We start from the raw sequence: 57,671 nt of genomic DNA, 5'->3' as shown, positions 1-57,671 counted from the left end.
CATTGCTTTCCGCCACGTTAAACAACGTTGTGGGCTGAACGTGTCCCAATAAGCTGCCGAAGGTCAGGAAAAAGGTAATCACCTTTGCGCCCAGCACAATCGCCGTCATGCGGCTCACCGCTTTGGTACTTAACCACACCACAAACGCCACCAGTAACGCAAAGCCAAGACCTGCCGCACGCGCCGGAACGTTCAACGACATCTCGGAGAAGGTGTGGTGCAGGATCGAACCGCTCGCCGAGATATACGCGTAGGTCAGAATATAGAGAACGAAAGCAATCGAGATGCCGTTCGCCACGTTCCAGCCTTTGCCCAGCAGATCTTTCGTGATGGTGTCGAAACTGGAGCCAATGCGGTAATTGAGGTTAGCTTCAAGGATCATCAGCCCGGAGTGCAGCATGCAGAACCAGGTGAAGATCAGCGCTGCCATTGACCAGAAGAACCACGCCCCGGACATGACCACTGGCAGAGAAAACATCCCCGCGCCAATTATGGTGCCGCCGATGATCACCACGCCGCCGAGCAGCGAAGGTGACGTTTGGGTGGTGGTTAGTGTTGCCATTTAGCCATCTCTCCAGTCATTTATATTGTGACTACATCTCAATGTGCTGCACTGTACCAGTACGCGAGTACAATTGAAATAAAAAAAGCCCCGATTGTTGAGATCGGGGCCGTATATTTTACTTTACAGCTATAAAGCTAAAAGGCTTATGCATCACCGCCGAAACGACGACGACCAGCAGAGTCATCACGACGCGGAGCAGAAGAATCGTCACGACGCGGACCACGGTTGCCTTCACGACGTTCGCCGCTGAAACGACGACCATCACCACGACCGCCTTCACGACGTTCACCGCTAAAGTTACGACCTTCACCGCGACCGCCTTCACGACGCTCACCGCTGAAACGACCACCGCCACGACGCTCACCACCGGTGTGCGGAACCGCATCGCCAACCAGCTGCATGTTCATCGGCTTGTTCAGGATGCGAGTACGGGTAAAGTGCTGCAGCACGTCGCCCGGCATACCTTTCGGCAGTTCGATGGTGGAGTGGGAAGCAAACAGCTTGATGTTACCGATGTAACGGCTGCTGATATCACCTTCGTTAGCAATCGCACCAACGATATGACGAACTTCAACACCGTCATCACGGCCCACTTCAATGCGGTACAGCTGCATGTCACCAACATCACGACGTTCACGACGCGGACGGTCTTCACCACCACGGTCATTACGGTCACGAGGGCCACGATCGTTGCGGTCGCGCGGACCACGGTCATCACGGTCGCGGAATTCGCGTTTCGGACGCATCGGCGCATCTGGCGGCAGGATCAGAGGACGTTCGCCCTGAGCCATTTTCAGCAGTGCAGCTGCCAGCGTTTCGATATCCAGCTCTTCTTCCGGCTGCATTTTCGCCAGCAGAGCACGGTACTGATCCAGATCGCTACTTTCCAGCTGCTGCTGAACTTTAGCAGCGAATTTTTCCAGACGGCGTTTGCCCAGCAGATCTGCGTTCGGCAGTTCTACTTCCGGAATAGTCAGCTTCATGGTGCGTTCGATGTTACGCAGCAGACGACGCTCGCGGTTCTCAACGAACAGCAGCGCACGACCCGCACGACCCGCACGACCGGTACGGCCAATACGGTGAACGTAAGACTCGGAATCCATCGGGATGTCGTAGTTAACAACCAGGCTGATACGCTCAACGTCCAGGCCACGGGCCGCAACGTCGGTTGCAATCAGAATATCCAGACGGCCATCTTTCAGACGCTCCAGAGTCTGCTCACGCAGGGACTGGTTCATGTCGCCGTTCAGTGCAGCGCTGCTATAACCGCTACGCTCCAGCGCTTCTGCTACTTCCAGGGTCGCATTTTTGGTACGTACGAAGATAATCGCCGCATCAAAGTCTTCTGCTTCCAGGAAACGCACCAGCGCTTCATTTTTACGCATGCCCCACACAGTCCAGTAGCTCTGGCTGATGTCAGGACGGGTAGTTACGCTGGACTGAATACGTACTTCCTGCGGCTCTTTCATAAAGCGGCGGGTAATACGACGAATCGCTTCCGGCATGGTTGCAGAGAACAGAGCGGTCTGATGACCTTCCGGGATCTGTGCCATGATGGTTTCAACGTCTTCGATGAAGCCCATACGCAGCATTTCGTCAGCTTCGTCCAGTACTAGACCGCTCAGTTTGGAGAGGTCCAGAGTACCACGCTTCAGGTGATCCAGCAGACGACCCGGCGTACCGACGACGATCTGTGGCCCCTGACGCAGGGCACGTAATTGCACGTCATAACGCTGGCCGCCGTACAGGGCAACCACGTTCACGCCGCGCATATGTTTAGAGAAATCCGTCATGGCTTCTGCTACCTGAACCGCCAGTTCGCGGGTCGGTGCCAGCACCAGAATCTGAGGTGCCTTCAGCTCAGGATCAAGATTGTTGAGCAGCGGTAAAGAGAACGCTGCGGTTTTGCCGCTACCTGTCTGGGCCATACCCAGAACATCGCGGCCGCCCAGCAGATGCGGAATGCACTCTGCCTGGATTGGAGATGGTTTTTCGTAACCCAGATCGTTAAGGGCTTCAAGGATAGGAGCCTTCAGGCCCAGATCTGCAAAAGTGGTTTCGAATTCAGCCATGTAGTACGTGTGCCTCAAAATTAATGGCGGCCAGTCTACATAACTCATCATGAAATTGATCTGCAATTTTCATTGAAAAGTGTGAACCGGCTCAAAGTAGGTGTATTAACGAACAACAACGCCCTCACCCGTGAAGGTGATGGCAATCAAAAAAGATTACGGGCTGATGTGTACGTCAGCTATTGCTGGTCCGATTCTGCCAGGTCATCTTGGTCCTGGCCCAGGAGCGATAATTCCAACAATGCGTATCGGTGCTCAACAAAGTTATGAACGTTGTTAGCCACCGCCAGTTTGAACAATGCCGTAGCGTTGTCCAAATCCCCCAGACTTAGGTAGTACTTACCTAAATAGAAGTTGGTTTCACTGAGATGCTCAGCGAGCGAGGTGTTATCCGTTGCGTCCGCCTTCAGGCGTTCCATCAGCGTTGCTTCGCTAATGTTGCCCAGGTAGAACTCGACAATGTTCCATCCCCATTGCTCTTTATCCGATTTCTCAAAGCGTTGCTTCAACGCTTCTTTAGCCTGCTTCTCATCGAGCTTCTGCTCGGCAAGATAAAGCCACAGACTACGGAAAGGATCATTGGGATCGTCTTGATAAAACGCTAGCAGATCATCTTGCGCTAACTTGTCGCGACCGCCGTAATACAATGCGATACCGCGATTTAAGTGCGCGTAGTTGTAAGTTGGATCAAGCTCAAGTACAGAATCAAACGCTTCATAGGCAGCATCAAAATTGCCTGCCTGCGTTAAATATATACCTAAGTAATTGAATACTTCAGGCATATCTGGTCGGATTGCCAGCGCTTGTGAAAAATCATTTCGCGCCAATGCCCTCAGACCGAGACTATCATACAACACTCCGCGCTCATATAAAAGCTGTGCGCGTTCGTCATCGGTTAAAGCCCGACTGGCAAGAATTTGTTCCATACGTGCCAGAATCACTTCCTGCTGCAAAGTCGGTTGCAATGGTACTGCGAGGACTTCACTCTTTCGCCAGGCGGAATTACTGCATCCAGCCAGCGTGAGTGCTGTCGCAACGAAACACCAGCGCAAAAAAGGCTTCATTTCCCACTCCCGAAGACAACGATTGAATGAACGTCCAAGTTCCCCGGTTGCTAACAAGGCATCCTGCCGGGTTAAAGGCCCTCCGCTTTCACGGAGGGCAATGGCAACCTTACTCGCCCTGGCTTGCCGGAGCTTCCGGTTCGCCTGCAGGCTGAGACTGCTCAGTTGCTTCTTTAATGCTCAGACGTACACGGCCCTGGCGATCAACTTCCAGAACTTTGACCGGTACTTCCTGGCCCATCTGCAGGTAGTCGGTCACTTTCTCAACGCGCTTGTCAGCGATCTGAGAGATGTGTACCAGACCTTCTTTACCGCCACCGATGGCAACGAATGCGCCAAAGTCAACGATACGGGTCACTTTACCATTGTAGATACGGCCTACTTCGATCTCTGCGGTGATCTCTTCGATACGACGGATAGCATATTTCGCTTTCTCACCGTCGGTCGCAGCAATCTTCACGGTACCATCATCTTCGATTTCAATGGTGGTGCCGGTTTCTTCGGTCAGAGCACGGATAACAGAACCGCCTTTACCGATAACGTCTTTGATCTTGTCCGGGCTGATCTTGATAGTGTGGATACGCGGAGCGAACTGAGAAATATCGCCACGCGGAGCGTTGATCGCTTGTTCCATCACACCCAGGATGTGCAGACGCGCACCTTTAGCCTGGTTCAGAGCAACCTGCATGATCTCTTTGGTGATACCTTCAATTTTGATATCCATCTGCAGTGCAGAGATACCGTCGCGGGAACCCGCCACTTTGAAGTCCATATCGCCCAGGTGGTCTTCGTCGCCCAGGATGTCAGACAGAACAACAAAGTTGTCGCCTTCTTTCACCAGACCCATCGCGATACCCGCAACGGCTGCTTTGATCGGCACGCCTGCGTCCATCAGCGCCAGGGAAGCACCACATACGGAAGCCATGGAAGAAGAACCGTTAGATTCGGTGATTTCAGAAACCACACGTACGGTGTACGGGAATTTATCCAGTTCCGGCATTACTGCCAGTACGCCACGCTTCGCCAGACGGCCGTGACCAATCTCACGACGCTTCGGAGAACCGACCATACCGGTTTCACCTACGCAGTACGGAGGGAAGTTGTAGTGGAACAGGAAGTTGTCAGTACGCTCGCCCATCAGTTCGTCGAGGTTCTGCGCATCACGAGTGGTGCCCAGGGTCGCAGTAACCAGCGCCTGAGTTTCGCCACGGGTGAACAGTGCGGAACCGTGGGTACGAGGCAGAACGCCAGTACGCACGTCCAGGCCACGGATCATGTCTTTTTCACGGCCATCGATGCGCGGCTCGCCTGCCAGTACGCGGCTACGAACAACGTTTTTCTCGATAGCGTGCAGGATTTCACCCAGTTCGTTAGCGTCCAGGGTTTCGTCTTCAGCCACCAGAGTCGCGATGGTTTCAGATTTGATCACGTCAACCTGAGCATAACGCTCTTGTTTGTCAGTGATACGGTAAGCATCGCTCAGGCGAGCTTCTGCCAGTGTGGCAACGCGTGCGTTCAGCGCTTCGTTGACGGCTTCTGGCTGCCAGTCCCAACGCGGTTTGCCAGCTTCTTTCGCCAGCTCGTTGATCGCCTGAATCACAACCTGCTGCTGTTCGTGACCGAACACAACAGCGCCCAGCATCTGATCTTCGCTCAGCAGTTCAGCTTCGGATTCAACCATCAGTACGGCTGCTTCAGTACCTGCAACAACCAGGTCCAGCTTGCTTTCTTTCAGTTCGTCCTGAGTCGGGTTCAGTACGTACTGGTCATTGATGTAACCAACACGTGCAGCACCGATCGGGCCGTTGAATGGGATACCAGACAGAGTCAGCGCAGCAGATGCACCAATCATTGCCACGATGTCCGGGTTAACCTGCGGGTTAACGGAAACAACCGTCGCGATAACCTGAACTTCGTTAACGAAGCCTTCCGGGAACAGCGGGCGAACCGGGCGGTCAATCAGACGCGCGATCAGGGTTTCGCCTTCGCTCGGACGGCCTTCACGACGGAAGAAGCTACCCGGGATACGGCCAGCAGCGTAGGTACGCTCCTGATAGTTAACGGTCAGCGGGAAAAAGTCCTGGCCTGGTTTCGCTTTTTTCTGGCCAACAACGGTAACGAATACCGCGGTGTCATCCATGCTAACCATAACAGCGGCAGTCGCCTGACGCGCCATCATGCCGGTTTCCAGCGTAACGGTATGCTGACCGTACTGGAATTTACGAACGATCGGATTAAGCAAAATAATATCCTTTCTCTATTTTTTGACGGCACATTTTTGCGCCATCGTTAATACCCGATCTTCTGCGCATCCTCGCGACTAATGACAACCCTAACCCATAAGCATGAGTAAAGCCTCTCATTAGCCGCGCGAACCTCTGCAACGGAAGATCATTCATAGCAACAATACATTAGTTTCCAGCGAATTGCTGCCATCTGCTGGAAAAAAGGGGCCATGAAGGCCCCCTCTTTCTGAAACTCGAAAGAATTAGCGACGCAGGCCCAGACGCTCGATCAGCGCGGTGTAACGTGCAACATCTTTACGTTTCAGGTAGTCGAGCAGTTTACGACGCTGAGAAACCATGCGCAGCAGACCACGACGGCTGTGGTGATCTTTTTTGTGCTCTGCAAAGTGGCCCTGCAGGTGGTTAATCTGTGCAGTCAACAGAGCAACCTGAACATCGGTAGAACCGGTGTCATTTGCATCACGACCAAACTCAGAAACGATTTTAGCGGTAGCTTCAGTACTTAGAGACATTTTAAAACTCCAAAGTGATAAGAATGAAAGGATGCCGATCTCTAATTCAGCTATCCCAGTGTATACACTTTATCCTTCAAACTGGCTCTGCGTTGGCTGCGTCCGCTCACCTCAGTCACTTACCTAAGTAATCTCCTGAGGATCCTCAGACTTGCCGCCTTGATGCAGCTCGAATGATTTTGTGTATACGCCACGCAGATTGTTAAACAATTCACGCGACGTTAAGCGGCAGTATTCTACTCGCAGCGCCCTTTTATCGCAAGACAGAGAGCACTATGCAGGATACTCAACCACCAGGCGGCGGGGGGCGACACGACCTTCATCGTCCATCTCCCCCATGCCAATAAACTTGCCGTCATCGCCTTCCGTCACGCGTACCAGCCCTTCCAGCGGGGCGCCTGTCGTCCGTACCGGATTACCATTTTTAAAGTAAACCGACGATGTTAAAGGCAAATTAACAAAAGGATAGTCCGATGCCGGACTGTCCATTGGCATCAGCAAAGGATCAAGCAACTGAGCCGCCGGAATGTTCTGCTGTTCTGCCTGTTCAACCAGCTCACGCAGGTGTTCCAGTGTGACCATACGATCCACCGGATACTTGCTGACCGTCAGACGACGCAGATACGTTACGTGCGCGCCGCAGCCCAGCTTCTCACCGAGATCGTCAACGATGGTACGAATATAGGTGCCTTTGGAGCAGTGAACTTCCAGCTCCAGTTCGTTACCCTCGTGACGGATAAACAGCAGCTCATAGACGGTAATCGGGCGCGCTTCACGCGGCACTTCAATGCCCTGACGCGCATATTCGTACAGCTTCTTACCCTGATACTTCAGCGCCGAATACATCGACGGAATCTGCTCGATATCGCCGCGGAAAGTCTCCAGCGCACTCGCCAGTTGTTCTGCGGTGAAGGTTACCGGACGCTCCTGCACGATCTGCCCATCGGCATCGGAAGTGTCAGTACGCTGGCCCAGACGGGCAACCACGCGATAGCGTTTGTCAGAATCCAGCAAATACTGTGAAAACTTTGTCGCTTCACCAAGGCAGATAGGCAGCATACCTGTCGCCAGCGGATCCAACGCGCCGGTATGTCCCGCGCGGTTGGCATTGTAGATGCGCTTTACTTTTTGCAGCACGTCATTGCTGGACATGCCCTGCGGCTTATCCAGCAGCAGGACACCGTGAATATCGCGACCACGACGACGAGGACGACTCATCAGTCCTCCTTGCTGTCGTCCGCTGGGTTCACACGACGCTCATCGTCATGTTTCACCACGCTGGTCACCAGGTTGGACATGCGCATCCCTTCAACCAACGAGTTGTCGTAGAAGAAGGTCAGCTCAGGCACGATACGCAGACGCATTGCTTTACCCAGCAGAGAGCGGATAAAACCAGAGGCTTCCTGCAGTGCCTTAATGCCGTTTTTCACGGCAGCTTCGTCCTGATCGTTGAGGAAAGTCACGAATACTTTGGCATATGCCAGATCACGGGACATCTCAACACCCGATACGGTGGTCATCATGCCAACACGCGGGTCTTTGATTTCGCGTTGCAGGATGAGTGCGATTTCTTTCTGCATCTCCTGCGCGACACGCTGCGGGCGACCAAATTCTTTCGCCATAATAAATTCTCCAGACAAAAAAGGGGCATTCAGCCCCTTTTGAAAATAATTCGGTGATTAGGCTGTAGGCCTGATAAGCGTAGCGCCATCAGGCATTACATTGCCGGATGTCGGCGTAAACGCCTTATCCGGCCTACACCCGAACAACCTTAAGCAATTGTACGTTTGATCTCGATGATCTCGAACACTTCGATCATATCGCCAACGCGAACGTCGTTGTAGTTCTTAACGCCGATACCACATTCCATACCGTTACGGACTTCGTTGACGTCATCTTTGAAGCGGCGCAGGGATTCCAGCTCGCCTTCATAGATAACCACGTTGTCGCGCAGTACGCGGATTGGGTTGTGACGTTTAATCGTGCCTTCGGTAACCATACAGCCTGCGATAGCGCCGAATTTCGGTGATTTGAACACATCACGAACTTCAGCCAGACCAATGATCTGCTGTTTCAGTTCCGGAGACAGCATGCCGCTCATCGCTGCTTTCACTTCGTCGATCAGATGATAGATGACGGAGTAGTAACGCAGATCCAGGCTTTCTGATTCGATAACTTTACGTGCAGAGGCATCAGCACGTACGTTGAAGCCAACCAGAATCGCGTTGGATGCCGCAGCTAGGGTCGCGTCGGTTTCGGTGATACCACCTACGCCAGAACCGATGATCTTCACTTTTACTTCGTCGGTAGACAGTTTCAGTAAAGAGTCGGAAATCGCTTCTACAGAACCCTGTACGTCAGCCTTCAGCACGATGTTCACTTCGTGAACTTCGCCTTCGGTCATGTTGGCGAACATGTTCTCAAGTTTAGATTTCTGCTGACGAGCCAGTTTAACTTCACGGAATTTGCCCTGACGGTACAGTGCAACTTCACGCGCTTTCTTCTCGTCACGAACAACAGTAACTTCGTCCCCCGCAGCCGGAACACCGGACAGACCGAGGATTTCCACCGGAATGGACGGACCCGCTTCCAGTACTTCCTGACCCAGTTCGTTACGCATCGCACGAACGCGGCCGTATTCGAAGCCACACAGTACGATGTCGCCTTTATGCAGCGTACCTTCGCGTACCAGGACGGTAGCAACCGGACCACGACCTTTATCCAGGAAGGATTCGATTACCGCGCCGCTCGCCATACCTTTACGAACAGCTTTCAGCTCCAGCACTTCGGCCTGCAGCAGGATCGCATCCAGCAATTCGTCGATACCGGTACCGGCTTTCGCAGAAACGTGAACGAACTGGCTCTCGCCGCCCCACTCTTCCGGCATGATGCCGTACTGGGACAGTTCGTTTTTAACGCGATCCGGATCTGCTTCTGGTTTATCGATTTTGTTGACTGCAACCACCACCGGCACACCTGCCGCTTTCGCGTGCTGGATAGCTTCGATGGTCTGCGGCATCACGCCGTCGTCTGCTGCAACAACCAGAACAACGATATCCGTTGCCTGAGCACCACGAGCACGCATGGAGGTAAACGCGGCGTGACCCGGGGTGTCCAGGAAGGTGATCATACCGTTGTCAGTTTCAACGTGGTACGCACCGATGTGCTGAGTAATGCCGCCCGCTTCGCCAGAGGCCACTTTCGTTGAACGAATGTAGTCCAGCAGAGACGTTTTACCGTGGTCAACGTGACCCATGATGGTCACTACCGGTGCGCGCGGTTCAGCCGCAGCGCCGGTGTCACGGTCGCTCATTACTGCTTCTTCCAGCTCGTTTTCACGACGCAGGATAACTTTGTGGCCCATCTCTTCGGCAACCAGCTGTGCGGTTTCCTGGTCGATGACCTGGTTGATGGTCGCCATTGCGCCCAGTTTCATCATTGCTTTGATGACCTGAGAGCCTTTGACCGCCATCTTGTTCGCCAGATCGCCAACGGTGATGGTTTCGCCGATCACAACGTCACGGTTAACGGCCTGAGCTGGCTTCTGGAAGCCCTGCTGCAGAGCGGAACCTTTACGCTGCTTACCGCCTTTACCGCCGCGAACCGCTGCACGTGCTTCTTCACGGTCAGCTTTAGATTCAGCGTGTTTGTTACCTTTCTTCGCCGGACGCGCTGCTTTAGTGCTGCGAGTACGACCACGACCGCCTTCAACTTCACGATCGTTCTCGTCTTCAGCCTGGCGAGCATGCTGAGAGGTGGTGACGTGATAATCACTGGTGTCTTCGACAGGTTCAGCGTTATTCACACCATTTTTCTCGTTTTCTTCCGCCATACGGCGAGCTTCTTCCGCTACGCGGCGCGCTTCTTCTTCAAGCTTGCGACGTGCTTCTTCTTCCGCTTTACGCTTCAGTTCTGCGGCTTCATTTTCACGGCGGGCTTTTTCGGCCTGGGCGGTTTTAGTCATATCGTCGGTCTGTTGATTGCTCACTTTGTCTTTTTCCGCAGCTTCACGTTTCGCTTTATCAGCGGCTTCACGCTTAGCTTGTTCTGCGGCCTCACGTTCGGCTTTTTGTTGCGCCTCGCGTTTGGCAGCTTCTTCTGCCTCACGACGGGCTTGCTCTTCCGCTTCACGCTGCGCCTGCTCTTCCGCGGCAAGGCGTTCAGCCTCTTGCGGATCGCGTTTCACAAAGGTGCGTGTCTTGCGGACTTCGATTTGTACCGATTTGCTTTTTCCACCGGTACCTGGAATATTGAGAGTACTGCGCGTTTTACGCTGCAATGTCAACTTATCCGGCGCTGAGCCGTTTTCACGGTTCAAATGCGCCAGTAAGGTTTGTTTCTCTTGTGCGGACACAGAGTCGTCAGCAGACTTCGGGATACCGGCATCAGCAAATTGCTGTACCAGGCGATCTACGGAAGTCTGTATCTCTGCAGCCAGCGTTTTTACGGTTACATCTGTCATACTGTTCCTTCCTGCTACAGTTTATTACGCTTCGTCGCCGAACCAGCAAATATTACGGGCAGCCATAATCAGCTCACCGGCTTTTTCGTCGGTCAACCCTTCGATATCAGCCAGATCATCAATGCCCTGCTCAGCGAGATCTTCCAGCGTACAAACACCACGGGCCGCCAGTTTGAAGGCCATCTCACGATCCAATCCTTCCAGATTCAGCAGATCGTCAGCCGGTTTGTTATCACCGAGGCTTTCTTCCTGGGCCAGTGCCAGAGTGGTCAGTGCGTTTTTAGCACGCTCGCGCAGCGCTTCAACGGTCTGTTCATCCAGGCCGTCAATTTCCAGCAGTTCTTTCATTGGCACGTAGGCCAGTTCTTCCAGCGTCGCAAAACCTTCTTCCACCAGAACGGTCGCGAAATCTTCATCGATATCGAGATATTTGGTGAAGGTATCGATGGCTGCATGTGCTTCAGCCTGATGCTTCGCTTGCAGGTCATCAACGGTCATCACGTTGAGTTCCCAACCGCTCAGTTGTGAAGCCAGGCGGACGTTCTGACCATTACGTCCAATCGCCTGAGCCAGGTTACCGGCTTCAACCGCGATATCCATGGTGTGTTTGTCTTCATCCACCACGATAGAAGCGACGTCTGCTGGCGCCATTGCGTTAATCACGAACTGCGCCGGGTTATCATCCCACAGGACGATATCGATACGCTCGCCGCCCAGTTCGGTAGAAACCGCCTGAACGCGCGCACCGCGCATACCAACACAGGCGCCGACCGGATCAATACGCTTGTCGTTGGTCTTAACGGCGATTTTCGCGCGCGATCCCGGATCGCGAGCAGCCGCTTTAATTTCGATAACTTCTTCGCCGATTTCCGGCACTTCAATGCGGAACAGCTCAATCAGCATTTCCGGCTTGGAACGGGTTACGAACAGCTGTGCACCGCGCGCTTCCGGGCGAACTGAGTACAGAACACCACGAATACGGTCACCAGGGCGGAAGTTTTCACGCGGCAGCATGTCTTCACGCAGGATCACAGCTTCAGCATTGCTGCCCAGATCCAGAGAAATGTTGTCGCGGTTTACTTTCTTCACCACACCGGTGACGATTTCGCCTTCGTGTTCGCGGAACTGATCAACAACCATTGCGCGTTCAGCTTCACGTACTTTCTGTACGATAACCTGCTTCGCGGTCTGGGTGGTGATACGGTCAAAGGTGACAGATTCAATCTGATCTTCAACATATTCGCCCACGTTCAGACTTTCGTCTTCGAAGCGTGCCGCTTCCAGCGTAATTTCTTTGGTCGGCTGAGTAACTTCTTCTACGATTACCCAACGACGGAAGGTATCGAAATCACCGCTTTTACGATCGATTTCTACGCGAACGTCGATCTCTTGCTCATATTTTTTCTTTGTTGCTGTAGCCAGCGCACTTTCCAGCGCTTCAAAAATTTTCTCGCGTGGCAGCGCTTTTTCGTTGGATACGGCTTCAACAACAGCCAAAATTTCTTTGTTCATCGCGGGCTTTTCACCTCAATCCAGACTGTTAAAAGTGGGGAACCAGGTTCGCCTTCTGGATATTACTCAGCGCGAACACTTCATCTTTGCCTTCGACTGTGACCGTGATCATCTCACCGTCCACCGCTTTGATAACGCCCTGCCATTTACGACGGTTTTGTACCGCCATACGAAGAACCAGCGTGATTTCTTCACCCAGGAAACGCACGTAGTGTTCAGCTGTGAATAGAGGACGGTCGAGACCCGGAGAGGAGACTTCCAGGTTATAGGCAACGGTGATTGGGTCTTCGACATCCATCACGGCGCTTACCTGATGGCTCACATCAGCACAATCATCAACATTGATGCCATCTTCACTATCAATATAGATGCGCAGTGTGGATGTGCGACCACGAATAAATTCGATGCCGACCAGTTCGTAGCCCAGGGCTTCAACTGGCGCTGTAATCATCTCTGTTAATTTTTGCTCTAATGTGGACAAGCCCACCCCCAAGACATAAAAAAAGGGCCTAAAGCCCAGTTATTCTGTAGTCAGATAACAAAAAACCCCGATAAATCGGGGCTTTAGATAACTGAACCCTATAACCGCACCTGCGGTTCGGAGAACCTTCCGAAAGAATTTTTTTCAAATCCAGCTACGAAGGCCTAAGTCTTCACAGTATATTTGAAAAAGAACTCTAAGGGAAAGTGGTTGCGGGGGCCGGATTTGAACCGACGACCTTCGGGTTATGAGCCCGACGAGCTACCAGGCTGCTCCACCCCGCGCCTGAAACGTGGCAAATTTTACTCGTTTTGGGTAAAAAATGCAAATACTGCTGGGATTTGGTACCGAGACGGGACGTAAAATCTGCGCACAGTATATTGATTCACTATGCGTTATGTCAACCTTGTTACGACTATGCAAACCAATGAATGCTGCCCAGCGCTAGCCCAGCAAGATAAATATGCCGCCCACGCCGTTATTTAACGAAATTATCACTAAACTCTTCCTGTCATCCAGAAAAGATGATTAAATGAAAACTCATTTATTTTGCATAAAAATGCAATTAGCATAATAAGCCAACCTCTTCACCAGTCTATCAAGCAGGGTTTTATTTTATGACGACGATTCTCAAGCATCTCCCGGTAGGTCAACGTATTGGTATCGCTTTTTCCGGCGGCCTGGACACCAGTGCAGCACTGCTGTGGATGCGACAAAAAGGGGCTGTCCCATATGCATATACTGCGAATTTGGGCCAGCCGGATGAGGATGACTATGACGCCATTCCTCGCCGTGCAATGGAATATGGTGCTGAGAATGCTCGCCTGGTAGATTGCCGTAAGCAGCTGGTTGCCGAAGGGATCGCTGCCATTCAGTGCGGTGCCTTCCACAACACCACTGGCGGACTGACCTATTTCAATACCACCCCGCTGGGCCGCGCCGTGACCGGCACCATGCTGGTTGCCGCCATGAAAGAAGATGGTGTAAACATCTGGGGCGACGGTAGCACCTATAAAGGTAACGATATTGAACGTTTCTATCGTTACGGTCTGCTGACCAACGCCGAACTGCAGATTTACAAACCATGGCTGGATACCGATTTTATCGATGAACTCGGTGGTCGCCATGAGATGTCCGAATTTATGATTGCCTGTGGTTTCGACTACAAAATGTCCGTTGAGAAAGCGTACTCAACAGACTCCAATATGCTCGGTGCGACTCACGAAGCAAAAGATCTGGAATTCCTGAACTCCAGCGTCAAAATCGTTAACCCGATTATGGGCGTGAAGTTCTGGGATGAGAGCGTGAAGATCCCGGCAGAAGAAGTGACCGTGCGTTTTGAACAGGGTCATCCGGTTGCTCTGAACGGTAAAACCTTCAGCGACGACGTTGAGATGATGCTGGAAGCCAACCGTATCGGCGGCCGTCACGGTCTGGGTATGAGCGATCAGATTGAAAACCGTATCATTGAAGCGAAGAGCCGTGGCATCTACGAAGCCCCGGGGATGGCATTGCTGCATATCGCCTACGAGCGTCTGCTGACCGGTATTCACAACGAGGATACCATCGAGCAGTATCACGCGCACGGTCGCCAGCTGGGTCGTCTGCTGTATCAGGGCCGCTGGTTCGACTCTCAGGCGCTGATGCTGCGTGACGGTCTGCAACGTTGGGTTGCCAGCCAGATTACCGGTGAAGTGACGCTGGAACTGCGTCGCGGTAATGACTACTCAATCCTCAACACCGTGTCTGACAATCTGACGTACAAACCAGAACGTCTGACGATGGAAAAAGGCGACTCCGTATTCTCTCCGGACGACCGTATCGGTCAGTTGACCATGCGTAATCTGGATATCACCGATACCCGCGAGAAGCTGTTCGGCTATGCGCAGTCTGGCCTGCTGACCGCCTCTTCCGCAACCGGCCTGCCGCAGGTTGAGAATCTGGAAAATAAGGCGAAGTAAAGATTCACTATCTTAAGGCCGCGCAAGCGGCCTTTTTTATGCGCGGAATATAGGATGTCTGTAGGCCTGATAAGCGTAGCGCCATCAGGCGTTGTAATAATGTCGGATGGCGGCGTTAACGCCTTATCCGACCTACAGGATAGCCACAAATAACAGACGAAAAAAAAGACGCTTTGCAGCGTCTTTTTTTTGGAATTTGGTACCGAGGATGGGACTCGAACCCACAAGCCCGTTAGGGCACTACCACCTCAAGGTAGCGTGTCTACCAATTCCACCACCTCGGTACAGAATACTTAGCGTGGGATATCGCTGGTCGGCTGAGCCGGAGCAGCTGGCTGAGTTTGCTCGGTTTTCGCCGGTGCGCTCAGATTTTCCCACTCACTTCCTTTATTGGTCTTGTTGCTGTTCATGTTACCCAGCACCAGACTGATGATGAAGAACAAGGTTCCCAATACAGCTGTCATACGGGTCATGAAGTTACCAGAACCACTTGAACCAAACAGAGTACCAGAAGCGCCTGCGCCAAAAGAGGCTCCCATATCAGCGCCTTTGCCTTGCTGCAGCATGATCAAGCCTACCAGGCCAATTGCCACAATAAGGAAAACTACTAAAAGAGCTTCGTGCATAATCAACCTGTTCCTTGCGGAGTTGCCGCGTACAATGCTTCGACCATTAAAGCGGGAATATTTACTGTTTCCCACTGAAGCGGGTGTGAATACTAACCAAAGCGAATAACCTTCGCAAGGGCAATTTGTTAGCATTGTATCAACTGCGGAAAAAATCGCCATATCAATCAAAAACGCAGCAACTTCTCCCAGCATCTCTGCATAACGGCACGTTGATCTTCAAGATTCGCCCATACCACAACGGGGATTTCACAAATCAGGTCTGTATTTTCTGGCCAGCAGTGAATAATTTGCTGATTCACCAACTCTTCCGCCACCATCGATTCAGGTAACCAGGCCATTCCCATATGGCGCAGTACCATTTCTCGTATCGTTTCGCTTAAACCACTCTCAAATACTTTTTTTAGCCGTGGGCGGACGCGTTGTTCTGCCGACTCAATAATACGTCTGACAAAGGTGTAGTCGCTGTAGCATAGCCACGGAATCGGAGCATGCGGATCATTAAGCGCATCAGCCAACTGGGCTGAAATAACCGGTATAAATCGCTCATACCGCCATAGGGAACGTTTTAACCCTCCGGCGATCTCCAGCCCCGGCTGGGCAGACGGTAAATCGTAGGTTACCAGTAAATCAATTTGCCGGTTCATCAGGGCATTGAAATGGTTGTCTATCCCCTGGATACTGGCGTTTACCGTAAAGTTTAACTGCGGCTCACTCTGTCGCAGGTAGTTGATCATATCCGGCAGGATATTCACCGACAGCGTATGCAGGCTAACCATCACCAGCGTGTTATCCGTTGCTGGCGTCATCGCCGACAGCTCATGGCTTGCCTCTGTTAACGTGCTGAGAACGTGCCGGGCATAAGGCTCAAAGCGTTCACCATAGCGCGTCAGCGTGACAGGGGTCGTTGTCCGGTCAAACAAAGGCACGCCCAGCACCTCTTCCAGCGCCTTTATACGCCGACTCAACGCAGGTTGAGTAATATGCCGCTGCGCCGCGGCCTGAGAGTAGTTTCCATGCTGGCTCAAGGCCAGAAAATCTTCCAGCCACTTACAATCCACGTTGTGCTCTCCGCCATGCCATAACCGCATCCTCCAATAACAAATCGGTAATAGTCATAGTTATAGTAATGGCTTTATGGTGGGCATCATAACAACAATATTTCGTTTCACCTGCCGACTCTCACCCTCGACGTTTGACAGGACCGCTATGTTTACTTTATTGACCAATGCCCGTGTTTTTTCTCCTGAGGATTTAGGCCTCTGCTCCCTGCTCATTCATGCCGACCGAATTGTGGCGGTAGAAAAAGATATTTCATTGTTTGATGGCATCAACGAGGTCATCGATTGTCGGGGTAAATGGGTTATCCCTGGTATCATCGATCAGCATGTTCATCTTACCGGTGGCGGTGGTGAAGCCGGATTTGCCAGTCGGACGCCCGCCGTCAAGCTGCGCGACCTGATTCAGGCAGGTATTACCACGGTGGTTGGCGTGTTAGGCACCGATGCCATTTCTCGTTCACCCAAAGACCTCTACGCAAAAATGCAGTCTCTCAACCTTGAGGGATTACGCGCGTTTATGCACACGGGAGCCTACGCCGTTCCCAGCCCAACTATTACGCGATCCATCCGCGATGATATGGCCTTCATTCCGGCAATTCTTGGTGTAAAAATCGCCCTCGCCGATCACCGCGGTTCTTACCCCTCTTTCCAGGAGTTGCTGAGGATAGTGAGCGATATTCGCGTCGCTTCCCTGCTGGCTGGGAAAAAAGGCTTGCTGCATGTGCACCTGGGGAATCTGCCGGAAGGGATGTCGCAACTTATTGAGCTGTGTGATGCGGGTATTCCGATTCACCATATTTCACCGACGCATGTTGCGAGAACTGAGCCCTTGTTCGAACAGGCGATTGCTTTCGCCCATCGCGGCGGCCATATCGATGTTACGTCCGGTGGCAGTCGTTTTATGCCTCAGGAGCAAGCGATTCTCCACGCACTCGAAGCACTGGTTCCGGCGGAGCGCATCACGATCAGTTCTGACGGCAATGGCAGCGTTCCGCGCTTTAACGCTCAGGGTATCGTTGAAGGTTTAAGCGCGGCACCGGTCGCAGGCAATCTTAACCTGCTTCCTCGCCTGATTGATGTCGGGATTCCGGCGCCACAGGCCATCGCGATGCTGACGGCAAACGTTGCGCGCTCGCTGGGTATTTCCGGGGGCGTGCTCTGCGCCGGAGAACGTGCCGATATCTGTGTACTCAATGATGACCTCTCGCTGGCACATCTGTTTGCCGCGGGTAAACCGTTGCTGCGGGATGGCGAGTGCCTGGTTACCGGCAACTTCGAGTAAGGAGGCAAGAATGTCATTGCTACTGGCGCTAATCGCCATCATTTTTGCCGGACGTCTGATCCTCAAAAAATATCACCCCCAGTCGGTACTGTTATTGACCGGGATTGTGCTGTTGCTTATCGCGCATTTTAGCGGAATGACCTCACTCAGTGGCCTGGTGAAAAAGAGCACCGGATTTGGCCCCTTTGACGCCTTTGAGTTTATTCGCGATACCCTGAGCGTGCGTCTCGGCGGCCTCGGACTGCAAATTATGCTGATTGGTGGTTTTGCCACCTACATGTCAGCCATTGGCGCAAGCCAGGTACTGGTTCGGGTGACGTCTCGTCCTTTGCAACGGCTGAACTCGCCATATCTGCTGCTGGGGCTGGCACTGCTATTGGGTCAATTCCTGTCGCTGTTTATCAGCAGCGCCACCGGATTGGGTCTGCTGCTGATGGCGACGCTTTACCCGCTGCTTACCCGTCTTGGCTGTAGCCGCGCCGCGGTTGCCGCCGTTATCGCCAGTACCTGTGCGGTTGAGTTTGGCCCCGGCTCCGGCAACTCTGTTCTCGCCGCCAAAACCGCAGGCATCGAGGTCGTGAACTATTTCGTGCAGGATCAGTTGCCGATCGTTGTGCCCGTCATTCTTTTCATCGCCCTACTGCATATTGTTGTGCAACGCTTTTTTGACCGTCGGGAAAGTGGCGACAATGCAGCTCAGCAAATGCAGACATTAACGGCGACTGATGAAGCCGACGCACCTATCGCCTGGCTGTTTCTGCCCATGCTGCCGCTGGTATTGATGCTGGTGTGCAGCGATTTAGTATTCAGCTCTCTCAAGATCACGCTGGATACCGCCGTACTGATAAGCCTCGCTATTACGCTGGTTTGTGAGTACTGCCGTCATCGCAAGGCGCGCGAGGTGATGGCTGGCGTACAAAAGGTTTTCGACAGCATGGGCAGCGTTTTTGCCACCGTCGTGACACTGATTATCGCCGGTGAAGTCTTTTCCGCCGGACTGAAAGCCATTGGTGCCGTTGACGCACTGTTGTCACTTTCCGGTGAATTTGGCCTCAGCGCCGCCTCTATTATCCTGCTGATGACCCTGATCACCTTCGCAATTTCAGCGCTGATGGGCTCCGGGAATGCGGCACTTTTCTCCTTCGCACCCATGGTGCCGGACATCAGCCGTCATATCGGTAGCGATATCGCTGTCATGATGTTGCCTATCCAGATCTCGGCGGGTATTGGTCGTACGTTATCGCCTATTGCTGGCGTCATCATTGCTATCGCGGGAATTGCAGGCGTCTCGCCTGTGGATATTGTTAAGCGTACCGCGATTCCGATGCTGGGCGGTTGGCTACTGATGATTGCGCTAACCTTTGCCCGGTCTGGACATCTGCTGGCGGTTCTGCCGTGGCTGGCAGTCCTTGTGCTACTGATGGTCGGTGGTTACTTCTGGCAGCGCCGACGTAAACAGCAGCTTGCCGTACAGTAAAAAAAAAGCCGGAGTCTCAGACTCCGGCTTTCACTTTCTTCGGAATTACGCCGCTTTCACAGCATCGGCAATACGGTGGGCGAATTCAGTCACCTGCGCTTCGTCTTCACCTTCAACCATCACACGAATTAACGGTTCGGTACCAGACTTACGCAGCAGGACGCGTCCACGGTTACCCAGCGCCGCTTCCACTTCCGCCATCACCGCTTTCACGTTTTCATGTTCCAGTGGATCGCCGCTACCTGCTGTGTATCGTACGTTAACCAGCAGTTGTGGGAACATTTTCATGCCGCTGCACAGGTCGTGCAGGCTCATATGGTTGCGTACCATCGCCGCCAGCACCTGCAGACCCGCCACGATACCGTCACCAGTGGTGGTTTTGTCCAGCAGGATCACATGACCTGAGTTTTCGGCACCGATACGCCAGCCTTTTTCCTGCATTTTTTCCAGCACATAGCGGTCGCCAACTTTTGCACGGGCAAACGGAATACCCAGCTGTTTCAGCGCCAGCTCGAGGCCCATGTTGCTCATCAGCGTACCTACCGCGCCACCGCGCAGCTGACCCTGACGCAGGGCTTCACGGGCGATGATGTACATGATCTGATCGCCATCGACCTTATTACCTTCGTGGTCAACCATAATGACACGGTCGCCATCGCCATCCAGCGCAATACCCAGATCGGCTTTTTCCGCAATCACGCGCGCCTGCAGAGCACGGACGTCGGTGGCGCCGACTTCTTCATTGATATTCACACCGTTTGGCTCACAGCCAATGGCAATCACGTTTGCACCCAGTTCACGCAGTACATTTGGCGCAATGTGGTACGTCGCACCGTTAGCGCAATCCACCACAATTTTAAGCTCATTCAGACTCAGTTCGTTCGGGAAGGTGCCTTTGCAAAACTCGATATAGCGACCGGCAGCATCAACGATACGCGTGGCTTTACCCAGTTCAGCGGAATCCACGCAGGTGATCGCTTTTTCCATCTCGGCTTCAATGGCTTCTTCCACTGCATCCGGCAGTTTAGTCCCGTCGGTAGAGAAGAATTTAATCCCGTTGTCATAGTACGGATTGTGCGAAGCGGAGATAACAATCCCGGCCTCAGCACGGAAGGCGCGCGTCAGATACGCAACGGCGGGTGTTGGCATTGGCCCTGTGAATGAGGCTGAGAGTCCGGCGGCAGCCAGGCCCGCTTCCAGCGCAGACTCCAGCATATAGCCGGAAATACGCGTATCTTTACCGATAATAATTTTACGTGAACCATGACGAGCAAGCACTTTCCCTGCAGCCCAGCCCAGCTTGAGCACAAAGTCAGGAGTAATTGGGGCATCGCCTACGCGACCGCGGATCCCATCAGTGCCAAAATATTTACGATTACTCATAGCGTTTTTTTTCCTTTGCAGACAATGTGGCTTCCACCACACGCATCGCTTCTACGGTTTCTTTGACGTCATGGACACGAACGATCTGCGCCCCCTGCATTGCGGCAATCACCGCGCACGCAAGGCTACCGCTCAGGCGTTCAGATGGCCCCACATTCAGTAACTGGCCAACCATTGATTTTCGTGACATCCCAACCAGCAATGGCAGATTAAAATGATGAAACTCAGACAAACGTGCCAGTAATGTGTAGTTGTGAGTGAGATTTTTACCGAATCCGAATCCGGGGTCGAGCAACAATTTATCTTTTGTGATTCCAGCCCGCTCGCAACGTGCTATTTGCTCAACAAAGTAACGATTTACCTCAGCAAAAACATCCTCATACTTTGGTGCTTCCTGCATGGTTTTCGGCTGCCCCTGCATATGCATCAGGCAAACCGGTAATCCGGTCTCCGCTGCGGCTTCCAGCGCTCCAGGCTCCGAGAGTGAGCGAATATCATTGATGATATGCGCGCCAACTCTGGCGCATTCGCGAATCACTTCGGGTTTTGAGGTATCGACCGAAATCCACACTTCAAAACGCTGAGCAATCGCCTCGACTACTGGGATCACTCGCTGCAACTCTTCTTCCACACTCACATCAGCCGCGCCCGGACGCGTGGACTCACCGCCCACATCAATGATAGTCGCCCCGGCGTTAATCATCAGGTTTGCGTGTTTCACCGCTTCAACCAGAGAGTTGTGCGCTCCACCATCGGAAAATGAGTCTGGCGTAACGTTCAAAATCCCCATGACGTGCGGATGGCTGAGATCCAGTGAAGAACCCTGAGCAAAGAGTTTCATAGTTTTATCCCTGGTAAAATCTTGAATATGCAGATAAGAAAAACCCCGGAGCAAGCCCCAGGGTTTTCAATTAAAACACGGTCATCATCAACGATAACTTATTTGTCGCCCAGTTGCTCTGACATAGTGCCAGAGTCTGGCGCACGCGGTTCATCAACCGGACGCGGTGCACTCGGCTTACCGGTGCTGCCAGAGTTATTGTTAGAAGAACCCGGTTCTTCCCAACCCGCTGGCGGACGCACGTCGCGGCGAGCCATCAGATCGTCAATCTGCGGCGCATCGATGGTCTCATATTTCATGAGCGCATCTTTCATCGAGTGCAGAATGTCCATGTTTTCGTTCAGCAAACGACGTGCACGGTCATAGTTACGTTCAATCAGCAGCTTAACTTCCTGATCGATAATGCGAGCGGTTTCATCGGACATGTGTTTCGCTTTCGCCACAGAACGTCCCAGGAACACTTCGCCTTCTTCTTCAGCGTACAGCAACGGACCGAGTTTATCGGAGAAGCCCCACTGAGTAACCATGTTACGCGCCAGGTTAGTCGCGACTTTAATGTCGTTCGACGCACCGGTAGAAACATGTTCAGCACCGTAGATGATCTCTTCCGCCAGACGGCCACCGTACAGTGTGGAGATCTGACTTTCCAGTTTCTGACGGCTGGCGCTGATTGCGTCGCCTTCAGGCAGGAAGAAGGTCACACCCAGCGCACGACCGCGCGGGATAATCGTTACTTTGTGCACCGGATCGTGTTCCGGTACCAGGCGACCGATAATCGCGTGGCCAGCTTCGTGATACGCGGTAGATTCTTTCTGCGCTTCCGTCATCACCATGGAGCGACGTTCCGCACCCATCATGATTTTGTCTTTCGCTTTTTCGAACTCAACCATCGACACTACGCGCTTGTTGCCACGAGCAGCAAACAGCGCCGCTTCGTTCACCAGGTTCGCGAGGTCCGCACCGGAGAAGCCAGGCGTGCCACGTGCAATGATTGCCGCATCGATATCCGGAGACAGCGGTACGCGACGCATATGCACTTTCAGGATCTGTTCACGACCGCGAACGTCTGGCAGACCAACCACAACCTGACGGTCGAAACGGCCTGGACGCAGCAGCGCAGGGTCAAGAACGTCCGGACGGTTAGTTGCCGCGATAACGATAATACCTTCGTTACCTTCGAAGCCGTCCATCTCAACCAGCATCTGGTTCAGCGTCTGTTCACGTTCATCGTGACCACCGCCCAGACCTGCGCCACGCTGGCGACCTACGGCGTCGATTTCATCGATGAAGATGATGCACGGTGCCGCTTTCTTGGCTTGTTCGAACATGTCACGCACACGAGATGCACCGACACCCACGAACATTTCCACGAAATCAGAACCGGAAATTGTGAAGAATGGAACCTTCGCTTCACCTGCGATAGCTTTCGCCAGCAGGGTTTTACCCGTACCCGGAGGACCGACCATCAGGACGCCTTTCGGGATTTTACCGCCCAGTTTCTGGAAACGGCTCGGTTCGCGCAGATACTCAACCAGCTCAGCGACTTCTTCTTTTGCTTCGTCACAACCCGCAACGTCAGCAAAAGTCGTTTTGATCTGATCTTCCGTTAGCATGCGCGCTTTGCTCTTGCCGAACGACATGGCACCTTTGCCACCACCGCCCTGCATCTGACGCATGAAGAAGATCCAGACACCAATCAGCAGCAGCATTGGGAACCAGGAAATGAAGATAGAAGCCAGCAGGCTCGGCTCTTCAGGTGGTTCGCCAACAACCTTGACGTTTTTGGTCAGCAGGTTATCAAGCAGCTTCGGATCGTTAACCGGGATGTAGGTCGTGTAACGGTTACTATCTTTCTTGGTAACGTTAATCTCACGTCCGTTGATCTTCGCTTCACGAACCTGGTCCTGATTGACCTCTTGCAGGAAGGTAGAGTAATCAACCTTACGGCCATTAGACTCGCTGGGCCCAAAGCTCTGGAATACTGACATCAGCACAACGGCAATGACCAGCCAGAGAATTAGGTTTTTCGCCATGTCACTCAAGGGATTAACCTCATATTACAACTGTGTTAAAAACAGCGTCAGGATACTCTATATCCAGTTTCTTTCAAACTTTCGTTTGAAATCTGCCGGTTATGGTTTACGCCCGGTCGCTACAATATACACTTCACGCGAACGGGCGCGAGAAGAGTCCGGCTTACGAACTTTGACCTTCGTAAACAGGGAGCGAATCTCTCTTAGATACTCATCGAAGCCTTCGCCCTGGAACACCTTCACTACAAAACTACCACCTGGCGCTAATACATCACGAGCCATTCCAAGCGCCAGCTCTACCAGATACATGGCCCGGGGAATATCCACCGCCGGTGTTCCACACATATTTGGCGCCATATCAGACATGACAACTTGTACTTTACTGTCACCTACGCGTTCAAGTAACGCTTTCAGGACTAATTCATCACGAAAGTCGCCCTGAAGGAAGTCCACACCAACGATTGGATCCATAGGTAAAAGATCGCAAGCGATAATGCGGCCGGTGTTGCCGATCTGCGTAACTGCATATTGCGACCAGCCACCGGGTGCAGCACCGAGATCAACTATTGTCATCCCCGGTTTAAAAATTTTGTCACTTTGCTGTATTTCATCAAGTTTAAACCAGGCACGGGAACGTAACCCCTTTTTCTGCGCCTGTTGAACATATTTATCGCTAAAGTGTTCCTGAAGCCAGCGACTCGAGCTGGCAGAACGCTTTTTACCTGTCATTTCACATTCCCAAAGGGCAGTTCATCGTAACCAATGGTGTAAATTTCTACACAGCTATTTGGTGATATATGGGAGATGGCGGTAGAATGACCCGTTTTCAATCCCAACGTAAGCAAAAATATACGATGAATCTGAGTACTAAACAAAAACAGCACCTGAAAGGTCTGGCACATCCGCTCAAGCCTGTAGTTATGCTTGGCAATAATGGTTTGACCGAAGGGGTACTGGCCGAGATTGAACAAGCGTTAGAGCACCATGAACTTATCAAGGTGAAAATCGCCTCGGAAGATCGCGATACTAAAACCTTGATCGTGGAAGCTATCGTACGCGAAACCGGCGCCTGCAATGTACAGGTCATCGGCAAAACGCTGGTACTGTATCGCCCGACTAAAGAACGTAAAATCTCGCTGCCACGCTAAGAATATCCCAAAGTTGCACACGAAGTTTGTGTAAAACGCGGGGTTTTCCGCTAGCAGGAGAGCAAAATGCCACGCTCTCTTCGTTGATAAAAGGCCGCTATGCGGCCTTTTTCCTTTCTTTACAATGTATCAACATCTTAACCAAGATGCGAATTACAGGTATTCTACCTTCGTCACTTCATATTCCACTTCGCCGCCCGGCGTTTTGATAACTACGACGTCATCCTGCTCTTTACCGATCAGGCCACGAGCGATAGGCGAGTTCACTGAAATCAGGTTCTGTTTAAAATCGGCTTCATCATCACCGACAATACGCCATGTCTGCTCTTCATCGTTATCGAGATTCAGAACGGTAACCGTCGCACCGAAAACAACGCGGCCATTGTTCGGCATTTTAGTAACGTCGATTACCTGCGCGTTGGACAGTTTAGCTTCGATATCTTTAATGCGTCCTTCGCAGAAACCCTGCTGTTCGCGCGCCGCGTGATACTCCGCGTTCTCTTTCAGGTCACCGTGCTCACGCGCTTCAGCGATAGCGGCAATAATTTCAGGACGGCGCACAGATTTCAGAAAATCCAGCTCTTCGCGCAGTTTTTCAGCACCACGTAAGGTCATCGGGATAGCTTGCATTTGTTATACCTCTTGAACATTCCTGTAGGGGGTAGTTGCTCTCACCCCGGCTGCTAAGCCCACCCTGGCGTGTGTCATGCCAGAGTCAGAAGCAAAAAAATACCGACCCGGGGCTCAAGGTCCCAGGTCAGCTACAATTCTCTATTTGATGATCATTTTACCCTGGAGTTCCTTATGGGTCATCGTTTACTTTTTGGGGCGTTGCGCCGTAGTATGACGGCCTGTTTCCAGGTTGTTAGCGCGAGATTATGCGATTTTCCAGATTTACCATCGGATTGACTGCCAGTATAGCGTTCAGCGTTCAGGCTGCGAACGTCGACGAGTATATCAATCAGCTCCCTGCCGGGGCCAACCTCGCCCTTATGGTACAGAAGGTTGGCGCACCTGCACCCGCGATTGATTTTCATAGCCAGCAGATGGCGCTGCCCGCCAGTACCCAGAAAGTAATCACCGCGCTGGCGGCATTGATTCAGCTCGGGCCTGACTTTCGTTTTACCACCACGCTTGAGACCAAAGGCAGCGTGGAAGGCGGCGTATTGAAAGGTGACTTAGTGGCACGATTTGGTGCCGATCCGACGCTAAAACGCCAGGATATTCGCAATATGGTGGCAACCCTGAAAAAATCAGGTGTGACGCAAATTGCCGGAAATGTCCTGATCGACACCTCTATTTTTGCCAGTCATGATAAAGCGCCCGGCTGGCCCTGGAACGACATGACGCAGTGTTTTAGTGCACCGCCCGCAGCGGCTATTGTCGATAGAAACTGTTTCTCGGTTTCACTCTACAGCGCGCAAAAACCCAACGATCTCGCCTTTATTCGCGTAGCATCTTATTACCCGGTCACCATGTTCAGTCAGGTGCGTACTCTCGCCCGAGGTTCTGCGGAAGCGCAATATTGTGAACTGGATGTGGTTCCCGGCGATCTCAACCGCTATACGCTGACCGGATGCCTGCCACAACGAGCCGATCCGCTGCCGCTGGCGTTCGCTATTCAGGACGGTGCCAGCTATGCCGGGGCAATTATCAAAGATGAGCTAAAACAAGCAGGTATCACCTACAGCGGTACACTGCTGCGCCAGACGTTGGTCAACGAACCAGGAACGGTGGTCGCCAGTAAGCAGTCGGCACCGCTGCACGACCTGCTTAAGATTATGCTGAAAAAATCGGACAACATGATTGCCGATACCGTTTTCCGTATGATTGGTCATGCCCGATTTAACGTGCCGGGCACCTGGCGGGCGGGTTCTGACGCCGTGCGCCAGATTTTGCGTCAGCAGGCAGGCGTCGATATCGGCAACACTATTATTGCCGACGGTTCTGGCCTCTCCCGCCATAACCTGATTGCCCCAGCGACCATGATGCAGGTGCTGCAATATATCGCTCAACACGATAACGAGCTGAACTTTATCACTATGCTGCCGCTGGCGGGCCACGACGGCTCTCTGCAATACCGTGCGGGTCTGCATCAGGCTGGTGTGGATGGCAAAGTATCGGCGAAGACAGGCTCGCTGCAGGGGGTTTATAACCTCGCAGGTTTCATCACCACGGCAAGCGGCCAACGCATGGCATTCGTGCAGTATTTATCTGGTTATGCGGTAGAGCCGGCTGACCAGCGTAATCGCCGTATTCCGTTGGTGCGCTTCGAGAGCCGGTTGTACAAGGATATTTATCAGAACAACTAAATGGGTAATTTGATTGCCGGATAGCAGCATCAACGTGCCTTATCCGGCCTACAGTGAGACCTGGAAACAAAAACCCCGGCAACATGGCCGGGGTTTTTAATGCGATTAACGCTTGTAGATGAACTCAACGCCTTCTTCGTCGTCTTCGTCCCAATCGTCATCCCAGTCATCTTCCGCTTCGTCTTCGACTTCAGCGAGCTGCTGGCGGTGATAATCATCCCACATGAACTCAACTTTCTCTGGCTGTTTCGCTTCTTCAGCCTGAACAATCGGGTTCTCGATGATAAAGGTCATCACATCCCAGCAGAGATCTTTCACGCCCAGTTGGCTGGCGGCAGAGATCAGGTAATATTTACCTTCCCAACCCAACGCTTCGGCGATAGCTTTCGCTTTCTCTTCCGCTTCAGCCTTGTCCATCAAATCAATTTTGTTGAACACTAACCAGCGCGGTTTAGATGCCAGATCCTGACTGTATTTTTCCAGTTCGCCAATAATGATACGTGCGTTTTCAACTGGATCAGAGCCATCAATCGGATCGATATCGATGAGGTGAAGCAGTACACGGCAACGTTCCAGGTGTTTCAGGAAGCGGATGCCCAGGCCTGCGCCTTCAGCCGCGCCTTCAATCAGTCCCGGAATGTCGGCAACCACGAAGCTCTTTTCGTTGTCCATACGCACCACGCCCAGGCTCGGCACCAGGGTGGTAAACGGATAATCAGCGACTTTCGGCTTCGCCGCGGACACCGCACGGATAAACGTCGATTTCCCAGCGTTTGGCATGCCCAGCATACCCACGTCCGCCAGCAGCATCAGCTCCAGCATCAGATCGCGCTTATCACCCGGCGTACCCATTGTTTTCTGACGCGGAGTACGGTTAACCGAGGATTTGAAACGGGTGTTGCCCAGACCGTGCCAGCCACCTTTAGCGACCATCAGACGCTGACCGTGTTTGGTCATGTCGCCCATGGTTTCGCCCGTGCCCTGATCGATAACACGCGTACCAACAGGTACTTTAATGGTAACGTCTTTGCCACGCTTACCGGTGCAATCACGGCTCGCGCCATTCTGACCACGTTCCGCACGGAATGATTTTTCAAAACGGTAATCGATCAGCGTGTTCAGGTTTTCGTCGGCTTCCAGCCAAACGTCACCACCGTCACCACCATCACCACCGTCCGGACCGCCTTTTGGGATGTACTTTTCGCGGCGGAAGCTGACGCAACCATTACCGCCATCACCTGCAACGACCAGAATCGATGCTTCATCAACAAACTTCATTTTACTCTCCGTAAATCATTCGCCTGAGCGGGGTTGCGAAACCACCGTTTCATGCTTACGTAAACCGCCCCAAATTCGATGACCAATGGCGGAATACATCGCGCCCGCAACCACGATAAACGCACCGAGATAACCTAATAGGTTTAGCATCGGTCTGGCGAAGAAATCGGGCCAGGCCAGTGATAATAAATCTGAAAATAACAACGTAAACAGCGGTGTGAGCGTGATAAGAGCGCTCACCTGCGCCGCCTGCCAACGCGCCATTGCTTCCGCGAGAGCGCCATATCCTACCAGCGTATTCAGGCCGCAGAATATCAGGCATGCCAGCTGCCAGTCGCTGAGCTGCGTGATGACACCGGGTTTAGCCAGCGGCAACAACGCGATCGTACATAAAGTGTACAGTAAAAACAGGATCTGCGGTGATGCCAGGCGGCGCAATAACACCTTTTGCGCGACCCCATAGCTCACCCAGACCATCGCCGCACCGACACCAAAGATAACGCCCCAGGTGTAATCGGTGAGTCGGGTAAAAATTTCGATCAGACTGTTATTAAAAAACAGGACCAGGCCGCTCAGAAGCATAATGGCGCCAATCACCTGCGTGCCGCGCATCTTTTCTTTCAGGATAAAGACGCTGGCAATCATCATACCAACCGGTGACAGCTGACCGATAACCTGCGAAGCCGTTGGGCTCAAATACTGCAAGGATGAACTAAACAGAATGAAGTTACCGAACAACCCACCGGTTGCGATAGCCAGCAACACCAGCCAACGCGCTTTGCGAAAAATACGCAACGGAGGGAGCTTTTTTTTAACCGCAAGAATAGCGCCAAGGCCAACGCTTGCCATTAAAAAACGGTAGAACACCACGGTAGGAGGCTCCATCACCTCCAGCACTTGCTTCATTGCTATTGGCAAAGCGCCCCAACATACTGCCGTTGTGAGTGCTAACAGAATACCAATGCCTGCCTGCTGCTTCATGCCGTATTCCCTGCAAGGGCTCGTTTCCGGGTTGTCACGGCGCGACGAGCGTATTTACCGGCCGTCGAATGTAAAAAGCCCCGCAACGTGTTGCGGGGCTTTTATCCGTTACCGGGACGCGAAAAACTTATTCAGCAACGATGCTGATGAATTTACGGTTTTTCGGGCCTTTCACTTCAAATTTCACTTTACCGTCTGCTTTAGCAAACAGAGTGTGGTCTTTGCCGCAACCAACGTTGGAGCCAGCGTGGAATTTAGTACCACGTTGACGAACGATGATGCTACCAGCCAGAACTGTTTCACCGCCGAAGCGTTTTACGCCCAGACGTTTAGCTTCTGAATCGCGACCGTTACGAGTCGAGCCGCCAGCCTTTTTATGTGCCATTTAATCTGCTCCCCTTAACTTAAGCGCTGATGCCAGTGATTTTCACATCAGTGAACCACTGACGATGGCCCTGCTGCTTACGGTAGTGTTTACGACGACGAAACTTAACAATTTTAACTTTCTCGCCACGACCGTGAGCAACGACTTCAGCTTTGATAACGCCGCCATCAACGAAAGGAACGCCGATTTTGACTTCTTCACCGTTTGCGATCATCAGAACTTCTGCGAATTCAACAGATTCGCCAGTTGCGATGTCCAGCTTTTCCAGGCGAACGGTCTGACCTTCGCTTACTCGGTGTTGTTTACCACCACTTTGGAAAACCGCGTACATAAAAAACTCCGCTTCCGCGCACACCTTTTTGATGATTCAGAGTGCGCTATAAATATTCACAATAGGGCGCGAATATTACGCAAAACGCGAGCCTTTGACAAGTGCTACCGTCAATACATGAAGAAAAAAAACACAACACGTACGGTAACGTTTATCTACGGCGTTTTTTCAGTACAATCAGCATATATTTATAACCCTAAACCCGACGTTACCTTCCCACACAGTAAGGTAATCGGGGCGAGAAGCCCGGCTTTTGCGATGAATTTAGAAAAAATCAATGAGTTAACCGCGCAAGATATGGCGGGGGTCAATGCGACAATCCTTGAACAGCTCAATTCCGACGTTCAGTTGATCAATCAACTGGGGTACTACATCGTTAGCGGCGGCGGAAAACGCATTCGCCCAATGATCGCCGTCCTCGCCGCGCGGGCCGTTGGTTACCAGGAAAATGCGCACGTTACGATTGCGGCCCTCATCGAGTTTATCCACACAGCGACCCTGCTGCACGACGATGTTGTGGATGAGTCAGACATGCGCCGTGGGAAAGCTACGGCAAATGCGGCGTTTGGTAATGCGGCCAGCGTGCTGGTTGGCGATTTTATCTATACCCGTGCATTTCAGATGATGACCAGCCTTGGCTCGTTGAAAGTGCTGGAAGTCATGTCGAAAGCAGTCAACGTCATTGCCGAAGGTGAAGTCTTGCAGTTGATGAACGTCAACGACCCGGACATCACCGAAGAAAACTATATGCGCGTCATCTACAGTAAGACCGCGCGTTTGTTTGAAGCGGCAGCCCAATGTTCAGGTATTCTGGCTGGCTGTAGCGAAGAACAAGAAAAAGGGTTGCAGGATTATGGCCGTTATCTCGGTACCGCTTTCCAGTTAATTGACGATTTGCTGGATTACAGCGCAGATGGCGAGCAGCTGGGTAAAAACGTCGGTGATGACCTCAACGAGGGTAAACCAACGCTGCCACTGTTGCATGCCATGCGCCACGGCACCCCAGAACAAGCGCTAATGATCCGCCAGGCCATTGAGCAAGGTAATGGTCGTCACCTTCTGGAACCGGTTCTGGAAGCGATGAACGCCTGTGGGTCTCTGGAATGGACCCGTCAGCGGGCAGAAGAAGAGGCTGATAAAGCCATCGCTGCGCTGCAGGTGCTGCCCGATACGCCGTGGAGAGAAGCGCTGATTGGTCTGGCACATATCGCCGTGCAGCGCGACCGTTAATTCCCTACAGCATCCTCCCTCATCCCGTGCCCTGCACGGGATTTTCTTATAAGTTCCAGTAAGAATTTACCCCCTCCAGATAATCACGCAGAACCTTGGCATATTCTGAATATATACACACTTTACATGAACATTTTAGAACATTCGTTCTTCGGGCGTTATAGTGTCGGCACAACCGATCGTGAAACCGTAAGCCGTTAACCAAAGGAGAGATGAATTGATGGAAAGCAAGCTGATTGACTGGCATCCGGCCGACATCATCGCCGGACTGCGCAAGAAAGGGACCTCAATGGCCGCTGAATCACGTAAAAATGGATTGAGTTCATCAACGCTGGCCAATGCGTTAACGAGACCATGGCCAAAAGGTGAGTTGATTATCGCCCGGGCACTGGGAACTGACCCCTGGGTGATTTGGCCGTCACGCTATCACGATGCCAAAACGCATGAGTTCATCGACAGAACGCGGATGATGAGGAGTCGCAGAGAGAAAAAGAATCCGGAATGAACATTGAGCTGTAACCCCCGGCCAACTGAACTGGGGGTTACAAGAGACGTTGACGATTACTCGCCTTTCACGCGCTCAATGTTTGCGCCCAGCGCACGCAGTTTATCTTCGATGCGCTCATAGCCGCGATCGATGTGATAAATACGGTCGACTACCGTCGTACCTTCAGCAATACACCCTGCCAGCACCAGGCTTGCAGATGCGCGCAGATCGGTCGCCATAACCTGTGCGCCAGAGAGCGTTTCCACGCCGTGGCAAATCACGGTATTGCTTTCGATTTCTGCGTGAGCGCCCATACGGCTCAGCTCAGGCACGTGCATAAAGCGGTTCTCAAACACGGTTTCCGTGATGAAGCCGGTCCCTTCTGCTACCAGGTTCAGCAACGTGAACTGGGCCTGCATGTCGGTAGGGAACGCCGGATGCGGTGCAGTACGCACATTGACCGCTTTCGGACGTTTACCGTGCATATCAAGGCTGATCCAATCATCACCCACTTCAATATCCGCACCCGCATCACGCAGCTTCGCCAGAACGGCATCCAGCGTGTCCGGCTGTGCATTACGGCAGATAATCTTGCCGCGAGAAATTGCCGCCGCCACCAGGAAGGTACCGGTTTCGATACGATCTGGCAGAACGCGATAAACACCACCGCCAAGACGCTCAACGCCTTCGATGGTAATACGATCGGTGCCCTGACCCGTGATCTTCGCGCCCAGCGCAATCAGGAAGTTCGCGGTATCCACAATCTCCGGCTCGCGCGCAGCGTTTTCGATGATGGTGGTGCCTTCGGCAAGCGTTGCTGCGCACATGATGGTGACCGTCGCGCCGACGCTCACTTTGTCCATGACGATATGCGCGCCTTTCAGACGGCCATCAACGGACGCCTTCACATAGCCTTCTTCCAGCTTAATTGTCGCGCCTAACTGCTCCAGACCGGTAATGTGCAGGTCAACCGGACGCGCGCCAATGGTACAGCCACCCGGCAGTGAAACCTGGCCCTGACCAAAGCGGGCAACCAGCGGCCCGAGCGCCCAAATGGATGCACGCATGGTTTTCACCAAATCGTACGGTGCACAGAAGACGTTCACATCACGCGCATCGATGTGCACAGAACCATTACGCTCAACTTTCGCACCCAGCTGGCTCAGCAGCTTCATTGATGTGTCAACGTCCTTCAGTTTCGGGACGTTTTGGATCTCTACAGGTTCTTCAGCCAGCAGCGCCGCAAACAGGATCGGCAGTGCGGCGTTTTTAGCGCCTGAAATTGTGACTTCGCCCTGGAGCTTAGTTGGCCCCTGAACACGAAATTTATCCATTATTCTGTTCTCTGTTAAGAATTTATCTTCGCTACCGGCACATCACCCGTAGCTCAAAAACCGTTAAGTTTGCGATCGCGCGCCCATTCCGCTGGGGTAAACGCCTTAATCGACACGGCATGAATGCGGTTGTCCGCAATGTACTCCATCAACGGGCCATAGACCGATTGCTGCTTCTTGACCCGGCTCATGCCTTCAAACATCTCACCCACGGCAATAACCTGAAAGTGACTGCCGTCGCCAGAAACGTGGACTTCCTGGAGGGAGAGTGCATTCATCAGCACGCTCTGAATTTCATTATTTTCCATGGGCTCTTCATTCGTCAGATAGTGAAAACAGCCCAACATCTTAGAGCAAAGTGGCGCTGTCATAAATAAGCAAAAAGCCTCGCTGATAAATCAGACAAGGCTTTAGTGGCAGATCCCCCTCAGGGGTTTTGCCGGATTGCGGCACAAGACCTTATCCGGCCTGGAAAAATTAACGCGGAAGGACGTCGTCAGGCAGATTGTAAAGCTGCGCCAGCGTGTACACTTTATCGTTAACACCAGTGAGCGAAACGCTGTTTCCCTGCTGCTTGCCCTGATTAATCAGATGCAACAGTAACGCCAGACCGCCGGTATCTACCCGGGATACCTGGTTCAGGTCGATGCAGGATACCCCTTTCATCGCCTCAATTCGCGCATCCCATAATGGGTTTAACACGTCCTGATCCAGCTCCCCCACCAGCACCAGCTTGTCGCCTTCACGCGTCCAGGTGAGTGACTGCGTCATTATTTTTTCTCTTCCAGAGTGATTTTCTGCTGAGCAATAGATTTCAGCTGCGCCGTCAGGCCATCAATACCTTTGGTACGCAGCAGATCGCTCCACTCATTTTGTTTGGTGGTGATCATACTTACGCCTTCAGCAATCATGTCATAAGCCTGCCAGTTACCGGTCTGGGAGTTTTTACGCCACTGGAAATCCAAACGTACCGGAGGACGACCGTTTGGATCGATGATGGTTACGCGGATAGGCACGATGGTCGCATCACCCAGCGGTTGCTCTGGTGCAATTTCATAAGTCTGGCCATGGTACATCGCCAGAGCCTGGCCGTAGGCCTGCTTCAGATATTCACGAAATGCGGCAAAATAGGCTTCACGCTGAGCAGGGGTCGCATCTTTGTAGTAGCGACCCAGTACCAGCGCACCCGCATATTTAACCTGCACGTATGGCAACAGTTCCTGATCGACAACCTGGCGCAGGTAATCCGGGTTTGCGCGGATTTTAGGTTGTTCATTCTTCAGACGGTCAAATGTCTTCTGCGCCGCCTCATTCATCTGTTTGTACGGGTTCGTTTGGTCGGCTGCAGTTGCTGCGCTAAGCGGAGCAATCACCAGCATAGCCACCATCATCAATCGTTTAAACATACGTCGATTCTCCTGAGATTATTTCGTTGCGCCCGCAGGCGTAGTGGCTTCATTATTGCCGTCAGTTGCGGCTGGCGCATCGCCAGAATTCTTATTGTCATCACCTTTACTGTTGCTGTTGTAAAGGAACTGACCAATCATATCTTCCAGCACCATCGCGGATTTCGTGTCCTGAATCGTACCGCCATCTTTGAGGATAGACGTTCCCAGCTCAGGATCTTCAAAACCCACATTCAATGCCAGATACTGTTCGCCCAGCAGACCGGAAGTACGGATGCTCAGAGAACTGGTGTCAGGAATATGGTTAAAACGCGATTCGATTTCCAGCGTCACGCGCGGCAGGTACGTTTTCGGATCTAACGAGATGTCCGATACGCGTCCAACTACCACTCCGCCAATCCGCACCGGAGAACGCTCTCTCAGGCCGCCGATATTATCAAAGGTCGCATAAATCGTGTAAGTCGGCTCAGTACGCATTGAGGTAACGTTCGCCGCCTTCAGGCAAACAAACAGCGCTGCCAGCAGCGCAACCAACAGGAATAACCCGACCCAAATTTCATTTTTTTTCGTTTGCATGAACTCAATTCCCAAACATCAGTGCGGTCAGCACAAAATCCAGCCCCAGAACGGCAAGAGAGGCGTGCACAACGGTGCGTGTCGTTGCCCGGCTAATCCCAGCAGAGGTCGGGATCGCATCATAACCATTGAACAATGCAATCCAGGTGACCGTAATGGCGAACACCACGCTCTTAATCAGACAGTTGACCAGGTCCAGACGCCAGTCGACGGCATTTTGCATAGCCGACCAGAAGAAGCCTGCATCAATACCCTTCCAGCTTACGCCAACCAGTGAACCACCCCAGATACCCACTGCGACAAAAATAATCGTCAGCAACGGCAATGAAATGACGCCAGCCCAAAAACGTGGGGAAATCACCCGGCGCAGTGGATCGACGGCCATCATCTCCAGACTGGAAAGCTGTTCGGTCGCCCGCATCAGGCCAATTTCTGCGGTTAAGGCCGACCCGGCCCGCCCGGCAAACAGCAGCGCCGCAACAACCGGTCCCAACTCACGTAACAATGACAGTGCCACCAGCATACCGAGGCTGGTTTCCGCGCTGTAGGTCGTCAGCACCAGGTATCCCTGCAACCCCAGCACCATACCGATGAATACGCCAGAAACAATAATGATCAGCATCGATAAGACACCGACATTATAGAGCTGGCGTATCAGCAGCGGCGCATGTTTGCGAAACTCCGGCTTGCCGACAACCGCATTGAACAACATTAATCCGGCTCGCCCGAACGTCCTGAGGGTTTTTATTCCCCGATGTCCGAGTGATGCCAGCGCATTTAACAACATGGGTGGCTTAACTCCCTGTTTTGAGTAAATCGATGTGGTAGTCGCCCGCCGGGTAACGGAACGGAACCGGTCCATCGGCAATGCCGTCCAGGAACTGGCGTACGCGCGGATCGGCATTTTCTTGTAGTGCCTGAGCACTACCGTAGGCCACTATTTTTTTGTCCGCCATTATATAGGCGTAATCCGCAATACTCAGTACCTCAGGCACATCATGGGATACCACCACACAGGTGACGCCCAGCGCGCTGTTCAGTTCTGAAATAAGCTTCACCAGAACGCCCATGGTGATGGGATCCTGGCCGACGAACGGCTCATCAAACATGATGAGGTCTGGCTCCAGCGCGATAGCACGTGCTAACGCGGCGCGACGCGCCATCCCACCGGATAATTCAGAAGGCATTAATTTGGCCGCACCCCGCAGGCCGACGGCCTCGAGCTTCATCATCACCGTGCTCTTCAGCAACGGCGCTGGCAACGTCGTATGCTCGCGCAGAGGGTACGCGACGTTGTCAAACACATTCATGTCGGTAAATAGCGCACCAGACTGAAACAGCATACTCATGCGCTTACGCACGGTAAATAAACGCGAACGGGACATGGCCGGGACGTTCTCACCGTCAAACAGGATCTCGCCCTTATCCGGGGGGATCTGTCCGCCAATCAGACGCAACAGCGTCGTTTTGCCGATGCCTGATGGCCCCATGATCGCCGTCACCTTACCGCGCGGTACCGTCAGGGAAATATTATCAAAGATGCAGCGGTCACCCCGGGAAAAGCTGACATCGCGCATATCGACTAGATTCGCCACAGACTGCCCCATTGATTCATCCTTTACTATTGCCTCGTTGATCGAAGAGTTTGGCGCTCAATTTAGCCATGAACTCAACATATTTACAGATTATTGCCTGTCCTGGTTAGCGAAAGCTGGCATTTGTTTTACTTTTTAGCCGCATAAAGTCAAAATTAAGACTTCGTTACGGCTTCCAGAAGATCCTTCAAGTGGACCGGCGAGTATACCTGAAGAAAGGACTTTAGATGCTTTTAGCGACGGCGCTGTTAATAATTGGTTTACTTCTGGTGGTCTACGGTGCCGACCGTCTGGTATTTGCTGCATCCATTTTATGTCGAAACTTCGGTATTCCTCCCATTATCATCGGAATGACCGTGGTCAGCATGGGTACGTCGTTACCCGAGATAATTGTCTCCGTTGCCGCATCGATGAATGGGCAACTCGATCTGGCTGTCGGGACCGCTATAGGTTCTAACATCACCAACATTCTGCTTATTTTAGGCCTGTCGGCGCTGATTCATCCTTTTACCGTGCATTCTGATGTTCTGCGTCGTGAATTACCGCTAATGTTGCTGGTAAGTATTTTAGCTGCATCCGTCCTGTATGACGGGCAGTTAAGCCGCAGCGACGGTTTCTTTCTTCTGCTTCTGGCCGTGCTATGGCTGCTATTCATTGTTAAAATCGCCCGTCTGGCCGAGCGACAAGGCAATGACAGCCTGACACGTGAGCAGATAGCTGAGCTGCCGCGCGAAGGCGGATTACCGGTCGCATTTTTGTGGTTGGGCATTGCGCTGATTATCATGCCAATGGCAACACGTATGGTGGTGGACAACGCGACCGTACTGGCGAACTATTTCGCCATGAGCGAACTTACTATCGGGCTGACAGTGGTCGCCATTGGTACCAGCCTGCCGGAGCTGGCAACAGCGATTGCGGGTCTGCGTAAAGGTGAAAATGATATTGCCGTCGGTAACATTATCGGCGCAAACATTTTTAATATCGTTATCGTCCTCGGGCTACCGGCGCTGATTACGCCGGGTGAAGTCAACCCGATGGCCTTCACCCGTGACTATAGCGTCATGCTGCTGGTGAGCGTGATTTTTGCACTACTCTGCTGGCGACGTCCGCGCCAGATTGGTCGCGGCGCAGGTGCGCTGCTGACCGGCGGTTTTATCATATGGCTGGCGATGCTGTATTGGTTATCGCCACTTCTCGTTGGATAACTGGAAACGCATTATGTCGCACTTAGAGTTGCAACCGGGTTTTGACTTTCAGCAAGCAGGCAAGGAAGTCCTGGCAATTGAACGTGAAGGCCTGGCGGAGCTTGATCAGTACATCAACCAAAATTTTACCCTCGCATGCGAGAAAATATTCAGCTGCCCGGGCAAAGTGGTGGTGATGGGAATGGGGAAATCCGGCCATATCGGGCGGAAAATGGCAGCCACATTTGCCAGCACCGGAACCCCCTCATTTTTTGTACACCCAGGCGAAGCCGCACATGGCGATCTGGGTATGGTCTCGCCGCAGGATGTGGTCATCGCCATCTCTAACTCCGGTGAATCCAATGAGATAGCGGCGCTGATCCCGGTATTAAAACGTCTTCATGTACCGCTTATCTGCATGACCGGTCGTCCTGAAAGCAGTATGGCGCGTGCGGCAGATGTGCATCTGTGTGTTAAAGTGCCCAAGGAAGCTTGTCCGTTAGGCCTGGCGCCGACCAGCAGTACGACAGCAACACTGGTGATGGGCGATGCCCTAGCGGTGGCATTATTAAAAGCGCGCGGCTTTACCGCGGAAGATTTTGCGTTGTCTCATCCCGGTGGCGCACTGGGCCGTAAGCTTTTACTGCGCGTTAACGATATTATGCATACGGGCGACGAGATCCCGCATGTGAGCAAAAACGCCAGCCTGCGTGACGCCTTAATTGAGATCACGCGTAAAAATCTCGGCATGACCGTCATTTGCGATGATGCCATGAAGATTGACGGTATTTTCACCGATGGCGATTTACGTCGTGTCTTCGATATGGGCGTTGATGTACGCCAGTTAGGCATTGCCGATGTGATGACCCCTGGAGGCATTCGCGTGCGTCCGGGTATTCTTGCCGTCGATGCCCTGAACTTAATGCAGTCCCGCCATATCACCTCGGTAATGGTTGCTGATGGCGACCAGTTACTCGGTGTGTTACATATGCATGATCTGCTGCGTGCAGGTGTAGTGTAAGAAACTCAAGGATAACGAAAATGAGTAAAGCAGGTGCGTCGCTTGCGACCTGTTATGGACCCGTCAGCGCAGACGTTATCACCCGGGCAGAAAACATCCGTTTGCTGATCCTGGATGTGGATGGCGTACTGTCTGATGGTCTGATTTATATGGGCAACAACGGTGAAGAGCTGAAGGCTTTTAACGTCCGTGATGGTTACGGAATTCGCTGTGCGCTCACTTCCGGTATTGAGGTTGCCATTATTACCGGACGAAAGGCTAAACTTGTAGAAGATCGCTGTGCCACTTTGGGGATCACCCACCTGTATCAGGGGCAGTCAGACAAACTGGTTGCCTTTGGCGATCTCCTTAGCAAACTGTCGATCGCGCCGGAGAATGTCGCCTACGTTGGCGATGACCTGATCGACTGGCCGGTGATGGCTAAAGTAGGATTGAGCGTCGCGGTGGCAGATGCCCACCCTTTGCTGATCCCGCGAGCCGATTATGTCACCCGCATTGATGGTGGACGTGGCGCTGTGCGTGAAGTCTGCGATTTATTACTCCTGGCGCAGGGCAAACTGGACGAGGCCAAAGGGCAATCGATATGAGCAAAACCAGACGTTGGGTTATCATTCTACTGTCGCTGGCTGTCCTTGTGATGATTGGTATTAATCTGGCAGACAAAGATGACACCGCTCAGGTCGTCGTCAATAACAACGAGCCAACCTATAAGAGCGAACATACTGATACCGTCGTGTATAGTCCGGAAGGCGCGCTGAGCTATCACTTGATCGCACAACACGTTGAATATTATTCGGAACAAGCGGTTTCGTGGTTTACTCAACCAGTATTAACCACGTTTGATAAGGATAAAGTACCGACCTGGACGATCAAGGCCGACAAAGCCAAATTGACCAACGATCGGATGCTGTATCTGTACGGCCATGTTGAGGTTAACGCCCTGGTGCCTGACTCTCAACTACGCAGAATTACGACCGATAACGCGCAGATTAACCTGGTGACACAAGACGTCACTTCCGATGATCTGGTGACGTTGTATGGCACAACATTTAACTCCAGCGGACTGAAGATGCGCGGCAACTTACGCAGCAAGAACGCCGAGCTGATTGAAAAGGTTAGAACCTCATATGAAATCCAAAACAAACAAACTCAGCCTTAATCTTGTACTTGCCAGCTCACTTCTGGCCGCCAGCATTCCGGCATTTGCCGTCACCGGCGATACCGAGCAGCCGATTCACATTGAATCGGACCAGCAGTCCCTGGATATGCAGGGCAACGTGGTGACGTTTACTGGCAACGTGATTGTGACTCAGGGCACCATCAAAATTAACGCCGATAAAGTCGTCGTGACCCGTCCTGGCGGTGAAGACGGCAAAGAAGTGATTGATGGCTATGGCAATCCAGCGACGTTTTACCAGATGCAGGACAACGGTAAACCGGTTAAAGGCCACGCCTCTCAGATGCACTATGAACTGGCGAAAGACTTTGTCGTTCTCACCGGCAAGGCGTATCTGGAACAGCTCGATAGCAACATCACGGGCGATAAGATCACCTATCTGGTAAAAGAGCAGAAAATGCAGGCCTTCAGCGATAAAGGCAAACGCGTCACCACCGTTCTGGTTCCGTCGCAGTTGCAGGACAAAAACAAGGCTCCGGCAGAGAAAAAAGGTAACTGATTCGTTATGGCAACATTAACTGCAAAGAACCTTGCAAAAGCCTATAAAGGCCGTCGTGTGGTTGAAGATGTCAGTCTGACCGTCAACTCCGGGGAGATCGTCGGTCTGCTCGGTCCTAACGGTGCAGGCAAGACAACAACCTTTTACATGGTAGTCGGCATTGTCCCGCGCGATGCGGGCAACATTATCATTGATGACGAAGACATCAGTCTGCTGCCTCTGCATGCGCGCGCGCGTCGCGGCATCGGCTACTTACCGCAGGAAGCGTCTATTTTCCGTCGCCTGAGCGTGTTTGATAACCTGATGGCGGTACTGCAAATTCGTGACGATCTGACCAGCGAGCAGCGGGAAGATCGGGCCAACGAGCTGATGGAAGAATTCCACATCGAGCACCTGCGCGACAGCTTAGGTCAGTCGCTCTCCGGTGGTGAACGACGCCGTGTGGAGATCGCTCGCGCACTGGCCGCTAATCCGAAATTTATCCTGCTGGATGAACCGTTTGCCGGTGTTGACCCGATTTCTGTTATTGATATTAAACGGATCATCGAACACCTGCGCGACAGCGGCCTTGGCGTGCTGATTACCGACCATAACGTCCGCGAAACGCTGGCAGTGTGTGAGCGCGCCTATATCGTAAGTCAGGGGCACCTGATCGCGCACGGCACGCCAACAGAAATACTGCAGGATGAGCACGTTAAGCGCGTATACCTTGGGGAAGACTTCAGACTCTGATAGGGTAGAAGACTTCACGTCACTGCAGGAGAAAACAACTCTGAACATGAAGCAAGGTTTGCAACTCAGGCTTAGCCAACAACTGGCGATGACGCCTCAGCTACAACAGGCTATCCGTCTGTTGCAGCTGTCCACGCTGGAACTTCAGCAAGAACTTCAGCAAGCGCTGGAAAGTAACCCACTGCTCGAGCAAACCGATCTTCACGACGAAATTGATACCCAGGAAAAACAGGACAGCGAAACCCTCGACACCGCAGATGCACTCGAACAAAAAGAGATGCCTGAGGAGTTGCCGCTTGACGCCAGTTGGGATGAAATATACACCGCCGGGACGCCTTCGGGCACCAGCGGAGATTACATCGACGACGAACTGCCTGTGTATCAGGGTGAGACCACGCAATCACTACAGGATTACCTGATGTGGCAAGTGGAACTGACCCCGTTCTCGGATACCGATCGCGCCATTGCGACATCCATTGTGGATGCGGTAGACGAAACCGGTTATCTCACCGTGACCCTGGACGATATTCTCGAAAGCATGGGCGATGACGACGTCGGTATGGACGAAATCGAAGCCGTGCTTAAACGCGTTCAGCGCTTTGATCCCGTTGGCGTGGCCGCCAAAGATCTCCGCGACTGCTTACTGATCCAACTTTCGCAGTTTGATAAAGCCACACCGTGGCTGGAAGAAGCGCGTCTGATCATCAGCGATCACCTCGATCTGTTAGCCAACCATGACTTCCGCACCCTGATGCGCGTGACCCGGCTGAAAGAAGACGTGCTGAAAGAAGCCGTCAATCTTATTCAGTCGCTGGATCCAAGACCTGGGCAATCGATCCAGACCGGCGAGCCGGAGTACGTCATTCCGGATGTGCTGGTGCGTAAGCATAACGATCGCTGGGTGGTCGAACTCAACGGCGACAGCATTCCGCGCTTACAGATTAACCAGCACTACGCCGCCATGTGCAATAGCGCGCGCAACGATGCCGACAGCCAGTTTATTCGTAGCAATCTGCAAGATGCGAAGTGGCTGATTAAAAGCCTGGAAAGCCGCAATGATACGTTGCTGCGCGTCAGCCGCTGCATCGTTGAGCAGCAGCAAGCTTTCTTTGAGCAAGGCGAAGAGTTTATGAAACCGATGGTACTGGCGGATATCGCCCAGGCCGTCGAGATGCACGAATCGACCATTTCCCGTGTGACCACGCAAAAGTATCTGCACAGTCCGCGCGGCATTTTTGAATTGAAGTATTTCTTTTCCAGTCACGTTAACACTGAAGGCGGAGGTGAAGCCTCATCCACAGCTATCCGTGCGCTGGTGAAGAAATTAATTGCTGCGGAAAACCCCGCGAAACCGCTGAGTGACAGCAAGTTAACCTCTATGCTGTCAGAACAGGGTATCATGGTGGCACGCCGCACCGTTGCGAAGTACCGAGAGTCTTTATCCATTCCGCCGTCTAACCAGCGCAAACAGCTGGTGTGACCCAACCGATAAGGAAGACACTATGCAGCTCAACATCACTGGAAACAACGTCGAAATCACCGAAGCCCTGCGCGATTTTGTGAATACAAAATTTGCCAAGCTCGAACAATATTTCGACCGGATTAATCAGGTCTATATTGTGTTGAAAGTGGAGAAGGTTACACATATCTCGGATGCAACACTGCATGTGAACGGTGGCGAAATTCATGCCAGCGCGGAAGGTCAGGATATGTACGCCGCCATTGACGGTTTAATTGATAAACTGGCTCGGCAGTTAACAAAACATAAAGATAAACTGAAACAGCACTAACTTGTCCGGGCAGTTAGCGGGTGCAGGACGGCCTGTTGTGTAGCACAACGGGCCATTTGTACAGTTAGCGCTTAGGTGAAATTATGACAAATAACGATACGACTCTACAACTGAGCACTGTTCTTAACCAGGAATGTACACGCGCAGGCGTTCACTGCCAAAGCAAGAAACGCGCACTGGAAATCATCAGCGAACTTGCGGCAAAACAGCTTAGCTTGCCTTCTCAGGTGGTATTTGAAGCCATTCTGACGCGTGAAAAAATGGGCAGTACCGGCATCGGTAATGGTATTGCTATCCCGCACGGAAAGCTGGAAGAAGACACGATGCGCGCGGTTGGTGTGTTTGTTCAACTCGAAACACCTATCGCCTTCGACGCCATTGATAATCAACCTGTCGATCTGCTTTTCGCCCTGCTGGTCCCGGCAGACCAAACCAAGACGCATTTGCATACGTTGTCACTGGTCGCAAAACGTCTGGCAGATAAAACCATCTGTCGTCGTCTGCGCGCCGCGCAGAGTGACCAGGAGTTGTATCAAATCATCACGGACACCGAAGGTGGACAGGATGAAGCATAACAACCCAATGGCATCCTTTTTTGTCGTTGTGAGGAGAAACAGTACATGGTACTGATGATCGTCAGCGGCCGTTCAGGGTCAGGTAAATCTGTCGCCCTGCGTGCGCTGGAAGATATGGGTTTTTACTGCGTGGATAACCTTCCCGTAGTGCTGTTGCCCGATCTGGCTCGTACACTGGCCGATCGCCAGATTTCTGCGGCCGTCAGCATTGATGTGCGCAACATGCCTGAGTCCCCGGAAATTTTTGAGCAGGCAATGAATAATCTGCCCGAGGGTTTCTCACCACAGCTGCTGTTCCTTGATGCAGACCGTAACACGCTGATTCGTCGCTACAGCGACACGCGCCGTTTACACCCGCTCTCCAGCAAGAACTTGTCTCTGGAAAGCGCTATCGATAAGGAAAGCGATTTGCTGGAGCCACTGCGCTCTCGCGCTGACCTGATCGTTGATACCTCCGAAATGTCCGTACACGAACTGGCGGAAATGTTACGTACCCGACTGCTGGGTAAACGTGAACGTGAATTGACGATGGTATTCGAATCCTTTGGTTTCAAACACGGTATCCCGATTGATGCGGATTACGTCTTTGACGTGCGCTTTCTGCCTAACCCACACTGGGATCCAAAGCTGCGCCCAATGACCGGTCTTGACCGCCCCGTCGCCGCATTCCTCGACAGGCACACAGAAGTACACAATTTTATTTACCAGACTCGCAGCTATCTTGAGCTATGGTTACCCATGCTGGAGACCAACAACCGTAGCTACCTTACCGTAGCCATCGGCTGTACCGGCGGGAAACACCGTTCGGTGTATATTGCTGAGCAGTTGGCAGACTACTTCCGCTCACGCGGTAAAAACGTGCAGTCACGCCATCGTACGCTGGAAAAACGTAAATCATGACCGTGAAGCAAACCGTTGAAATCACCAATAAGCTGGGCATGCATGCCCGCCCAGCGATGAAACTGTTTGAATTGATGCAGGGTTTCGAAGCAGAAGTTTTGCTGCGTAATGATGAAGGAACGGAAGCCGAGGCCAACAGCGTTATCGCTCTGCTGATGCTGGATTCAGCCAAAGGGCGTCAGATAGAAGTCGAAGCCACGGGACCACAGGAAGTAGAAGCCCTGGCCGCAGTGATTGCCCTGTTTAATTCAGGGTTTGATGAAGATTAATCGAGTACACAGAACGTAGCCAGTAGGCCGGATAAGGCGTTTACGCCGCATCCGGCAATAACTACGCTAATACAGCTTATTTTCCCGCATAAACGACTCACCACCTAACTGGCGCATTTGGCGCATAATCCAGGCCTGGCGGTTACGCACATAACCAGAAGGCGCATTCGCCTTAAAACGCAAAGGATTGGGCAATACTGCCGCCAGCAAGGCCGCTTCAGACAGGCTCAACCGACTGGCCGATTTATGAAAATACCGTTGCGCCGCCGCCTCCACGCCAAATATCCCATCGCCAAACTCGGCGATATTCAAATAGACGGTCAGAATACGTTTCTTACTCCAGACGGTTTCCATACCCAGCGTTAGCCCGGCTTCGAGACCTTTACGCACCCAGCTACGTCCATCCCACAAAAAGAGGTTTTTCGCCGTCTGTTGCGATAACGTCGACGCCCCGCGAATGCGGTTTTCATTGCGTTCATTGTGCGCCAGCGCTTTCTCTATGGCGGTGACGTCAAACCCCCAGTGGTCTGGAAACTTCTGGTCCTCCGCAGCAATCACCGCCAGTCCCATCCACGGTGAGATCTCATCCATGCTCACCCAGTCCGAGTGCGCCACATAGCCGAAATCACCGGACAGCCATGCGCCCAGCTGTCGCTCGACCATTACCGCCGAGAAAGGCACAGGCATCACGCTGAAAAGTGCGATGCCCCCGCCCCAGAATACGGCGAGGACAACCACCACCCGCAGAAAAATACGTCGCAGAAAGGCGGTTACTCCTTTTCTCATTCAGTCAGCACCAGCACACGCGATACCAGTTTATCGATGCCACTCGCAGCCTGAGCGATGTCCTGCGCCAGCATATAGGCAGGCGTGGTGACGATTTTGTTGTCTTCATCGACGACAATGTCATCAACCGGACAAGGCACATGCTCAGCGCCCATCTCTTCCAGCACCTCTGCCGTGTCGATATCAGTGCCGATGGTCAGACGCAGCGGGAAGTCAAAAATTTTAGGTAACATGGCAGGCGCAATGCACATAAACCCCAACGGCTTACCCGCCTGATGCATGGCCACCGCCAGCGCGGCTAAATCGCTGTCAACCCGGCATTCGCTGCCCTGACTGGCAAAATTGCTCAGATTTTTGGCCGCACCAAACCCACCCGGCACGATCAACGCATCCAGTTCCGATGAGACTGCCTGCGCAAGTGGGCGAATATCGCCACGTGTGATACGCGCGGCTTCAATCAGCACATTGCGAGTTTCCAGCATCGGCTCGCCGGTCAGATGATTAATCACATCCGCTTGTTGTTTATCAGGTGCGAAACAGACAGCCTGAGCACCGTTGCGGGCAATGGCCAGAAGCGTGAGAACAGTTTCATGGATCTCTGCACCGTCATACACGCCGCATCCGCTGAGCACTACACCCACTTTTTTCATCGTAATACTCCTTTCTCAACTGGCTGAAACATATTAGTTATTATGATTTAAATGCTACGCTTCACACATTTAACTGATTCATGTAACAAATTATTTAAGATTTGCTATCTTAACTGCGTGCGGCCTGAAAATTAGGGCTGCGCCCTTGTAAACAATGATAATAATTTACGGCGCAGCCACGATTTCCCTGGTGTTGGCGCAGTATTCGCGCACCCCGGTCAAGCCGGGGTCATTTTTTTTCCACACTCGCCACCCAGGCTTTTAATACTGCCACGTCGTGCTGCCACTCCTGCTTCATCTCTTCAATCCATTCAGCAACGTTATCTTCCCAGGCAGGAAGATCCGGCGACTGGATTTGCTGACCTAGCTGTTGCAGGTGACGCAGCCCCACTGAACCTGCTGCGCCTTTAATTTTATGGCCTTCCTCAACAACACCTTTTTTATCCCGTGCCGTCAGGTTGGACTCCAGCACGCTCAAATATCCCGGCATCATCTTCTCAAACACCGCCAGCCCGTCGGTAATTAACTTCGGTCCCACCAGCTCGAGGTATTGTTCCAACATAGGAATATCTAACAGCGCTTGCGATTTACTGCTTTCTTCAGATGTCACAGTGCTCTCCTCTTCGTTTCGGGTATCCCAGTATTTTTTGATCATGGCGGTTAGCGCCGGAACCGACAGCGGCTTACTCAGCACGTCGTCCATGCCTGCGTCCAGATACTCTTTTTTATCTTTCAGTACGTTGGCGGTGAGTGCAACCAGCGGTGGCAGATCTTCACGGGCGTATTTTTGCGTGAGCTCCCGCGAGATATCCAGACCGGTCATATCCGGTAGCTGAATATCCAACAGCACCAGGTCATATTCACCCGGCGTAAACATTTCCAGCGCGGCTTTCCCGGTCATCGCGACATCCACGCTGTTGCCTAATTTTTCCAGCACGGAGCGCGCAACAATAACGTTCAGCTCAATGTCTTCTACCAGCAGCACATTCAGGGCTGGCAGCGGCATTTCATCGTCTTCAAAAGCATCTTCAATCTCTTCCGCTACCGCAGGCGCATGCACAGTCAGCGTAAAGATGGACCCTTTTCCTGCCTGGCTGGAAACCGTAATATCACCGCCCATGTTTTTCGCCAGACGCTTCGACACGGCCAAACCAATCCCTGTCCCCGTAGCCGGTTTACCGCCGTTGCTGTCCTTCACCTGATAATACATAGCGAAGATTTTATCCTGCTCATCCTGCGGAATGCCGATGCCGGAATCTTCAACTTCGAAATGCAGCATATTCCCCTGGTCATAGCGCGCCCGCACGGTCACCTGCCCCTGCTGGGTAAACTTCACGGCGTTGCTGATCAGATTCCACAGGATCTGACGCAGACGCGTTCCGTCGGTAATGACCTTATGCGGCAGCGGTAACGTCGGCTCAAGCACAAAGCGCAGCCCTTTTTGCTGCGCCTGTAGGCCAGAGAGGTTTTCCAGATCCGCCATAAAGCTGGTGAAATCGATTGGCTGGTTATCGAGCTGGACTTTACGTCGCTCCATCTTATCCATGTCGATAATATCGTTGAAAATATTCCCCAGCGTCACAGCAGAGACGTGGATTGTTTTCAGATATTTTTCCTGCTCCGCGGTCAGATCCGTATCCAGCAGGATCCGGCTTAAGCCGACAATGCCGTTAAGCGGGGTGCGCAACTCGTGGCTGATGGTAGAAATAAAGGTGGTCTTATCGCGGCTGGCGCGCTCAAGCGCATCCTGATAACGCTTACGCTCGGTAATATCGCGCCCAAAGCCCATCAGACCATGTCGCTTACCTACGCGGTCATAGTAAGGCACTTTGCGAATTTCAAAGCAGGCTTTGCGCCCGTCCGGGTAGTCCAGCCACTGTTCGTAGGTGAGCGAAACATTATGGCGGAACACCTTCTCGTCGGTCTCAATCACCTTTTCAGCCGCTTCAGGAGAGTAAACGTCAGCCGGTTTTAAGTTCACCAGCTGCTTTTCGCTTTTGCCGGTCAGCAGCTCCATGGCACGGTTACAGCCGGAAAACTCCTTATCTTCATTGCGATAAAAAACCAGATCCGGCGAGGCATCAAGGAAAGAGCGTAAAAAGGAAGACTGTTGCTCAAGCTGGATCTGCGCCTCTTCGCGCTCTTTGATTTCAACCTTCAGTTGCTCGAATGTTTCCTGGCGCTCTGCTTCGGCTTTTTCACGCTCAACAATTTCCTGATTGAGCTGGGCAATATTATCTTTCAGCTGCACATTGAGCTTGAGATCTCGCTCGCGCATCTCTTCCAGCTTTTGTACCAGTCGTGACAGGCGTTGCCGGGACTCCTCAAGTTGCTCCACCACCACAGACAAGAAATAGACGGCCCAGGGGGTAATTAACAGACCAAAAAAGATAGAACGGATGACATCAATGCTTTCTACCTGGCCGTGCAGTACCATGGTGACAGCCATCTGCACCACAATTGCCAACACGACCAGAGCCAGCGCCAACAGCAGCGAAAAGCGCACCAGACCTAACTTCATCATCAGGTCGACGTAATATTGCGCCAGCATACGGATTTGCTTCATAGAGGGTTCCTTCACGACAACTTGGCACAATAATACTCAATTCTCAGCGTGACGTTGAAGATTGTGCAAGAAATGCGGAGGTTATCGGTGAAATGACCGCGGAGAGGCCATCGTAGGCCTGATAAGCAACGCGCCATCAGGCAATGTGCGCCGGGCCGCCTGATGGCGCGTTGCTTATCAGGCCTACATGACTACGGAGAGTTAGTTCTCAGGCAGCACCCATGGCGTACCGAGCGCCGAGCCTTGCACACCGTACTTGTTAAGGTACTTATCCAGTTCGACCATCCCGGTCCAGCGGTTTTCACACCATAGTGGTGCCAACAGCGTTGGGCGGCGCGCGCTGGCAGAAATTCGATGATAAATCACCTCTGGCGGCGTATGACGGATCATCTCCCCGGCGGTAACCGTATAGTCGTCCAGTTCAATTCCGTTCAGCCGCCCGGCTTCCCAGGCTTTCGCCATCGTACTGCCTTTCACAATATGCAGCGGGTGCAGCTTAATACCGTCAACACCCGTCTCCACTACACGTTCCATGGTTTGCAGGCATTCTACCTGCCCTTCTCCCGGCAGACCGACAATAAGGTGCGAGCACACTTTCAGCCCACGCTCGCGTGCCAGTCGCGTAGTGCGTTGGTAGCAGGCAAAATCATGGCCGCGGTTAATACGATGCAGGGTTTTGTCATGCGCGGTTTGCAAACCGAGTTCCAGCCATACCTCATAGCCGAGGTCTTTATACTCGCAAAGCAGATCGAGTACCGCATCCGGCACGCAGTCGGGGCGCGTCCCAACGCATAACCCGACGATACTGGCCTGGCTAACCGCCTGCTGATACATCGAACGCAGCACCTGCACTTCAGCAAAGGTGCTGGTATAGGCCTGGAAATAGGCCAGATAGCGTTTCGCGCGATTGACCAGATGCGCCTGATGCTCAAGCTGCTCGGCAATAGAATGGTGCTGCTGTGCTTCATCGGCAAACGAGGCGACATTGCAGAAAGTACATCCACCACGTCCGATGGTGCCATCACGATTTGGACAGCTAAAGCCGCCGTGAAGCGTGAGTTTATGAACCTTTTGCCCGTAACGGCGAGAAAGATCCCCACCAAACATATTGACTAATTTCTGTAACTGCATAATCTGGTAGACCGCGCCTTGAAAAGAGGCCAAAGCCTGCCATTTTTTGCCCCAGTCGGCGATGACCTGGATCAATCGCCCTGGCGTGCTTTTATTCATTGCATAACAAATCAAAATAATCGAAATTTCATTCATTCAAAATGAAATTACTTTTCCTTATATCCGACAGTTTTTTTTATCTTCTTATACTCTCAGCATAAAAACAGTATCTTTAAGACGCCAAAACTCTAAAAACCAGCATAAAATGCCAAGCATAGCGATAAACAAAGGGAGGACGGGGGATATACAGCCTTTCTGACAGTGAGACAGATCACACTTCGCTCTCCATTCTCCTTGCGTTAAATCAATGTAAAAAAGCCTTAAATTTCAATATATTCATAAAGTTAATCGCCCTATAGCACATTTTTGCATAAATAAGATTGCCATTTGACCTGTGTGTGGATTCCCGATAACGTGGAAATCCGCTGGAAGCTTTCTGGATGAGCAGCCTGCTCATCATATTTATGCAGTAATTGAGATTCCCTCTGAAGCAAGTCCTCAAACTTGTTTGACCTATGCGAAAAGGATAAAGAGGGCGAATGCGAGGTAAGCGTATGACACGCAAACCCCGTCGCCATGCTCTTGGTGTGCCCGTGCGCAACGGTCCAGATGGGAATCCCGCAGAGCCTGGGGAGGTTCACTGATATGTTGTACGATAAATCCCTTGAGAGGGATAACTGTGGTTTCGGCCTGATCGCCCACATAGAAGGCGAACCTAGCCACAAGGTAGTGCGTACCGCCATACACGCACTGGCCCGCATGCAGCACCGTGGCGCAATTCTAGCCGATGGTAAAACCGGCGATGGTTGCGGTTTGCTGTTACAAAAACCTGACCGCTTTTTCCGCATCGTGGCGCAAGAGCGCGGCTGGCGTTTAGCTAAAAACTACGCCGTCGGCATGATCTTTTTAAATAAAGACGCTGAACTGGCTGCAGCTTCTCGTCGCATTGTCGAAGAAGAATTACAGCAGGAGACCCTGTCGATTGTCGGCTGGCGCGACGTGCCGACCAACGAAGGTGTTCTCGGTGAAATCGCCCTCTCCTCCCTGCCTCGTATCGAGCAAATTTTTGTCAACGCCCCTGCGGGCTGGCGTCCGCGTGATATGGAGCGCCGCCTGTTCATCGCGCGCCGTCGCATCGAAAAACGCCTCCAGGACGATAAAGACTTCTACGTCTGTAGCTTGTCGAACCTGGTCAATATCTATAAAGGTCTGTGTATGCCGGCGGATCTGCCGCGCTTTTACCTGGACCTGGCGGACCTGCGTCTGGAATCGGCCATCTGCCTGTTCCACCAGCGCTTCTCCACCAATACCGTACCGCGCTGGCCGCTGGCGCAACCATTCCGCTACCTGGCGCATAACGGTGAAATCAACACCATCACCGGCAACCGTCAGTGGGCACGCGCACGTACCTATAAATTCCAGACGCCATTGATCCCTGACCTGCACGACGCCGCACCGTTCGTTAACGAAACCGGCTCCGACTCCAGCTCAATGGATAACATGCTGGAACTGCTGCTGGCTGGCGGGATGGACATTATTCGCGCCATGCGTTTACTGGTGCCGCCGGCCTGGCAGAACAACCCGGATATGGACCCGGAGCTGCGCGCGTTCTTTGACTTTAACTCCATGCACATGGAGCCGTGGGATGGCCCGGCGGGCATTGTTATGTCCGACGGCCGCTTTGCCGCCTGTAACCTTGACCGTAACGGCCTGCGTCCGGCGCGCTACGTCATCACCAAAGACAAGCTGATTACCTGCGCTTCTGAAGTCGGGATCTGGGATTATCAGCCGGATGAAGTGGTTGAGAAAGGTCGCGTCGGCCCTGGCGAGCTGATGGTTATCGATACCCGCAGCGGGCGCATTCTGCACTCCGCCGAAACCGATGACGATCTGAAAAGCCGCCATCCGTACAAAGAGTGGATGGAGAAGAACGTCCGCCGTCTGGTGCCGTTCGAAGACCTCGCTGACGATCAGGTCGGCAGCCGCGAACTGGACGATGACACGCTCGCCAGCTATCAGAAACAGTTTAACTACAGCGCCGAAGAGCTGGATTCCGTGATCCGCGTGCTCGGTGAAAACGGTCAGGAAGCGGTCGGCTCAATGGGTGATGATACCCCGTTTGCGGTGCTCTCAAGCCAGCCACGCATCATTTATGACTACTTCCGCCAGCAGTTCGCGCAGGTGACTAACCCGCCGATCGACCCGCTGCGTGAAGCGCACGTTATGTCACTGGCCACCAGCATCGGTCGTGAGATGAACGTCTTCTGCGAAGCCGAAGGTCAGGCACACCGCCTGACCTTTAAATCGCCGATCCTGCTGTACTCCGATTTCACCCAGCTCACCACCATGAAAGAGGAGCATTACCGCGCCGACCGCCTGGATATCACCTTCGACGTGACCGAAACCACGCTCGAAGAGACCGTCAAAGCATTGTGCGATAAGGCGGAACAGATGGTGCGTAACGGTACGGTGCTGCTGGTGCTCTCTGACCGTAACATCGCGAAAAACCGCCTGCCGGTTCCGGCACCGATGGCCGTAGGCGCAGTGCAAACGCGTCTGGTAGAACAAAGCCTGCGTTGCGACGCCAACATCATCGTTGAAACCGCCAGTGCCCGCGACCCGCACCATTTTGCTGTCCTGCTTGGCTTTGGCGCGACGGCCATTTATCCGTATCTCGCGTATGAAACGCTGGGACGACTGATCGACACTCAGGCGATTGCCAAAGATTACCGGACCGTGATGCTGAACTACCGTAACGGCATCAACAAAGGTCTGTACAAAATCATGTCCAAAATGGGCATCTCGACCATTGCCTCTTACCGCTGCTCGAAGCTGTTTGAAGCCGTTGGTCTGCATGATGATGTCGTGGCGCTGTGCTTCCAGGGCGTGGTCAGCCGCATCAGCGGCGCAGGGTTTAGCGACTTCCAGCAGGATCTGCTGAACCTCTCCAAACATGCATGGCTGGCACGTAAACCTATCAGCCAGGGCGGTTTGCTCAAATACGTCCACGGCGGCGAATACCATGCCTACAACCCGGACGTGGTGCGCACGCTGCAACAGGCGGTACAAAGCGGCGAGTACAGCGACTATCAGGAATATGCCAAGCTGGTCAATGAGCGTCCGGCGGCCACGCTGCGCGATCTGCTAGCGATTACGCCTGGCGATGAAGCCGTAAGCATTAGCGAAGTAGAACCCGCGACCGAACTGTTTAAACGCTTTGATACCGCAGCTATGTCCATCGGCGCATTAAGCCCCGAAGCACACGAAGCGCTGGCCGAAGCCATGAACAGCATCGGCGGCAACTCGAACTCCGGAGAAGGCGGTGAAGACCCGGCGCGCTATGGCACCAATAAAGTGTCGCGCATTAAGCAGGTTGCTTCCGGTCGCTTTGGCGTAACCCCGGCGTATCTGGTCAACGCCGATGTCATCCAGATTAAAGTCGCTCAGGGTGCGAAACCTGGCGAAGGCGGTCAGTTACCGGGTGATAAAGTCACCCCGTACATCGCCAAACTGCGCTATTCGGTACCGGGCGTGACACTGATCTCCCCGCCGCCGCACCACGATATTTACTCTATCGAAGACTTAGCGCAGCTGATTTTCGACCTCAAACAGGTCAACCCGAAAGCGATGATCTCCGTGAAGCTGGTTTCCGAACCAGGCGTTGGCACCATCGCCACAGGCGTGGCGAAAGCCTATGCGGACCTGATCACCATTGCTGGCTACGATGGCGGTACAGGCGCAAGCCCGCTCTCCTCGGTGAAATATGCGGGCTGCCCGTGGGAACTCGGTCTGGTGGAAACCCAGCAGGCGCTGGTCGCTAACGGTCTGCGTCACAAGATTCGTCTGCAGGTTGATGGCGGTCTGAAAACCGGTGTCGATATCATTAAAGCGGCGATTCTGGGTGCGGAAAGCTTCGGCTTCGGTACCGGTCCAATGGTGGCGCTGGGCTGTAAATACCTGCGTATTTGCCACCTGAACAACTGCGCAACCGGCGTGGCGACTCAGGATGACAAACTGCGTAAGAATCACTATCACGGCCTGCCGTTCAAAGTGACTAACTACTTTGAATTTATCGCCCGCGAAGTCCGTGAGCTGATGGCGCAACTGGGTGTGAAGCGTCTGGTGGATCTGATTGGTCGTACCGACCTGCTCAAAGAGCTGGAAGGGTTTACCGCCAAGCAACAGAAACTGGAACTGTCTCGTCTGCTGGAAACCGCCGAACCGCATCCGGGTAAAGCGCTGCATTGCACCGAGAACAACCCGCCGTTTGATAACGGCGTGCTGAACGCTCAGTTGTTACAGCAAGCGAAACCGTTTGTCGACGAGCGCCAGAGCAAAACCTTCTGGTTCGATATCCGCAACACCGACCGTTCTGTTGGCGCGTCGCTGTCGGGCTATATCGCGCAAACGCATGGCGATCAGGGGCTGGCGTCTGACCCAATCAAAGCGCACTTCAGCGGTACCGCAGGCCAGAGCTTCGGCGTGTGGAACGCGGGTGGCGTGGAGTTGTATCTGACCGGTGATGCCAACGACTATGTCGGTAAAGGTATGGCGGGCGGTCTGCTTGCAGTGCGTCCTCCGGTTGGCTCTGCTTTCCGTAGCCATGAGGCGAGCATCATTGGTAACACCTGTCTGTATGGCGCCACCGGTGGCCGCCTGTTTGCCGCGGGTCGTGCGGGTGAGCGCTTTGCAGTACGTAACTCCGGCGCAATCACCGTGGTTGAAGGTATTGGCGACAACGGCTGCGAATATATGACCGGCGGCATCGTCTGTATTCTCGGAAAAACGGGCGTCAACTTCGGAGCGGGTATGACGGGTGGATTCGCCTACGTGCTCGACGAAGACGGTGAGTTCCGCAAACGCGTGAACCCGGAACTGGTAGAAGTGCTGAACGTGGACTCGCTGGCTATCCACGAGGAACACCTGCGCGGTTTGATTACCGAGCACGTACAGCATACCGGCTCTTCACACGGCGAAGAGATCCTGGCTAACTGGCCAGCATTCTCGGCGAAATTCGCGCTGGTAAAACCAAAATCCAGTGATGTGAAAGCACTGTTGGGTCACCGTAGTCGTAGCGCAGCAGAGCTGCGTGTGCAGGCGCAGTAAGGGGTAGCAGCAATGAGTCAGAACGTATACCAATTTATCGACCTGCAGCGCGTTGATCCGCCTAAGAAGCCGCTGAAGATCCGTAAGATCGAGTTTATCGAGATCTACGAGCCGTTTTCCGAAGGCCAGGCCAAAGCACAGGCAGACCGCTGCCTGTCCTGCGGTAACCCGTACTGCGAGTGGAAGTGCCCGGTGCATAACTACATCCCGAACTGGCTGAAACTGGCGAACGAGGGGCGTATTTTTGAAGCAGCAGAACTGTCGCACCAGACCAACACTCTGCCGGAAGTCTGTGGCCGCGTGTGCCCGCAGGATCGTCTGTGTGAAGGATCCTGTACGCTGAACGATGAGTTCGGCGCGGTGACTATCGGTAACATCGAGCGCTATATCAACGATAAAGCATTCGAAATGGGCTGGCGCCCGGATATGACCGGCGTGCGTCAAACCGACAAGCGCGTGGCGATCATCGGTGCCGGTCCGGCAGGCCTGGCCTGTGCTGATGTGCTGACCCGTAACGGCGTGAAGGCGGTGGTGTTTGATCGTCATCCGGAGATCGGTGGTCTGCTGACCTTCGGCATCCCGGCTTTCAAGCTGGAGAAAGAGGTCATGACCCGCCGTCGTGAGATCTTCACCGGCATGGGTATTGAGTTCAAACTCAACGTCGAAGTGGGCCGTGACGTCCAGCTCGACGACCTGCTGAAGGATTACGACGCGGTATTCCTTGGCGTAGGTACTTATCAGTCGATGCGCGGCGGACTGGAAAACGAAGACGCTTCCGGTGTGTTTGATGCCCTGCCGTTCCTGATCGCCAATACCAAACAGTTGATGGGCTTTGGCGAAAGCAGCGACGAGCCGTACATCAGCATGGAAGGCAAACGCGTCGTCGTTCTCGGCGGCGGCGATACCGCGATGGACTGCGTGCGGACCTCGGTTCGCCAGAACGCAGCACATGTCATCTGCGCTTATCGTCGTGACGAAGAGAACATGCCGGGTTCCAAACGCGAAGTGAAAAATGCGCGTGAAGAAGGCGTCGAATTCCAGTTCAACGTCCAGCCTTTAGGCGTGGAAGTGAACGCCAACGGTAAGGTATGCGGTGTGAAAATGGCGCGTACCGAAATGGGTGAACCGGATGCGAAGGGCCGTCGCCGTGCGGAGATCGTCGCCGGTTCCGAACACGTTGTTCCGGCAGATGCGGTGGTACTGGCATTTGGCTTCCGTCCGCACAGTATGGAGTGGCTGGCAAAACACAGCGTCGAACTGGATTCTCAGGGCCGCATTATTGCTCCAGAGCGCAGCGACAACGCCTTCCAGACCAGCAACCCGAAAATCTTCGCCGGTGGCGACATCGTGCGCGGTTCGGATCTGGTAGTCACCGCGATTGCCGAAGGTCGTAAAGCGGCAGACGGTATCCTGAACTACCTGGAAGTGTAATACAGCCTCTTAAGGCATCTCATCTGCCCTGGTGGGTGAGATGCCAAATTCCTGCCGCAATACCGCCAAACCTGCCGATTAAGCCAGTCTGACAACACGTTTAGTAAACAGGGCAAATAACCTTAACTCCCCAAACAGATCAACATCATGAATAATAACCATGTAAAAATCAGACGAAAACGTTTGCTTTACGTTGAGAACTGTATATTATGCGGCGGATTTTTTGGGCAAAATTCATGGAGGCGTTGTGTCGCAAGACAACAATTATAGCCAGGGCCCCGTCCCTCTGGCGGCGCGAAAAGGCGTAGTTCCACTAACATTTGTCATGTTGGGACTCACATTCTTTTCCGCCAGTATGTGGACCGGTGGCACACTCGGTACCGGTCTTTCTTATAATGATTTCTTCCTGGCAGTTCTCTTCGGTAATCTTCTCCTCGGTATTTACACTGCATTTCTCGGTTTTATCGGCGCAAAAACAGGGCTCTCAACCCACCTTCTGGCGCGTTACTCATTTGGTGTGAAAGGTTCATGGCTTCCCTCTCTGCTGTTAGGCGGCACACAGGTAGGCTGGTTTGGCGTTGGTGTGGCCATGTTTGCTATCCCGGTTGGCAAAGCGACGGGAATTGACGTCAATATCCTGATTGCGATTTCCGGTCTGTTGATGACCCTGACCATCTTTTTTGGCATCTCAGCGCTGACCGTTTTATCTATCATCGCCGTGCCTGCCATCGTCGTACTTGGCAGCTACTCCGTCTGGCTGGCAGTGAGCGATGTCGGCGGTTTGGAGCATTTAAAAGCGATAGTGCCGCAAACGCCGCTGGATTTCTCCACCGCACTGGCGCTGGTAGTCGGCTCGTTTGTCAGCGCAGGGACGTTAACCGCTGACTTCGTCCGTTTTGGCCGCAACGCCAAAGGCGCGGTGCTGATCGCCATGGTGGCGTTTTTCCTTGGCAATTCGCTTATGTTCATCTTCGGCGCTGCGGGCGCGGCTGCGGTTGGACAGGCGGATATCTCTGACGTGATGATTGCCCAGGGACTGCTGCTGCCCGCGATCATCGTTCTCGGCCTGAATATCTGGACCACCAACGATAATGCGCTGTACGCATCGGGCCTGGGATTTGCCAATATTACCGGCCTTTCCAGCCGTACGCTGTCAGTGGCTAACGGTATTATT

54 protein-coding genes and 2 tRNA genes (2 of these 56 only partly in view) are annotated in these 57,671 nt (G+C 52.9%); 21 read left to right on the top strand and 35 right to left on the bottom strand.

Annotated elements, in window-relative coordinates; translation table 11 throughout:
- From mtr to OGY10_RS15385, 12 genes are all read right to left on the bottom strand, one after another.
- Positions 1–562, bottom strand: the 5' end (the start) of a protein-coding gene (gene mtr / locus OGY10_RS15440; RefSeq protein ID WP_286576979.1) for a tryptophan permease. The gene continues 683 nt to the left of window position 1, outside the view; 562 of the gene's 1,245 nt are visible here — the first part of the coding sequence; the start codon lies at positions 560–562; its stop codon lies off the left edge, out of view.
- A gap of 146 nt (positions 563–708) precedes the next feature.
- Positions 709–2,637, bottom strand: a complete 1,929-nt coding sequence (locus OGY10_RS15435) for a DEAD/DEAH family ATP-dependent RNA helicase (RefSeq protein ID WP_003828643.1) — start codon at positions 2,635–2,637, stop codon at positions 709–711.
- Positions 2,630–2,710 (bottom strand): protein YrbN, encoded by an 81-nt coding sequence (yrbN, locus tag OGY10_RS15430; RefSeq protein ID WP_010723222.1) that lies wholly within the window; start codon positions 2,708–2,710, stop codon positions 2,630–2,632. Before yrbN ends, OGY10_RS15435 begins: the two co-directional genes overlap by 8 nt.
- A gap of 106 nt (positions 2,711–2,816) precedes the next feature.
- On the bottom strand, positions 2,817–3,701 hold the full coding sequence (gene nlpI, locus OGY10_RS15425; protein ID WP_003024982.1) for a lipoprotein NlpI: 885 nt from the start codon (positions 3,699–3,701) through the stop codon (positions 2,817–2,819).
- 109 nt (positions 3,702–3,810) lie between these two features.
- On the bottom strand, positions 3,811–5,943 hold the full coding sequence (pnp, locus tag OGY10_RS15420; RefSeq protein ID WP_286576978.1) for a polyribonucleotide nucleotidyltransferase: 2,133 nt from the start codon (positions 5,941–5,943) through the stop codon (positions 3,811–3,813).
- A gap of 246 nt (positions 5,944–6,189) precedes the next feature.
- On the bottom strand, positions 6,190–6,459 hold the full coding sequence (gene rpsO / locus OGY10_RS15415) for a 30S ribosomal protein S15 (RefSeq protein WP_000059465.1): 270 nt from the start codon (positions 6,457–6,459) through the stop codon (positions 6,190–6,192).
- A gap of 273 nt (positions 6,460–6,732) precedes the next feature.
- Positions 6,733–7,677, bottom strand: a complete 945-nt coding sequence (gene truB / locus OGY10_RS15410; RefSeq protein ID WP_286576977.1) for a tRNA pseudouridine(55) synthase TruB — start codon at positions 7,675–7,677, stop codon at positions 6,733–6,735.
- Positions 7,677–8,081 (bottom strand): 30S ribosome-binding factor RbfA, encoded by a 405-nt coding sequence (rbfA, locus tag OGY10_RS15405; protein ID WP_003024988.1) that lies wholly within the window; start codon positions 8,079–8,081, stop codon positions 7,677–7,679. Before rbfA ends, truB begins: the two co-directional genes overlap by 1 nt.
- A 149-nt stretch (positions 8,082–8,230) precedes the next feature.
- Complete coding sequence (gene infB / locus OGY10_RS15400; RefSeq protein WP_040234125.1) at positions 8,231–10,921, bottom strand: translation initiation factor IF-2; 2,691 nt, start codon at positions 10,919–10,921, stop codon at positions 8,231–8,233.
- A gap of 24 nt (positions 10,922–10,945) precedes the next feature.
- On the bottom strand, positions 10,946–12,433 hold the full coding sequence (gene nusA / locus OGY10_RS15395) for a transcription termination factor NusA (protein ID WP_003024992.1): 1,488 nt from the start codon (positions 12,431–12,433) through the stop codon (positions 10,946–10,948).
- 28 nt (positions 12,434–12,461) lie between these two features.
- Positions 12,462–12,914, bottom strand: coding sequence for a ribosome maturation factor RimP (rimP, locus tag OGY10_RS15390; RefSeq protein WP_286576975.1), 453 nt, complete (start codon positions 12,912–12,914; stop codon positions 12,462–12,464).
- 207 nt (positions 12,915–13,121) lie between these two features.
- A tRNA-Met gene (locus OGY10_RS15385) sits at positions 13,122–13,198 on the bottom strand.
- A gap of 333 nt (positions 13,199–13,531) precedes the next feature.
- On the opposite strand from OGY10_RS15385, the gene argG reads away from it, so the two are divergent.
- Positions 13,532–14,875, top strand: coding sequence for an argininosuccinate synthase (argG, locus tag OGY10_RS15380; protein ID WP_005131837.1), 1,344 nt, complete (start codon positions 13,532–13,534; stop codon positions 14,873–14,875).
- 197 nt (positions 14,876–15,072) lie between these two features.
- Here the strand turns inward: argG and OGY10_RS15375 are convergent.
- The 3 genes from OGY10_RS15375 to OGY10_RS15365 form a co-directional block, all read right to left on the bottom strand.
- Positions 15,073–15,159 (bottom strand) — tRNA-Leu (locus OGY10_RS15375).
- 9 nt (positions 15,160–15,168) lie between these two features.
- Positions 15,169–15,501 (bottom strand): preprotein translocase subunit SecG, encoded by a 333-nt coding sequence (gene secG, locus OGY10_RS15370; protein ID WP_003025000.1) that lies wholly within the window; start codon positions 15,499–15,501, stop codon positions 15,169–15,171.
- 167 nt (positions 15,502–15,668) lie between these two features.
- On the bottom strand, positions 15,669–16,562 hold the full coding sequence (locus OGY10_RS15365; RefSeq protein WP_208743684.1) for a LysR family transcriptional regulator: 894 nt from the start codon (positions 16,560–16,562) through the stop codon (positions 15,669–15,671).
- A 148-nt stretch (positions 16,563–16,710) separates the two neighbouring features.
- Here OGY10_RS15365 and iadA point away from each other — a divergent pair, with 148 nt between their 5' ends.
- Positions 16,711–17,844, top strand: coding sequence for a beta-aspartyl-peptidase (gene iadA / locus OGY10_RS15360; protein WP_125362927.1), 1,134 nt, complete (start codon positions 16,711–16,713; stop codon positions 17,842–17,844).
- Positions 17,845–17,854: 10 nt separating this feature from the next.
- The gene (dcuC, locus tag OGY10_RS15355; protein WP_286576973.1) at positions 17,855–19,321 is read left to right on the top strand and encodes a C4-dicarboxylate transporter DcuC; all 1,467 of its coding nucleotides are present in this window, start codon (positions 17,855–17,857) and stop codon (positions 19,319–19,321) included.
- Between the two features lie 45 nt (positions 19,322–19,366).
- On the opposite strand, the gene glmM is transcribed toward dcuC, so the two are convergent.
- The 4 genes from glmM to rlmE all read right to left on the bottom strand — a co-directional run bounded on the left by glmM (position 19,367) and on the right by rlmE (position 24,307).
- Complete coding sequence (gene glmM / locus OGY10_RS15350) at positions 19,367–20,704, bottom strand: phosphoglucosamine mutase (protein ID WP_008785919.1); 1,338 nt, start codon at positions 20,702–20,704, stop codon at positions 19,367–19,369.
- Positions 20,697–21,545, bottom strand: coding sequence for a dihydropteroate synthase (folP, locus tag OGY10_RS15345; protein WP_048225717.1), 849 nt, complete (start codon positions 21,543–21,545; stop codon positions 20,697–20,699). The genes glmM and folP overlap by 8 nt, the downstream gene beginning before the upstream one ends.
- Before the next feature lie 98 nt (positions 21,546–21,643).
- On the bottom strand, positions 21,644–23,578 hold the full coding sequence (gene ftsH, locus OGY10_RS15340) for an ATP-dependent zinc metalloprotease FtsH (protein WP_003025013.1): 1,935 nt from the start codon (positions 23,576–23,578) through the stop codon (positions 21,644–21,646).
- Positions 23,579–23,677: 99 nt separating this feature from the next.
- Positions 23,678–24,307 (bottom strand): 23S rRNA (uridine(2552)-2'-O)-methyltransferase RlmE, encoded by a 630-nt coding sequence (rlmE, locus tag OGY10_RS15335; protein ID WP_003025015.1) that lies wholly within the window; start codon positions 24,305–24,307, stop codon positions 23,678–23,680.
- Positions 24,308–24,432: 125 nt separating this feature from the next.
- Here rlmE and yhbY point away from each other — a divergent pair, with 125 nt between their 5' ends.
- A complete protein-coding gene (gene yhbY / locus OGY10_RS15330; protein ID WP_003025016.1) occupies positions 24,433–24,726 on the top strand; it encodes a ribosome assembly RNA-binding protein YhbY in 294 nt (97 codons plus the stop codon).
- Between the two features lie 153 nt (positions 24,727–24,879).
- On the opposite strand, the gene greA is transcribed toward yhbY, so the two are convergent.
- Positions 24,880–25,356: a transcription elongation factor GreA gene (gene greA, locus OGY10_RS15325; protein ID WP_003025019.1), complete on the bottom strand. Its 477-nt coding sequence runs from the start codon at positions 25,354–25,356 to the stop codon at positions 24,880–24,882.
- Between the two features lie 248 nt (positions 25,357–25,604).
- On the opposite strand from greA, the gene dacB reads away from it, so the two are divergent.
- The gene (dacB, locus tag OGY10_RS15320; protein WP_032945109.1) at positions 25,605–27,038 is read left to right on the top strand and encodes a serine-type D-Ala-D-Ala carboxypeptidase; all 1,434 of its coding nucleotides are present in this window, start codon (positions 25,605–25,607) and stop codon (positions 27,036–27,038) included.
- A 105-nt stretch (positions 27,039–27,143) separates the two neighbouring features.
- Here dacB and cgtA read toward each other — a convergent pair whose 3' ends face one another.
- From cgtA to rplU, 4 genes are all read right to left on the bottom strand, one after another.
- Positions 27,144–28,316 (bottom strand): Obg family GTPase CgtA, encoded by a 1,173-nt coding sequence (cgtA, locus tag OGY10_RS15315; protein ID WP_003828732.1) that lies wholly within the window; start codon positions 28,314–28,316, stop codon positions 27,144–27,146.
- A 15-nt stretch (positions 28,317–28,331) separates the two neighbouring features.
- Positions 28,332–29,297, bottom strand: coding sequence for a DMT family transporter (locus OGY10_RS15310; RefSeq protein WP_286576971.1), 966 nt, complete (start codon positions 29,295–29,297; stop codon positions 28,332–28,334).
- A 127-nt stretch (positions 29,298–29,424) separates the two neighbouring features.
- Positions 29,425–29,682, bottom strand: a complete 258-nt coding sequence (gene rpmA, locus OGY10_RS15305) for a 50S ribosomal protein L27 (protein ID WP_003025030.1) — start codon at positions 29,680–29,682, stop codon at positions 29,425–29,427.
- Positions 29,683–29,701: 19 nt separating this feature from the next.
- Complete coding sequence (gene rplU, locus OGY10_RS15300; RefSeq protein ID WP_003025032.1) at positions 29,702–30,013, bottom strand: 50S ribosomal protein L21; 312 nt, start codon at positions 30,011–30,013, stop codon at positions 29,702–29,704.
- A gap of 258 nt (positions 30,014–30,271) precedes the next feature.
- On the opposite strand from rplU, the gene ispB reads away from it, so the two are divergent.
- Both ispB and sfsB read left to right on the top strand, forming a co-directional pair.
- Complete coding sequence (gene ispB, locus OGY10_RS15295; RefSeq protein WP_003839953.1) at positions 30,272–31,243, top strand: octaprenyl diphosphate synthase; 972 nt, start codon at positions 30,272–30,274, stop codon at positions 31,241–31,243.
- Between the two features lie 220 nt (positions 31,244–31,463).
- Entirely contained in the window at positions 31,464–31,748 is a 285-nt protein-coding gene (gene sfsB / locus OGY10_RS15290; RefSeq protein WP_003025035.1) for a DNA-binding transcriptional regulator SfsB, read from the top strand.
- Positions 31,749–31,804: 56 nt separating this feature from the next.
- On the opposite strand, the gene murA is transcribed toward sfsB, so the two are convergent.
- From murA to mlaF, 7 genes are all read right to left on the bottom strand, one after another.
- Positions 31,805–33,064: a UDP-N-acetylglucosamine 1-carboxyvinyltransferase gene (gene murA, locus OGY10_RS15285; protein ID WP_003839949.1), complete on the bottom strand. Its 1,260-nt coding sequence runs from the start codon at positions 33,062–33,064 to the stop codon at positions 31,805–31,807.
- A 53-nt stretch (positions 33,065–33,117) separates the two neighbouring features.
- On the bottom strand, positions 33,118–33,372 hold the full coding sequence (gene ibaG / locus OGY10_RS15280; protein ID WP_003025040.1) for a BolA family iron metabolism protein IbaG: 255 nt from the start codon (positions 33,370–33,372) through the stop codon (positions 33,118–33,120).
- A 169-nt stretch (positions 33,373–33,541) separates the two neighbouring features.
- Positions 33,542–33,835: a lipid asymmetry maintenance protein MlaB gene (gene mlaB, locus OGY10_RS15275; protein WP_003025045.1), complete on the bottom strand. Its 294-nt coding sequence runs from the start codon at positions 33,833–33,835 to the stop codon at positions 33,542–33,544.
- Positions 33,835–34,470, bottom strand: coding sequence for a phospholipid-binding protein MlaC (mlaC, locus tag OGY10_RS15270; RefSeq protein ID WP_008785928.1), 636 nt, complete (start codon positions 34,468–34,470; stop codon positions 33,835–33,837). The genes mlaB and mlaC overlap by 1 nt, the downstream gene beginning before the upstream one ends.
- An 18-nt stretch (positions 34,471–34,488) precedes the next feature.
- A complete protein-coding gene (gene mlaD / locus OGY10_RS15265; RefSeq protein ID WP_003828747.1) occupies positions 34,489–35,046 on the bottom strand; it encodes an outer membrane lipid asymmetry maintenance protein MlaD in 558 nt (185 codons plus the stop codon).
- 4 nt (positions 35,047–35,050) lie between these two features.
- Complete coding sequence (mlaE, locus tag OGY10_RS15260; protein WP_003025053.1) at positions 35,051–35,833, bottom strand: lipid asymmetry maintenance ABC transporter permease subunit MlaE; 783 nt, start codon at positions 35,831–35,833, stop codon at positions 35,051–35,053.
- Between the two features lie 7 nt (positions 35,834–35,840).
- Entirely contained in the window at positions 35,841–36,653 is an 813-nt protein-coding gene (gene mlaF / locus OGY10_RS15255; protein ID WP_003828749.1) for a phospholipid ABC transporter ATP-binding protein MlaF, read from the bottom strand.
- A gap of 215 nt (positions 36,654–36,868) precedes the next feature.
- Between mlaF and OGY10_RS15250 the strand changes: the two genes are divergently transcribed.
- From OGY10_RS15250 to npr, 11 genes are all read left to right on the top strand, one after another.
- Entirely contained in the window at positions 36,869–37,846 is a 978-nt protein-coding gene (locus tag OGY10_RS15250) for a calcium/sodium antiporter (RefSeq protein WP_003828751.1), read from the top strand.
- 13 nt (positions 37,847–37,859) lie between these two features.
- A complete protein-coding gene (gene kdsD, locus OGY10_RS15245) occupies positions 37,860–38,846 on the top strand; it encodes an arabinose-5-phosphate isomerase KdsD (protein ID WP_048215459.1) in 987 nt (328 codons plus the stop codon).
- Positions 38,847–38,866: 20 nt separating this feature from the next.
- Positions 38,867–39,433 carry a 3-deoxy-manno-octulosonate-8-phosphatase KdsC gene (gene kdsC / locus OGY10_RS15240; protein WP_103014946.1) on the top strand — a complete coding sequence of 189 codons (567 nt, stop codon included), beginning with the start codon at positions 38,867–38,869 and terminating at the stop codon, positions 39,431–39,433.
- Entirely contained in the window at positions 39,430–40,005 is a 576-nt protein-coding gene (lptC, locus tag OGY10_RS15235) for an LPS export ABC transporter periplasmic protein LptC (RefSeq protein ID WP_003828757.1), read from the top strand. Before kdsC ends, lptC begins: the two co-directional genes overlap by 4 nt.
- Entirely contained in the window at positions 39,974–40,522 is a 549-nt protein-coding gene (gene lptA, locus OGY10_RS15230; protein WP_003828759.1) for a lipopolysaccharide ABC transporter substrate-binding protein LptA, read from the top strand. Before lptC ends, lptA begins: the two co-directional genes overlap by 32 nt.
- 6 nt (positions 40,523–40,528) lie before the next feature.
- Complete coding sequence (gene lptB / locus OGY10_RS15225) at positions 40,529–41,254, top strand: LPS export ABC transporter ATP-binding protein (protein WP_003828761.1); 726 nt, start codon at positions 40,529–40,531, stop codon at positions 41,252–41,254.
- Between the two features lie 46 nt (positions 41,255–41,300).
- Positions 41,301–42,734 (top strand): RNA polymerase factor sigma-54, encoded by a 1,434-nt coding sequence (gene rpoN / locus OGY10_RS15220; RefSeq protein WP_032945120.1) that lies wholly within the window; start codon positions 41,301–41,303, stop codon positions 42,732–42,734.
- Positions 42,735–42,756: 22 nt separating this feature from the next.
- The gene (hpf, locus tag OGY10_RS15215; RefSeq protein ID WP_003025078.1) at positions 42,757–43,044 is read left to right on the top strand and encodes a ribosome hibernation promoting factor; all 288 of its coding nucleotides are present in this window, start codon (positions 42,757–42,759) and stop codon (positions 43,042–43,044) included.
- An 83-nt stretch (positions 43,045–43,127) separates the two neighbouring features.
- Entirely contained in the window at positions 43,128–43,619 is a 492-nt protein-coding gene (ptsN, locus tag OGY10_RS15210) for a PTS IIA-like nitrogen regulatory protein PtsN (RefSeq protein ID WP_003025083.1), read from the top strand.
- Between the two features lie 45 nt (positions 43,620–43,664).
- Positions 43,665–44,519 carry an RNase adapter RapZ gene (rapZ, locus tag OGY10_RS15205; RefSeq protein WP_003025085.1) on the top strand — a complete coding sequence of 285 codons (855 nt, stop codon included), beginning with the start codon at positions 43,665–43,667 and terminating at the stop codon, positions 44,517–44,519.
- Positions 44,516–44,788 carry a PTS phosphocarrier protein NPr gene (gene npr, locus OGY10_RS15200; RefSeq protein WP_003828770.1) on the top strand — a complete coding sequence of 91 codons (273 nt, stop codon included), beginning with the start codon at positions 44,516–44,518 and terminating at the stop codon, positions 44,786–44,788. The genes rapZ and npr overlap by 4 nt, the downstream gene beginning before the upstream one ends.
- A gap of 66 nt (positions 44,789–44,854) precedes the next feature.
- Here npr and mtgA read toward each other — a convergent pair whose 3' ends face one another.
- The 4 genes from mtgA to mnmL form a co-directional block, all read right to left on the bottom strand.
- Positions 44,855–45,574: a monofunctional biosynthetic peptidoglycan transglycosylase gene (gene mtgA / locus OGY10_RS15195; RefSeq protein WP_111464716.1), complete on the bottom strand. Its 720-nt coding sequence runs from the start codon at positions 45,572–45,574 to the stop codon at positions 44,855–44,857.
- A complete protein-coding gene (gene elbB, locus OGY10_RS15190; RefSeq protein ID WP_003828774.1) occupies positions 45,571–46,224 on the bottom strand; it encodes an isoprenoid biosynthesis glyoxalase ElbB in 654 nt (217 codons plus the stop codon). Before elbB ends, mtgA begins: the two co-directional genes overlap by 4 nt.
- 229 nt (positions 46,225–46,453) lie before the next feature.
- On the bottom strand, positions 46,454–48,790 hold the full coding sequence (gene arcB / locus OGY10_RS15185) for an aerobic respiration two-component sensor histidine kinase ArcB (protein ID WP_020996355.1): 2,337 nt from the start codon (positions 48,788–48,790) through the stop codon (positions 46,454–46,456).
- 201 nt (positions 48,791–48,991) lie between these two features.
- Positions 48,992–49,921, bottom strand: coding sequence for a tRNA modification radical SAM protein MnmL/YtqA (gene mnmL / locus OGY10_RS15180; protein WP_191227195.1), 930 nt, complete (start codon positions 49,919–49,921; stop codon positions 48,992–48,994).
- 684 nt (positions 49,922–50,605) lie between these two features.
- Here mnmL and gltB point away from each other — a divergent pair.
- From gltB to codB, 3 genes are all read left to right on the top strand, one after another.
- The gene (gene gltB, locus OGY10_RS15175) at positions 50,606–55,066 is read left to right on the top strand and encodes a glutamate synthase large subunit (protein WP_286576967.1); all 4,461 of its coding nucleotides are present in this window, start codon (positions 50,606–50,608) and stop codon (positions 55,064–55,066) included.
- A gap of 12 nt (positions 55,067–55,078) precedes the next feature.
- The gene (locus OGY10_RS15170; RefSeq protein ID WP_008785940.1) at positions 55,079–56,497 is read left to right on the top strand and encodes a glutamate synthase small subunit; all 1,419 of its coding nucleotides are present in this window, start codon (positions 55,079–55,081) and stop codon (positions 56,495–56,497) included.
- A 247-nt stretch (positions 56,498–56,744) separates the two neighbouring features.
- Positions 56,745–57,671, top strand: the 5' portion of a protein-coding gene (gene codB / locus OGY10_RS15165; RefSeq protein WP_048225726.1) for a cytosine permease. The gene runs 324 nt beyond the window's last position; 927 of the gene's 1,251 nt are visible here — the first part of the coding sequence; it begins with the start codon at positions 56,745–56,747; its stop codon lies beyond the right edge, outside the window.

This window comes from Citrobacter sp. Cpo148, from assembly GCF_030332375.1.
Classification (GTDB): domain Bacteria; phylum Pseudomonadota; class Gammaproteobacteria; order Enterobacterales; family Enterobacteriaceae; genus Citrobacter; species Citrobacter portucalensis.
The sequence above is the reverse complement of the archived record's forward strand: the minus strand, read 5'-3'. Positions and strand labels throughout refer to the sequence as shown.

Coding starts and splice junctions, on each gene's coding strand:
- OGY10_RS15435 (WP_003828643.1), bottom strand. CDS start 2,637: ATGGCTGAATTCGAAACCACTTTTGCAGATCTGGGCCTGAAGGCTCCT.
- yrbN (WP_010723222.1), bottom strand. CDS start 2,710: ATGAAAATTGCAGATCAATTTCATGATGAGTTATGTAGACTGGCCGCC.
- nlpI (WP_003024982.1), bottom strand. CDS start 3,701: ATGAAGCCTTTTTTGCGCTGGTGTTTCGTTGCGACAGCACTCACGCTG.
- rpsO (WP_000059465.1), bottom strand. CDS start 6,459: ATGTCTCTAAGTACTGAAGCTACCGCTAAAATCGTTTCTGAGTTTGGT.
- truB (WP_286576977.1), bottom strand. CDS start 7,677: ATGAGTCGTCCTCGTCGTCGTGGTCGCGATATTCACGGTGTCCTGCTG.
- rbfA (WP_003024988.1), bottom strand. CDS start 8,081: ATGGCGAAAGAATTTGGTCGCCCGCAGCGTGTCGCGCAGGAGATGCAG.
- infB (WP_040234125.1), bottom strand. CDS start 10,921: ATGACAGATGTAACCGTAAAAACGCTGGCTGCAGAGATACAGACTTCC.
- nusA (WP_003024992.1), bottom strand. CDS start 12,433: ATGAACAAAGAAATTTTGGCTGTTGTTGAAGCCGTATCCAACGAAAAA.
- argG (WP_005131837.1), top strand. CDS start 13,532: ATGACGACGATTCTCAAGCATCTCCCGGTAGGTCAACGTATTGGTATC.
- secG (WP_003025000.1), bottom strand. CDS start 15,501: ATGCACGAAGCTCTTTTAGTAGTTTTCCTTATTGTGGCAATTGGCCTG.
- iadA (WP_125362927.1), top strand. CDS start 16,711: ATGTTTACTTTATTGACCAATGCCCGTGTTTTTTCTCCTGAGGATTTA.
- dcuC (WP_286576973.1), top strand. CDS start 17,855: ATGTCATTGCTACTGGCGCTAATCGCCATCATTTTTGCCGGACGTCTG.
- glmM (WP_008785919.1), bottom strand. CDS start 20,704: ATGAGTAATCGTAAATATTTTGGCACTGATGGGATCCGCGGTCGCGTA.
- folP (WP_048225717.1), bottom strand. CDS start 21,545: ATGAAACTCTTTGCTCAGGGTTCTTCACTGGATCTCAGCCATCCGCAC.
- ftsH (WP_003025013.1), bottom strand. CDS start 23,578: ATGGCGAAAAACCTAATTCTCTGGCTGGTCATTGCCGTTGTGCTGATG.
- rlmE (WP_003025015.1), bottom strand. CDS start 24,307: ATGACAGGTAAAAAGCGTTCTGCCAGCTCGAGTCGCTGGCTTCAGGAA.
- yhbY (WP_003025016.1), top strand. CDS start 24,433: ATGAATCTGAGTACTAAACAAAAACAGCACCTGAAAGGTCTGGCACAT.
- greA (WP_003025019.1), bottom strand. CDS start 25,356: ATGCAAGCTATCCCGATGACCTTACGTGGTGCTGAAAAACTGCGCGAA.
- dacB (WP_032945109.1), top strand. CDS start 25,605: ATGCGATTTTCCAGATTTACCATCGGATTGACTGCCAGTATAGCGTTC.
- cgtA (WP_003828732.1), bottom strand. CDS start 28,316: ATGAAGTTTGTTGATGAAGCATCGATTCTGGTCGTTGCAGGTGATGGC.
- OGY10_RS15310 (WP_286576971.1), bottom strand. CDS start 29,297: ATGAAGCAGCAGGCAGGCATTGGTATTCTGTTAGCACTCACAACGGCA.
- rpmA (WP_003025030.1), bottom strand. CDS start 29,682: ATGGCACATAAAAAGGCTGGCGGCTCGACTCGTAACGGTCGCGATTCA.
- rplU (WP_003025032.1), bottom strand. CDS start 30,013: ATGTACGCGGTTTTCCAAAGTGGTGGTAAACAACACCGAGTAAGCGAA.
- ispB (WP_003839953.1), top strand. CDS start 30,272: ATGAATTTAGAAAAAATCAATGAGTTAACCGCGCAAGATATGGCGGGG.
- sfsB (WP_003025035.1), top strand. CDS start 31,464: ATGGAAAGCAAGCTGATTGACTGGCATCCGGCCGACATCATCGCCGGA.
- murA (WP_003839949.1), bottom strand. CDS start 33,064: ATGGATAAATTTCGTGTTCAGGGGCCAACTAAGCTCCAGGGCGAAGTC.
- ibaG (WP_003025040.1), bottom strand. CDS start 33,372: ATGGAAAATAATGAAATTCAGAGCGTGCTGATGAATGCACTCTCCCTC.
- mlaB (WP_003025045.1), bottom strand. CDS start 33,835: ATGACGCAGTCACTCACCTGGACGCGTGAAGGCGACAAGCTGGTGCTG.
- mlaC (WP_008785928.1), bottom strand. CDS start 34,470: ATGTTTAAACGATTGATGATGGTGGCTATGCTGGTGATTGCTCCGCTT.
- mlaD (WP_003828747.1), bottom strand. CDS start 35,046: ATGCAAACGAAAAAAAATGAAATTTGGGTCGGGTTATTCCTGTTGGTT.
- mlaE (WP_003025053.1), bottom strand. CDS start 35,833: ATGTTGTTAAATGCGCTGGCATCACTCGGACATCGGGGAATAAAAACC.
- mlaF (WP_003828749.1), bottom strand. CDS start 36,653: ATGGGGCAGTCTGTGGCGAATCTAGTCGATATGCGCGATGTCAGCTTT.
- OGY10_RS15250 (WP_003828751.1), top strand. CDS start 36,869: ATGCTTTTAGCGACGGCGCTGTTAATAATTGGTTTACTTCTGGTGGTC.
- kdsD (WP_048215459.1), top strand. CDS start 37,860: ATGTCGCACTTAGAGTTGCAACCGGGTTTTGACTTTCAGCAAGCAGGC.
- kdsC (WP_103014946.1), top strand. CDS start 38,867: ATGAGTAAAGCAGGTGCGTCGCTTGCGACCTGTTATGGACCCGTCAGC.
- lptC (WP_003828757.1), top strand. CDS start 39,430: ATGAGCAAAACCAGACGTTGGGTTATCATTCTACTGTCGCTGGCTGTC.
- lptA (WP_003828759.1), top strand. CDS start 39,974: ATGAAATCCAAAACAAACAAACTCAGCCTTAATCTTGTACTTGCCAGC.
- lptB (WP_003828761.1), top strand. CDS start 40,529: ATGGCAACATTAACTGCAAAGAACCTTGCAAAAGCCTATAAAGGCCGT.
- rpoN (WP_032945120.1), top strand. CDS start 41,301: ATGAAGCAAGGTTTGCAACTCAGGCTTAGCCAACAACTGGCGATGACG.
- hpf (WP_003025078.1), top strand. CDS start 42,757: ATGCAGCTCAACATCACTGGAAACAACGTCGAAATCACCGAAGCCCTG.
- ptsN (WP_003025083.1), top strand. CDS start 43,128: ATGACAAATAACGATACGACTCTACAACTGAGCACTGTTCTTAACCAG.
- rapZ (WP_003025085.1), top strand. CDS start 43,665: ATGGTACTGATGATCGTCAGCGGCCGTTCAGGGTCAGGTAAATCTGTC.
- npr (WP_003828770.1), top strand. CDS start 44,516: ATGACCGTGAAGCAAACCGTTGAAATCACCAATAAGCTGGGCATGCAT.
- mtgA (WP_111464716.1), bottom strand. CDS start 45,574: ATGAGAAAAGGAGTAACCGCCTTTCTGCGACGTATTTTTCTGCGGGTG.
- elbB (WP_003828774.1), bottom strand. CDS start 46,224: ATGAAAAAAGTGGGTGTAGTGCTCAGCGGATGCGGCGTGTATGACGGT.
- arcB (WP_020996355.1), bottom strand. CDS start 48,790: ATGAAGCAAATCCGTATGCTGGCGCAATATTACGTCGACCTGATGATG.
- mnmL (WP_191227195.1), bottom strand. CDS start 49,921: ATGCAGTTACAGAAATTAGTCAATATGTTTGGTGGGGATCTTTCTCGC.
- gltB (WP_286576967.1), top strand. CDS start 50,606: ATGTTGTACGATAAATCCCTTGAGAGGGATAACTGTGGTTTCGGCCTG.
- OGY10_RS15170 (WP_008785940.1), top strand. CDS start 55,079: ATGAGTCAGAACGTATACCAATTTATCGACCTGCAGCGCGTTGATCCG.